Below are 56464 nucleotides of genomic sequence, written 5' to 3' on the forward strand. Positions count from 1 at the left end.
GCGCAAGGCCGCGGCGGCGTCGCCGCGCCCGCCGCCGCGCGCGATCTGCTGCCGCTCCTCGACGAGATGCGGCTCGTCAAGGACGACCACGAACTCGCGATCATGCGCCGCGCCGGCCAGATTTCCGCCGCCGCGCATCGCCGCGCGATGGCCGCGTGCCGTCCCGGTATTCGCGAATACGAACTCGAGGCCGAGCTGCTCTACACGTTCCGCAAGTTCGGCGCGCAGGCGCCGGCCTATACGTCGATCGTCGCGGCGGGCGCCAACGCGTGCGTGCTGCACTACCCGGCCGGCAACGCGATCGCGCGGGACGGCGAGCTGATCCTGATCGACGCGGCCTGCGAGCTCGACGGCTACGCGTCCGACATCACGCGCACGTTCCCGGCGAACGGCCGCTTCACGCCGGCGCAACGCGAGCTGTACGACATCGTGCTCGCCGCGCAACAGGCCGCGATCGACGCGACGCGCGCCGGCGCGAGCTTCGACGACCCGCACCAGGCCGCGCTGCGCGTGCTGTCGCAGGGGCTACTCGATACCGGCATCGTCGCGCGCGACAAATTTGCGTCGGTCGACGACGTGATCGCCGAGCGCGCGTACGCGCCGTTCTATATGCACCGCACCGGCCACTGGCTCGGCATGGACGTGCACGATTGCGGCGATTACCGCGAGCGCGGCGCGCCGCGCGACGAGGCCGGCGCGCTGCCGTGGCGCACGCTGCGCGCGTCGATGACGCTCACCATCGAGCCGGGCCTCTACATCCGGCCGGCCGAGGGCGTGCCGGAGCGCTACTGGAACATCGGCATCCGTATCGAGGACGACGCGATCGTCACGCCGGACGGCTGCGAGCTGATCACGCGCGACGTGCCGGTGGCCGCGGCCGAGATCGAGGCGCTGATGCAGCAAGCGCGCGCGGCTCGGGAAGCGGGAGCGTAAGCGGCGATGAACGAAGCCTCTCCAGCGGCGGTGATCCTGAAGCCCGCCTCGCACCAGCAAGCCTTCGATTTCGACGTGACGATCGTCGGCGCCGGGCCGGTCGGCCTCGCGCTCGCCGGCTGGCTCGCGCGCCGCAGCGTGACGCGCAAACTGAAGATCGCGCTCGTCGACGCGCGCGAGCCGGAAGACTCGATCGCCGACCCACGCGCAATCGCGGTATCGCACGGCAGCCGGATGATTCTCGAGCCGCTGCACTGGGCCGCCGACGCGACCGCGATCGAGCGCATCCACGTGTCGCAGCGCGGCCACTTCGGCCGCACGCTGATCGATCATCGCGAGCACGGGCTGCCCGCGCTCGGCTACGTGCTGCGCTACGGCTCGATCGTGCACGGCCTGGCCAACGCGGTGCGCGCGACGCCGGTCCACTGGTTCCGCTCGACGTCGGCCGGCGCGCCGACCCAGGAACTCGACGGCGTCACGCTGCCGATCGAAACCGCGGGCGTCGCGCGGCAATTGCGCACGCGGATTCTGGTGAATGCCGAGGGCGGGGTGTTCGGCGATCAGAAGCGTGGCGGCGGCATAGGGAAGGATGCGGGCAAGGACGCGGCCGAGGGAGCAGTCAAAGCATCTGCCGAAGGAGCCAGCGGCACCGGCTCGCGCGACTACGGCCAGACCGCGCTGGTCGGCACGGTCACCGTGTCCGCGCCGCAGCCGCATGTCGCATGGGAGCGCTTCACGTCGCAAGGCCCGATCGCGCTGCTGCCGATGGGCGGCGTGCGCGGCGCCGACTACGCGCTCGTCTGGTGCTGCGCGCCCGACGAAGCCGCGCGCCGCGCGCAGCTCCCCGACGACGCGTTCCTGCGCGAGCTCGACGCCGCGTTCGGCGACCGCATGGGGCGCTTTACGCGCATCGTCGGACGCGCGTCGTTCCCGCTCGGACTCAACGCGGTCGACACGCTCGTGAACGGCCACGTCGTCGCGATCGGCAATGCGGCGCAGACGCTGCACCCGGTGGCCGGCCAGGGCCTGAACCTCGGTCTGCGCGACGCGCACGCGCTCGCCGATGCGCTTTCGGCCGAAGGCCCGACGCCGCTCGCACTCGCGACGTTCGCGCAACGCCGCGCGCTGGACCGGCACCTGACGATCGGCTCGACCGACACGCTCGCGCGCCTGTTCACCGTCGACTTCCCGCCGCTCGCGGTGCTGCGCGGTCTTGCGCTCACCGCGCTCGAGTTCGTGCCGCCGGTGAAAACCGCGCTCGCGCGACAGATGATGTTCGGCCAGCGCAGGTAAGCCGCCGGCTTCCGCCGCCGTGACTTTCTCGCGGCGGCGAGCGCCGTCACGGCTTTTCATACCCGCGCACGGTGGATTCATCCACGCTGCCCGGGTCTATGAACCGCGCCACTTTCATAGAAGATTTAACGGGTTACGACACGCAGATCGGCAGTCCCGCTTACCCGTTAACGCTAAAATAGTCGCTTTCCCTCGCATTTCGCGTCGCGTCGATTGTTAAATCCACACAGTCGCCGGCGCGCTCACGTCATGCCCACTCTCGGCTCTCACAATCTGCGCAACAACCTGTTCGTCGCCCCGATGGCCGGCGTGACCGACCGGCCGTTCCGCCAGTTGTGCAAGCGGCTCGGCGCGGGCTACGCGGTGTCGGAAATGGTCGCGTCGAACGCGCAGTTGTGGAAAAGCGAAAAGACCATGCGCCGCGCGAACCACGAAGGCGAGGTCGAGCCGATCGCGGTGCAGATCGCCGGCGCCGATCCGGCGATGATGGCCGAGGCGGCGCGCTACAACGTCGCGAACGGCGCGCAGATCATCGACATCAACATGGGCTGCCCGGCCAAGAAGGTCTGCAACGTCGCGGCCGGCTCGGCGCTGCTGCAGAACGAACCGCTCGTGCAGCGCATCGTCGAGGCGGTCGTGAACGCGGTCGGCGTCGGCCCCGACGCGGTGCCCGTCACGCTGAAAATCCGCACCGGCTGGAATCGGGAGAACAAAAACGCGCTGAACGTCGCGCGTCTCGCGCAAGCGGCAGGCATTTCGATGCTGACCGTGCACGGCCGCACGCGCGCCGATCTCTATCACGGCGACGCCGAATACGAAACCATCGCCGCCGTGAAAGCGGCGGTGAGCATTCCGGTCGTCGCGAACGGCGACATCACGTCGCCGCAAAAAGCGCGCGAGGTGCTCGCCGCCACCGGCGCGGACGCGCTCATGATCGGCCGCGCCGCGCAGGGCCGGCCGTGGCTGTTCCGCGAGATCGGGCACTTCCTGCAGACGGGCGAGCTGCCGCCGCCGCCGCGCATCGACGAAATCCAGCAGGTGATGAACGAGCATCTCGAGGATCACTACGCTTTCTACGGGGAATTTACCGGTGTGCGCACTGCGCGCAAGCACATCGGCTGGTACACTCGCGGCCTTTCCGGCGCCAACCTGTTCCGGCATCGCATGAATACGCTGGACACCACGCGCGAACAACTCCTCGCCGTCAACGAGTTCTTCGACGCACAAAAGGCGATCTCAGACCGCCTCGTCTACGTCGACGAATCAGCCGACGGCCAGGGCGAGGATCACACCGACCGACTAGCAGCATGAGCAAGAACAATATCGAACAATCCGTCCGCGACAGTCTGGACGTCTATTTCCAGGACCTCGACGGCTCCAATCCGCACGACGTCTACGACATGGTCATTTCATGCGTGGAAAAACCCTTGCTCGAAGTGGTGCTCGAGCAGGCCGGCGGTAACCAGTCGCTGGCCGCCGAGTATCTCGGCATCAACCGCAATACGCTGCGCAAGAAGCTGCAACAGCACGGTTTGCTGTAGTTTCCGGCGCCCTGCCACGTCTCCCTTCGGCTTTTCGTCTTCATCATGATCAAGCAAGCGCTCATCTCCGTTTCCGACAAGTCCGGCATCGTCGACTTCGCCAGATCGCTGTCGGACCTCGGCATCAGGATCCTGTCGACCGGCGGCACCGCGAAACTGCTCGCGGACGCGGGCCTGTCCGTCACCGAAGTCGCCGACTACACGGGCTTCCCGGAAATGCTCGACGGGCGCGTGAAAACGTTGCATCCGAAGGTGCACGGCGGCATCCTCGCGCGCCGCGATCTGCCCGAGCACATGGCCGCGCTCGAAAAGCACGGCATCCCGACCATCGACCTGCTGGTCGTGAACCTGTACCCGTTCGTGCAGACGGTGGCGAAGGAAGAGTGCTCGCTCGAAGACGCGATCGAGAACATCGACATCGGCGGCCCGACGATGCTGCGCTCGGCCGCGAAAAATCACCGCGACGTGACGGTCGTGGTCGACCCGGCCGATTACGCGGTCGTGCTCGACGAAATGCGCGCGAACAATAATTCAGTGTCGTACAGGACGAATTTCCGTCTCGCGACCAAGGTGTACGCACACACCGCGCAGTACGACGGCGCTATCACGAACTACCTGACGAGCCTGACCGACGAACTGCAGCACGCGTCGCGCAACGCGTACCCGTCGACCTTCAACATGGCGTTCGAGAAGGTGCAGGACCTGCGCTACGGCGAGAACCCGCACCAGAGCGCGGCGTTCTACCGCGACCTGACGGTGCCGGCCGGCGCGCTCGCGAACTACAACCAGTTACAGGGCAAGGAGCTGTCCTACAACAACATCGCCGATTCGGACGCGGCGTGGGAATGCGTAAAAACCTTCGACGTGCCGGCCTGCGTAATCGTCAAGCACGCGAATCCGTGCGGCGTCGCGCTCGGCGCGAATGCCCACGAAGCGTATTCGAAAGCGTTCCAGACCGATCCGACCTCGGCGTTCGGCGGCATCATCGCGTTCAACCGCGAAGTCGACGAAGCGGCCGCCCAGGCCGTCGCGAAGCAGTTCGTCGAAGTGCTGATCGCGCCGTCGTTCAGCGCCGAAGCGCGTCAGGTGTTCGCGGCCAAGCAGAACGTGCGTCTGCTCGAAATCGCGCTGGGCGAAGGCCACAACACGTTCGATCTGAAGCGCGTCGGCGGCGGCCTGCTGGTGCAGTCGCTCGATTCGAGAAACGTGCAGCCGCGCGAGCTGCGCGTCGTCACCAAGCGTCATCCGACGCCGAAGGAAATGGACGATCTGCTGTTCGCATGGCGCGTCGCGAAGTACGTGAAGTCGAACGCGATCGTGTTCTGCGCGAACGGCATGACGCTCGGCGTCGGCGCGGGCCAGATGAGCCGCGTGGATTCGGCGCGCATTGCCGGCATCAAGGCGCAGAACGCCGGTCTGACGCTCGCCGGCTCGGCGGTCGCGTCGGATGCGTTCTTCCCGTTCCGCGACGGCCTCGACGTGGTCGTCGCGGCGGGCGCGACCTGCGTGATCCAGCCGGGCGGCTCGATGCGCGACGACGAAGTGGTCAGCGCGGCGGACGAGCACAACATCGCGATGGTACTGACGGGTGTGCGTCACTTCCGTCATTGATTCGTGGGATCCGGCAACGGCTGCCGATCCCGCTCAATCCTCCGGCTCCTTCCTCGCGTAACCATCGCGCACGTCCGCGTGCTGGCTGATATACGTGCTCAAACCCCGCCCGCGCCGCGCAAGACGCTTCAGCTCAGCGACATGCGCGGCGCCGACACTCCGCTCCGTGTACCAATACACGACACCCGGATGAAAGCGCACCTTGATGAAATCGTCGCCGATTTCATAGGCCTCGACACCCGAGTCGCCACTGAGATTCCGGTAACGCTGCATCCGTGATCGCCTCCCGCCACGAAACCCCAGCAGTTTTTATTCCGCCGGCGTTGCCGCCAGCGGACCGCCGCGCGGCGCGTTCGTTGTAGTATCGCAGGCACCTGGTTTTTTATCGCATGTGCGGCACCTCATGAGAATTCTCGGCATCGACCCCGGCCTGCGCGTGACCGGTTTCGGCGTGATCGAACAACACGGCCACACACTGCGCTACGTCGCGAGCGGCGTGATCCGCACCGCCGACGCCGATCTGCCCTCGCGGCTCGGCACCATCTTCGAAGGCATCTCGACGCTGATCCGCGAGCACTCGCCGGATCAGGCGGCGATCGAAAAAGTGTTCGTCAACGTCAATCCGCAGTCGACGCTGCTGCTCGGCCAGGCGCGCGGCGCGGCGATCTGCGGGCTCGTCGCGAGTGGCGTGCCGGTCGCCGAATACACGGCGCTGCAACTGAAGCAGGCCGTCGTCGGTTACGGCCGCGCGACCAAGGAGCAGATGCAGCAGATGGTCGCGCGGCTGCTCAGCCTTTCGGGCATACCCGGCACCGACGCCGCCGACGCGCTCGGCATGGCGATCTGCCACGCGCACGGCGGCACGACCCTGAGCACGCTGGGCGGCATCGCGCCCACGCTGGCGAAGAAGGGACTGCGGGTGCGACGCGGGCGGCTGGTGGGCTAGGCACCCATGCGGCACCCGCGCCGCCGATTCGCTGCGCTACACTCGCCCTTTCCCACCCGACTCTAAACATCGAATCCGCCATGATCGGTCGCATTGCCGGCGTTCTGCTGGAAAAAAACCCGCCGCATCTGCTCGTCGACTGCAACGGCGTCGGCTACGAAGTGGACGTGCCGATGAGCACGTTCTACAACCTGCCGTCGACCGGCGAACGCGTCGTGCTGCTCACCCAGATGATCGTGCGCGAGGACGCGCATCTGCTGTACGGCTTCGGCACCGCGCAGGAACGCGCGACCTTCCGCGAGCTGCTGAAAATTTCCGGCATCGGCGCGCGCATGGCGCTCGCGGTGCTGTCGGGCATGAGCGTGTCCGAACTCGCGCAGACCGTCACGATGCAGGATGCGGCGCGCCTCACGCGCGTGCCGGGCATCGGCAAGAAAACGGCGGAGCGGCTGCTGCTCGAACTGAAGGGCAAGCTCGGCGCCGACCTCGGCGCGATGGCGGGCGCGGCGTCGGCGTCCGATCACGCGTCCGACATCCTCAACGCGTTGCTCGCGCTCGGCTACTCCGAGAAAGAAGCGCTCGCGGCCATCAAGAACGTGCCGGCCGGCACCGGGGTGTCCGAGGGCATCAAGCTCGCGCTGAAGGCGCTCTCAAAGGGCTAACGCCCCACCCGCGCGCGGTACAATGGCCGCATGATCGAAACCGACAAACTCGCCGCCGAGCGCATCATCGCGGCCACGCCGGCATCGCCGAACGAAGAAGCGTTCGAGCGCGCATTGCGCCCGCGCCAGCTCGAAGAATATGTCGGGCAGGAAAAAGTGCGCGGTCAGCTCGAAATCTTCATCGAGGCCGCGAGGCGTCGGTCCGAATCGCTCGACCACGTGCTGCTGTTCGGCCCGCCGGGGCTCGGCAAGACCACGCTCGCGCACATCATCGCGCGCGAGATGGGCGTCAATATGCGGCAGACGTCGGGGCCGGTGCTCGAACGCGCCGGCGACCTCGCCGCGCTCCTGACCAATCTCGAAGCCAACGACGTGCTGTTCATCGACGAAATCCACCGGCTCTCGCCGGTCGTCGAGGAAATCCTGTACCCGGCGCTCGAGGATTACCAGATCGACATCATGATCGGCGAAGGGCCGGCCGCGCGCAGCGTGAAGCTCGACCTGCAGCCGTTCACGCTGGTCGGCGCGACCACCCGCGCGGGCATGCTGACCAATCCGCTGCGCGACCGCTTCGGCATCGTCGCGCGGCTCGAGTTCTACAACGCCGAGGAGCTCGCACGCATCGTCACGCGCTCGGCGTCGCTGCTGAATGCGCAGATCCATCCGGACGGCGCGTTCGAAATCGCCCGGCGCGCGCGCGGCACGCCGCGTATCGCCAACCGGCTGCTGCGCCGCGTGCGCGACTTCGCCGAGGTGAAGGCCGACGGCAACATCACCGCGCAGGTGGCCGATGCCGCGCTCAGCATGCTCGACGTCGACGCGGTCGGCTTCGACCTGATGGACCGCAAGCTGCTCGAGGCGATCCTGCACAAGTTCGACGGCGGCCCGGTCGGCGTCGACAATCTCGCCGCAGCGATCGGCGAGGAGCGCGACACGATCGAGGACGTGCTCGAGCCGTATCTGATCCAGCAGGGTTTCCTGCAGCGCACACCGCGCGGCCGCGTCGCCACGCTGCTCACCTACCGGCACTTCGGTCTTGCCGCGCCGGATTCGTCGAGCGCGCTGCCGGGCCTGTGGGATTCGGCGAAATAAACCGCAATCAGGCGGCGCGAGAGCGAGACCGATCAGGATGTCCGACCAGACCCGACAGACCGGCTCCTCCGCCAAACCATCCAGCAGCGCCCCGAGCCGCGCATCCGGCCACTTCGCGCAGGCGTTCACGCAGCGGCTGCGCGCGAAACTCGCGGCCGGCGTCACGCATCTGACGACCGGCAGCGGCCCCGTCCTCGACTACTCGTCTCCGCCTGGCGACCCCGGCCTCTTCGGGCCCGACTCCGTGTGCTGGAAAGTCCACGCCGACTTCACGTCGATGATGACGGGTGGCATCAGCGCGCTGCTGCTGCAGGCGCTGCATCCGCTGGCGCTCGCCGGCGTGTGGGACCACTCGACTTTTCGCAGCGACATTCTCGGGCGCCTGCGCCGCACCGCGACCTTCATCGCCGGCACGACGTACGGCAGCCGGCACGACGCGCTCGCGCTGATCGAGCGCGTGAAGTCCATTCATCTCGGCGTGACCGGCATCGCGCCCGACGGCCAGTCGTATCGCGCGAGCGAGCCCGCGCTGCTGACGTGGGTGCACGTCGCGGAGGTGTCGAGCTTCATGACCGCGCATCTGCGCTATGTGAACCCGCTGCTGTCCGTCGCCGCGCAGGATCAATATTTCGCGGAAACCGCGCGTATCGCCGAAATGCTCGGCGCCACCGATATTCCGCGCTCGCGCGCCGAGATCGACGCGTACCTGCTCGCGATGCAGCCAGCGCTGGTGGCGAGCGAGCGCACTCGTGAAGTCGTCAGGATTCTGATGAACGCGCCGGCGCCGAGTCTGGCGATGCGGCCCGCCGGTGCGCTGATGCTCAGCGCCGGCGTCGACCTATTGCCCGCGTGGGCGCAGACGATGCTCGGCTTGAACCGCTACGCGGCGCTGCGCAGGACGTTCGCGCGGCCGGGGGTGCGGCTGGTTGCGCCGGTGATTCGCTGGGCGCTGGTCAATGGCGTGTCGAAGCGGGCCCGGCGACGGGCGGCGGCGCGGGAGCCGGATTGACGGGGGCTTTGTAAACCACATAGCGCTCATGCACGCCGCAAGCGCACGGCACTGGGCCGGGGACCGAGACAGGCCGCCTCATTTCATTTCTTCCGGCTTACCGCCCCGGCTCGGGCACCTTCCTGAATCCATCATCGGCGGCACTCCCCGCGCCCAGGTGCGAGACATCCGCCCACGACACGATCGTCGCGCGGCCGTCCTCGAAATCGACAACGTTCACGCTCGTGTTCAGCAGTTGATAGTCACGCGGCGCATCGAGCGGCAGGCCGCACGCGAAGCGGCGCACGCAATCGAGCACGCCGCCGTGCGTGACGCAGGCGATCCGGCCGCCCGGATGCGCGGCGATCAGCGGCTCGATGGCGTGGACGATGCGATGGTAGAACACGCGCTGCGACTCGCCTTCGGGCGGCGCGAAACCCGGATCGCGGGTTTGCCACTGTGTATACTCGTCGGGAAAACGCAGCGCGATCTCGTCGCTGTCGTGCCCCTGGAACGCGCCATACGAGCGCTCCCGCAAATCCTCGCGCAACTGCAGCGGCAGGCCGAGCGCGTCGCCGACCGGTTGCGCGGTCTGCCGCGCGCGCTGCAGGTCGCTCGAATAGATCGCGTCGAGCCGAGCGCCCTGCTTCACCTCGTCCGCGATGCGCCGCGCGAGGCGTTGCGCCTGGTCGAGCCCCGTTGTCGCTAGCGGAATGTCGATGTGGCCTTGAATGCGCTTGATGCGGTTCCAGTCGGTCTCGCCGTGCCGGATAAACAGAATCTGCGTCGTCATGAGAAGGAGATGGGCGCCGTTCGCCGGTTGTGCCGAGCCGTTATTGTCGCAAAAAGCGGCGCTCGGGTAGACAGACGCGCGTGGCGCGCCTCGGAAGATGGGCGCCACGCGGATTTGACGCACTATTGCCCTGAAACGCGTGTCAGGTTCAGGCGTTGGTCTGTAACCAGAACGTGACCGGGCCATCGTTGACGAGCGACACCTGCATGTCGGCGCCGAATTCGCCCGTCTCGACGATCGGATGCTTCGCGCGGGCGGCCGCGACGAAGTAATCGAACAGACGCTTGCCGTCGTCGGGCGGCGCGGCCGGCGTGAAGCTCGGACGCAACCCGCTGTTGGTGTCGGCCGCGAGCGTGAACTGCGACACGAGCAGCAGCCCGCCCGCGCGCCCCGCGCCATCCAGATTCTGCACCGACAGGTTCATCTTGCCGGCCGCGTCGCTGAACACGCGGTAGCCGAGCACCTTCGCGAGCAGGCGGTCGGCGGCCGCCTCGGTGTCGCCACGCTCGGCGCACACCAGCGCGAGCAGGCCCACGTCGATCGCACCGGTCACGCGGTCGGCGACGCGCACTTCGGCGCGCCGCACACGCTGGATCAGCGCGATCATCGGCCGGACTCCCGAAACGGCGTGCGGTGCGCTGCCACGGCGTGCGTCATCGTCACGCGACGCTCAAGCCGTCAGCGTCACGCGCGCAAAGCGGCGCTTGCCGACCTGCACGACGTACTCGCCGGCCTCGACCTTCAGGCCCTTGTCGGATACCGCCGTGCCGTCGATCTTCACACCACCCTGCTGGATATTGCGCAGCGCTTCGCTCGTCGACGGCACGAGGTTGGCCTGCTTCAGCAACTGGCCGATCGCGAGCGGCGCACCCGCGAGCGTCACCGCCGGAATATCGTCGGGCACGCCGCCCTTCGCGCGATGATTGAAGTCCTCGAGCGCGCGTTCGGCGTCGGCCTGCGAGTGGAAGCGCGCGACGATTTCCTGGCCGAGCATCACCTTGAAATCGCGCGGATTGCGGCCCGCCTCGATTTCTTTCCGGAAGCCGGCGATCTCGTCCATCGGACGGAACGACAGCAGCTCGAAGTAACGCCACATCAGCGTGTCGGAAATGCTCATCAGCTTGCCGAACATGTCGGTCGGCTTTTCGCTGATGCCGATGTAGTTGTTCTTCGACTTCGACATCTTCTCGACACCGTCGAGCCCTTCGAGCAGCGGCATCGTCAGGATGCACTGCTGTTCCTGGCCGTACTGCTTCTGCAGCTCGCGGCCGACCAGCAGGTTGAACTTCTGGTCCGTGCCGCCCAGCTCGAGGTCGGCGTTCAGCGCGACCGAGTCGTAGCCTTGCATCAGCGGGTACAGGAATTCGTGGATCGAGATCGGCACGCCGCTCTGGAAGCGCTTCGTGAAGTCCTCGCGCTCGAGAATGCGCGCGACCGTATAGCGCGACGCGAGCTTGATCATGCCGTCGGCGCCGAGCGGCATCGACCATTCGCTGTTGTAGCGAATTTCGGTCTTCTCGCGATCGAGCACGAGCGCGGCCTGCTCGAAATAGGTCTTCGCGTTCGATTCGATCTGCTCGCGCGTGAGCGGCGGGCGGGTCGCATTACGGCCGGACGGATCGCCGATCAGCGACGTGAAATCGCCGATCAGAAAGATCACCGTATGGCCGAGGTCCTGCAACTGGCGCATCTTGTTGAGCACGACCGTGTGGCCGATGTGGATGTCGGGCGCGGTCGGATCGAGCCCGAGCTTGATGCGCAACGGTTTGCCGGTCGCCGCGCTCCTCGCGAGCTTTTGCGCGAATTCGTCTTCGATCAGCAATTCGTCGACACCGCGTTTGGTGACGGCAAGCGCGTGACGGACTTCATCGGTGATCGGAAAGGCGGGGGTGGGCCTGGTGGACTCGGTGCTCATGCTGGAAACGTGAAGTCGCGAAAAAACAGGATTGTCCCATAGATGCGCGCCGCCGCGCCCACCGACATGCCCCGGCCGGCCCGGCAACGCGCGATTTCGATGCGGCCCGCAGCGCGCGTCGCTTATATTCGGCCGCGCTTGCGCCGATAATCTGCTACAACGAATCGCAATGAACATCGACAGGAGCAGCGACGTGGCGCAAGATCCCGCAGACGGCATCTATTTCGGGTTGATGTCGGGAACCAGCATGGACGGCGTGGACGGCGTGGCCGTCCGCTTTGCCAAAGGGAAGCCACCCGAGGTGCTGGCCGAGGCGTTCGTCGGCTTTTCGGCGGGCATCCGCGAGGCGCTCTTTGCGCTCCAGCAGCCTGGCGACAACGAGATCGAGCGCGAGGCGCTGGCCGCCAACGCGCTCGCGACGCGCTATACCGTGTGCTGCCACGATCTGCTGCGAGACAGCCGGGTGCCGGCCGACGAAGTCCGCGCGATCGGCGTGCACGGGCAGACCGTGCGGCATCGCCCTGAAAAGGGCTATACGCGGCAGATCAACAATCCGGCGCTGCTCGCGGAAATGGTGCATATCGACGTGGTCGCCGATTTCCGCAGCCGCGACGTCGCGGCCGGCGGCCAGGGCGCGCCGCTCGTGCCCGCTTTTCATGCGACGATATTCGGCGCGAAGAACGAAACGCGCGTCGTCTGCAATCTTGGCGGCATCAGCAACATCACGATCCTGAACGCGACGGGCGGCGTGCGCGGCTTCGACTGCGGGCCGGCGAACGCGCTGCTCGATGCGTGGGCCGAGCGCCACCTCGGCAAGCCGTTCGACGAAAACGGCCATTTCGCGGCGAGCGGCGAGGTGGATCGCAAGCTGCTGAACGCGTTGCTCGATGAGCCGTTCTTCTCGGAGCAGCCGCCTAAAAGCACCGGGCGCGATCTGTTCAACACCGCGTGGCTCGACGCGAAGCTCGAACCGTTCGCCGGCCTCGCTCCCGCCGACGTGCAGGCAACGCTCGTCGCGCTGACTGCGGTGACGGTCGCGCGCGAAATCGAGCGGCATGCGTCCGACGCGCGCGCGGTGTACGTGTGCGGCGGCGGCGCGCGCAATCCGGAAATCATGAAGGCGTTGCAGCAGGCGCTCGAAGACAGCGGCGTAAGCGGTGTGCCCGTGATGACGACCGACGCGCTCGGCGTGCCGCCAAGTCAGGTCGAGCCGCTCGCATTCGCGTGGCTCGCGATGCGATGTGTCGCTCGGCTGCCGGGTAACCTGCCGAGCGTCACTGGCGCGTCGGCGGAGCGAGTGTTGGGGGCGATTTATCCGCGCTGAAGGGATGGGAGTGGAGCCCGCGGCGCTGCGCGCAATTCCGCGGTAAGCAGCCAATAAAAAACGGGGCCGAAGCCCCGTTTTTTATTGGCTTGACCAGCCGTCGCGCTCAGACCGAGAACGACGAGCCGCAACCGCAGGTCGTGGTCGCGTTCGGGTTCTTGATGACGAACTGCGCGCCGTTGATGTCGTCCTTGTAATCGATCTCGGCGCCGACCAGGTACTGGTAGCTCATCGAGTCGATCAGCAACTGGACGCCGCTCTTGTTCATCACGCTGTCGTCTTCGTTGATCGTTTCGTCAAACGTGAAGCCGTATTGAAAGCCCGAGCAGCCGCCGCCCTGCACGAACACGCGCAGTTTGAGCTCCGGATTGCCTTCTTCTTCGATCAGTTGCTTGACCTTGTCAGCCGCTGCGTCGGTGAAAACGAAGGGGGCCGGCATCTCGGTCACGGGGGTATCGGTGACTGCGTTCATTCGAACTCTCCAAAAAGCTTTAACCGCTATTGTAGGGCTGATCGGAATATCGTGCTGAAGCCCACAAAATCAATGGGTTCTTCCTTGAAAGCCGGCGTAAGGCGATCCGCTGCGGCGCGATCGCACGGACCCCACCGCGAATCCTGACCAATCATAAAAAAAGCCGCCTTCGCGCATGGCGTTGGCGGCTTTTGCTGCAAACCGGCTGCAAAGCCGGTTCGCGCCCGAAACGATTAACGCTTCGAGAATTGCTTCCTGCGACGTGCCTTGTGGAAGCCGACCTTCTTACGTTCGACTTCACGAGCGTCACGCGTAACGAAGCCAGCGTTCGACAGTTGCGGCTTCAGCGTTGCGTCGTAGTCCATCAGCGCGCGGGTGATGCCGTGGCGAACCGCACCGGCTTGACCCGTTTCACCGCCACCCGTCACGTTGACCTTGATGTCGAACGTGGTGCCGTGGTTCGTGAGTTCGAGCGGCTGACGCACGATCATCAGCGACGTTTCGCGCGAGAAGTAGTCGGCGATGGGCTTGCCGTTCACGACGATATCGCCCTTGCCAGCCTTGATGAAGACGCGTGCGACGGCGCTCTTGCGGCGGCCCGTGCCGTAATTCCAGTTACCGATCATGTGGGCTCCCCTTAGATCTCGAGCGCCTTCGGCTGTTGTGCCGAATGCGGATGCGTTGCGTCAGCGTAGACCTTCAGCTTCTTGATCATCGCGTAGCCGAGCGGGCCCTTCGGCAGCATGCCCTTGACCGCCTTCTCGAGCGCGCGGCCCGGGAAGCGTTCCTGCATCTTGCCGAACGTCGTTTCATAGATACCGCCCGGGTAGCCCGAGTGACGGTAATACTTCTTGTCGGTAACCTTGTTGCCCGTGACCTTCAGCTTGCCAGCGTTGATGACGATGATGAAATCACCGGTGTCGACGTGGGGAGTGAATTCAGGCTTGTGCTTGCCGCGAAGACGGTGTGCCACTTCGCTGGCGACACGCCCGAGAACCTTATCCGTCGCGTCAATCACGTACCATTCGCGCGTCACCTCATGGGCTTTTGCGGAAAACGTCTTCATGATCGATCCAAAAAAATTGCTGCGCCCAATGTGTTTTTTCCTGCTTGTAGTGTGCGCATCGAGGCGCGTGCAGGCTCTCCCTGGTTCTTCTTCCGCGGGCGCGGATGCGGAAAAGCCCTGAATTATAAAGGAATTTGCGTCGACAAGTCAAAGCGTGCGAGGAGTCCAGCGCAACGAAGCGAAACGCGGTGAAACAGCACGGACGAAAAAAAACCCGAACGAGCGGTTCGGGTTTAATCCACCAAAGGAGGAGGTGGAGGAGACAGCGGAAGTTGCAAACCTGCTGCAACGATGAAGTGATTATATGAGGCACCCTTGTGCGACGCAAGAATATTTGCATTACGAAATTCACTCTCATAATGCGAGAAAATAATGATCTACTCCGAATCGAGAAATTTCCTTTTAAATCAATCATCAAGCTTCTAAAAATCCGATCTGCATCAGACATCGAATAGAGTTAAACCCCTAAAGTGATAGGGACATTCCCGCATCCCCTGTCTATTCCGCGTCGCAACACCAAATCAATCATCAGACAGAATCTGGCGACGCAGCCGGTCTCGTACGGATCGTCAAACACCGGGCTACAATGCCGTCTCGAATAGCGATGCGCGGTGGAGCAACAGCATGGAATGCAAAGTAAGCTGGATGGGGCAGGACGGGATGGCGTTCGCGGCCGAGACGGGCAGCGGCCATCTGGTGGCAATGGACGGCGCGCCTGAAGGCGGCGGCCGCAATCTGGCGCCGCGTCCGATGGAAATGGTGCTGCTCGGCACGGGCGGCTGCACGGCCTACGACGTGGTAATGATCCTGAAGAAGAGTCGCCAGGAAATCGCCGGCTGCTCGGTGACGTTGAAAGCAGAACGCGCGAGCGAAGACCCGAAGGTGTTCACGAAGATCCACTTCCACTTCACCGTGACCGGCAAGAATCTGAACCCGTCCACCGTCGAGCGCGCGATCAATCTGTCGCATGACAAATACTGTTCGGCGTCGATCATGATCGCGAAGACCGCCGAACTCACGCATTCGTTCGACATCGTCGCGACCTGAGCGCCACGACAGCAGCCTCGGCCGCTACGAACGGCTCAAATGAAAAAATGCCGGCGTCCACATGGACGCCGGCATTTTTTATTCAGCGGCAAAGCAGGCCGATAAGCCGGATTCTGTGCACACGCCGCGTCCGAAGACGCGGCGCGCGTGGCAGTCATTCCTCTAGGCGCGCCATTACTGACGCGCTCAAGCTTCCTACCCGCAGACGAGACGGGGGCCCCGTCCTGCATCGCGAAGATGCGCGCCTGCCTACTTGGAATTGCTCCGGGTGGAGGTTACCATGCCGGTCTGCCTTGCGGCAGCCGCGGTGCGCTCTTACCGCACCGTTTCACCCTTACCTGATCCCGGCTTGCGCCGGGCCATCGGCGGTTTGCTTTCTGTTGCCCTGTTCCGCGTGTCGCCACGGATGGCCGTTAGCCATCACCCTGCCCTGTGGAGTCCGGACTTTCCTCGCCCTCGTTGGCCGAAGCCGCGACTGCCTGGCCTGCTTTGCTGGCGCGGATTTTAACACCGAACGGCGGTATTGCCGATGGCCGGCTGAAAGGGTTGAAGGAGCACGCAGCGCCTAGCGCTGGCGCCGCCCCGCGCGAAACACGGCAGCGTCGTCGTAAAACGCGGGCGATTCGTTGTCGGGCCACCAGCCGGGAATGCCGAGCACCGGCAGTGGTGCGAACATGCGACTGGTCAGTGCCGGAGTTTCCAGCAGCGCCGCGCTCACCGCTTCGTCGAGCCATGCGTCCCGCGCGGCGGTGTCCCATTCGAAGTACGCGGCGGGCACGTCGACGATCCATGCATGCGCGGTGCAGCCCTTGAACGGCACAATCAGCTTTTCCAGCAGCGCATGGCCGAAGCAGCGCACTTCGCAGTGGCGTCCCCATGCGTCGCGCCGCGTGACGAACAGCGTCCGCCAGTCGAAACCGCGCAGCGCGGCGCTCAATGCCGGATCGGCGCAGGCGAACAGCAGCGCGTTTTCGTCGAAGAGGGTCAGCATGTCGCGCACACCGCCGCGCGTCGGACCGACGCCGAGCACGTCGAGCTCCGCCGACTGCCGCGTGTTCAGCGCCGCCTTGATGCGCGGAAACGCAAACCACATCGAGCCGTTGAAGAAGTCGTGCAGATTGTGGCGCGTCGGCACGCAGCCAGTCGACGCGATATGCGCCTCGTATGCGGCGCCCGGCGGCAGATCGTCCTGCGCGATGAACGCGAGACGTTGGCCGCGCCCGGTGGTTTGCCGCATCCGGGCGGCATCGGCGTTCATCGCGGCAAGCAGCTCCGCGTAGCCCGTGAGCGCGGCGCGCTGCCAGCGCTGACCGTGGCCGGAGAATTGCGCGAACCAGGGTCTCGACCAGTCGATTGCGGCGAAGACGGATTGTTGCGGTTCATGCACGGTTTCATCCGCGGCACCCTGCCCGGTCCCACGCTCCGGCATCTACCGCGACCTCACACCAGACGCCAACCGATCGACTCACCGCCACGTAGCGGCACGACCGGCGTATCGCCCGCGGGCAGCTCCGCCGGCAGCGTCCATTCCTCACGGCGCAGCGTGACCTGCTCCGTATTGCGCGGCAAACCGTAGAAATCCGCGCCGTGGAAGCTCGCGAAGCCTTCGAGTTTGTCGAGCGCGCCGGCCTTGTCGAACGCTTCGGTATAGAGCTCGAGCGCGTGCAGCGCCGTGTAGCAGCCCGCGCAGCCGCATGCGTGCTCCTTCAGCCCCTTCGGATGCGGCGCGCTGTCGGTGCCGAGGAAGAAGCGCGGATTGCCCGAAGTCGCCGCCTCGACGAGCGCGACGCGATGCGTCTCGCGCTTCAACACAGGCAGACAGTAGTAATGCGGACGAATGCCGCCCTGGAAAATCGCGTTGCGGTTGTACAGTAGATGGTGCGCGGTGATCGTCGCGCCAAGCAGGTCCGGCGCGGCGCCGGCTTCGCGGATGTAGTCGACCGCGTCTTTCGTCGTGATGTGCTCGAACACGACCTTCAGCGCCGGAAACTCGCGGCGCAGCGGCGTCATCACGCGGTCGATGAAAACCTTCTCGCGATCGAACAGATCGATATCCGAATCCGTGACCTCGCCGTGCACGAGCAACGGCATGCCGGTTTCCTGCATCGCTTCGAGCGTCTTCGCGCACTTCATCAGATCGGTGACGCCCGCGTCCGAGTTCGTCGTCGCGCCCGCCGGGTACAGCTTCACGCCATGCACGAAGCCGCTTTCACGCGCGCGGCGGATTTCGTCGGGCGGCGTGTTGTCGGTCAGGTACAGCGTCATCAGCGGCTCGAACTTCGCCCCCTCGGGAATCGCGGCGACGATGCGCTCGCGATACGCGTGCGCCATCGCGGTGGTCGTGACCGGCGGCTTCAGGTTCGGCATGATGATCGCGCGGCCGAACTGGCGCGCGGTATCGGGCAGCACCGCCGCCAGCATCGCGCCGTCGCGGACGTGCAGGTGCCAGTCGTCCGGGCGGACGAGCGTGATGGAATCGGAGGAAAGGTTGGAAGCGGTCATGGCAACGGGGAAACGAGACTTCGCGCGCACAGCCGATCGACCTGGTCAAACCGCGCTGTTGCGGCCCGAACACACGTCAATTTTGCTATTTGGCGTCTCCGGCTCGGTGATATGCTTGGAAAGTCATTATTGTAACGGCTCGCTCCGTTCACAGGCTCACCTGCAACATGTGCCAACTTCTCGGAATGAACTGCGCCGCGCCCACGGACGTCACGTTCTCCTTCACCGGCTTTGCGGCGCGCGGCGGCGTCACCGATCACCACGCCGACGGCTGGGGTATCGCTTTCTTCGAAGACAAGGCCTGCCGCCTCTTTATCGATCATCAATCGTCGGCCACCTCGCCGATCGCCGAGATGGTCAAGCGCTACCCGATCAAATCGAAAAACACCATCGCGCATATCCGCAAGGCGACGCAGGGACATATCCTGCTCGAAAACTGCCACCCGTTCATGCGCGAACTGTGGGGGCGTCACTGGATCTTCGCGCACAACGGCGATCTGCAAGACTATGCCCCTGAATTGACGGGCGTATACCAGCCGGTCGGCACGACCGACAGTGAACTCGCGTTCTGCGCGCTGCTGCAAGGTTTGCGCAAGGCTTTTCCGGGCGCGCAGCAGCCGCCGCTCGAAGAGCTGTTCGCCGCGCTCGAATCGCTCGCGCGCGAAATCACGCAGTACGGCGTGTTCAATTTCCTGATGTCGAACGGCCAGGCGCTGTTCGCGCATTGCTCGACGCATCTGCACTATCTCGTGCGGTGCTGGCCGTTTTCGACCGCGCATCTGGTCGACGCGGACGTATCGATCGATTTCGCCAAGTACACGACGCCGGAAGACCGCGTCGCGGTAATCGCAACCCAGCCGCTGACCGACAACGAAGTGTGGACCGCGTTCGCACCGGGCGATCTGCTGATGTTCCAGCATGGCGAGGTGATCGGCCGCGCCAACCTGCCGGTGCCGGCGTCGGTGCTCGACAAGCTGCGCAATCCGGCGCTCGACGCGTCGGCTTCGGCAACGACGATCGCGGCATCGACGGGCACCAGCGCGACCACGATCCCGTCCGACAGCGAAACCGATCTCGAAGCCGCCGACGACGCGGCAGCCTTCGAGTCATAAGCGGGCAAGCGCCGGTGGTACGACACCGCGCGAGCCGCGCGAACCAGATCTCGCCGCGAGAAACATCAGGCGCTCCCAACGAAAAAGCCGCTCCGGAGAGCGGCTTTTTCGCATCCGGCGCGAGACCGGACGAAGACCCGCGCGTGAACGTGAACCCTCAGTGCAGAATTTTCGCGAGAAAATCTTTCGCCCGATCCGACTTCGGATTCGCGAAGAAGTCTTCCTTGCGGTCGTCTTCGACGATCAAGCCCTTGTCCATGAAGATCACGCGGTGCGCGACCTTCTTCGCAAAGCCCATTTCGTGCGTCACGCACATCATCGTCATGCCTTCCCGCGCGAGTTCGACCATCACGTCGAGCACTTCGTTGATCATCTCCGGGTCGAGCGCCGAAGTCGGCTCGTCGAACAGCATCGCGATCGGGTCCATCGACAGCGCGCGCGCAATCGCCACGCGCTGCTGCTGACCGCCCGACAACTGCCCCGGATACTTGTCCGCGTGCGCGCGCAGACCCACGCGTTCGAGCAGCGTCAGGCCCTTCGCGGTCGCCTCGTCGTTCGAGCGGCCGAGCACCTTGATCTGCGCGAGTGTCAGGTTCTGCACGATCGACAGATGCGGAAACAGCTCGAAGTGCTGGAACACCATGCCGACCTTCGAGCGCAGCTTCGACAGATTGGTTTTCTTGTCCGTCAGCGACTGGCCGTTGATGACGATCTCGCCCTTCTGGAACGGCTCGAGGCCGTTGACGGTCTTGATCAGCGTGGATTTGCCCGAGCCCGACGGCCCGCACACCACGACTACTTCGCCTTTTTTGACTTCCGTCGTGCAGTCGGTCAGCACCTGGAACTGGCCGTACCACTTCGAAACATTCTTGATAGAGATCATCTTGCGACCTTTTTCTGAAGACCTTTGACGAGGCTCGACGCGATCACGCAGATCACGAAATAACACGCGCCCGCGAACAGTACCATCTCGACATTCGTGCCGTCACGGTCGCCAATATTCGTGGCGGTGCGGAAAAAGTCGGCGAGGCTGATCACGTAGACGAGCGACGTGTCCTGGAACAGCACGATACCTTGGGTGAGCAGCAGCGGCACCATCGCGCGGAACGCCTGCGGCAGCACGATCAGGCGCATCGCCTGCGGGTAGGTCATGCCGAGCGCGAACGACGCGTTGACCTGGCCGCGCGGCACCGCCTGAATGCCGGCGCGGATGATCTCCGAATAGTACGCCGCCTCGAACAGCGAAAACGCGACCATCGCCGACGCGAGCCGGATGTCGATGTCCGCCGACAGACCGAGCACGCTTTGCAATACCTGCGGCACGATCAGGAAGAACCACAGCAGCACCATCACGAGCGGGATCGAACGGAAGATCGTCACGTAGCCCTTCGCGAACCACTCGAAGGGTTTGATCGACGACAGCCGCATGATCGCGAGAATGGTGCCCCAGATGATGCCGAACACGATCGCGATCAGCGTGATCTTGAGCGTGACGATGGCGCCGGTCCACAGCGTAGGCAGCGCGCCCGGAATACCGCTCCAGTCGAAATGATGCATCACTTGCCTCCTATATAGCCGGGCAGCCGGGTTCTTGCTTCGACCCAGCGCATCAGTTGCATCACGATCAGGTTGATCAGCATGTACGCGACCGTAACCGCGATGAACGACTCATAGGTCTGCGACGTGTAGTCGACCAGTTGGCGCGCCTGCGCGGACAAATCGAGCAGACCGATCGTCGAGGCGACCGCGGAGTTCTTGAAGATATTCAGAAACTCGGAGGTGAGCGGCGGCACGATGATCCGGTACGCGACCGGCAGCAGCACGTAGCGGTACGTCTGCCATTGCGTGAAGCCCACCGCGAGACCGGCGGCGCGCTGGCCGCGCGGCAGCGCGTTGATGCCCGAGCGCACCTGCTCGCACACGCGCGCGGCGGTGAAGAGCCCGAGACAGATGATCGACGACGAAAAAAACTGCACGCCGGGCGGCAACTGCTTGAACCAGGTGCCGATCGAAACGGGCAGCAATTCCGGTATTACCAGATACCAGATGAAGAACTGCACGATCAGCGGAATATTGCGGAAGATCGCGACGTAGACGGTGCCGATGCCCGACGCCCATTTGTTCGGCACCGTGCGCAGCACGCCGAAGAACGAACCGACGATCAGCGCGATCACCCATGCCGACAGCGACACGGTGACCGTCACCCATAGCCCCGAGAGCAGCCAGCCCAGATAGGTAGTGGGCTCGCCGGTGGAGACGGGACTCAGCAGAATGCCCCAGTTCCAGTGATATGACATAACCAAGACTCCAGCAAAAAGAAACGGAAGAAGCGCGTGGCCCCTTCCGTTCCGTTCAGCGTTTCGAAAGTGTCGAAAAGCGGCTAAGGTTTAGTCGATTGCCTTGTCATTCGGGTTCTTGAACAGCGCCTTCATGTCGTCGCTCATCGGGAAGTTCAGGTTCAGGCCCTTCGGCGGGATCGGCGATTCGAACCAGCGCTTGTAGATCGTGTCGCCTTCGCCGGAAAGCTGGGTCTTCGCGATCGCGTCGTCGGCGACCTTCTTGAACTCCGGATCGTTCTTGCGCAGCATGCAGCCGTAAGCCTCACGCGATTGCGGCGTGCCGACGATCACGAAATCGTTCGGGTTGTTCGACTTCGCGCGCTCGCCGGCGAGCAGCGCGTCGTCCATCATGAACGCCGCGGCGCGGCCCGTCGACAGCGTCAGGAACGACTCGCCGTGATCCTTCGCGCTAATGATGTTCATGCCCATGTTCTTGTCCTGGTTCATCTTGCGAAGCAGGCGCTCGGACGTGGTGCCGGCGGTCGTCACGACCGTCTTGCCCTTCAGATCCGGGAAGTCCTTGATGCCGGAATCCTTCCTGGTCATCAGACGCGTGCCGATCACGAAGATCGTGTTCGTGAACGCGGCCTGCTGCTGGCGCTCGAGGTTATTGGTGGTGGAGCCGCATTCGATGTCGACCGTGCCGTTCTGCACGAGCGGAATGCGGTTTTGCGACGTGACCGGAACCAGCTTCACCTTCAGGTTCGGCATGTTCAGCTTCTGCTTGACGGCTTCGACCACCTTCATCGCGAATTCCTGCGAGTAGCCGATCACGTTCTGCTTGTCGTCGTAATACGAAAACGGAATCGACGATTCGCGGTGGCCCAGCGAAATCACGCCCGTGTCCTTGATCTTTTTCAGCGTGCCCGAATCTTGCGCATGCGCGCCGACCGTCAACAATCCGAGAGTAGCGAGCAGCAGCGCAGCTTTTTTAACCTTCATCTTGATCTCCTTGGCAAGAACCGGCGCCAGTTTAGCAAAGTAATTTTTCTGAAAGTATTGCTATTAACCATGCTGTTGCGCGCACGCCGCGAAGGATCACGGCGCCGGCGCGCGAGCCCTTCGCGGATATGCAAAGGCGGGCGGCATCGCTCACGATGCCGCCCGCCGGTCCGGGGCCTGTACGCCGTCTCGTGGACGGCGCTCACGCATGAAAAAGGGGGGCCGCGCCGCCCAGGCCAAGGCCGGGCCGCGCAACCGCCGTTTCAGACAACCTCAAACGGTATCAAAACAGGCTCGGGCAGAGCCGATCAGGGGTACAGGCCGCGCATTTCGCGCGCTTGCAGAATCCGCTTGCACGCGACGATGAACGCCGCGGTCCGCACCGACACGTTCTGCTCGCTCGACACCTGCCACACCGCGGCAAATGCTTCACGCATCACGCGCTCGAGACGCTCGTTGATCTCGTCCTCGGTCCAGAAGAAGCTCGAGAAATCCTGCACCCACTCGAAATAGGACACCGTCACACCGCCCGCATTCGCGACCACGTCCGGAATCACGAGGATGCCGCGATCGTGCAGGATGTCGTCGGCGCCCGTCGTGGTCGGGCCGTTCGCGCCTTCCACGATGATCTTCGTCCTGATCTTGCCGGCGTTCTTTTCGGTGATCTGGTTTTCGAGCGCCGCCGGAATCAGGATGTCCGATTCGACCGTCCAGAACTCTTCGTTCGTCGCCGCGTCCGCTTCCGGGAAACCGCCGACGCCGCCCGTCTTCGCGACGTACTCGAGCAGCGCGACCGCGTCGATGCCGGTCGACTTGTACAGCGAGCCGGTGTGGTCCTGCACCGCGACGACCTTCGCGCCCGCTTCCTGGAACAGACGCGCGGCGATCCCGCCGACGTTGCCGAAGCCCTGCACCGCGATGCGCGCTCCCTCGATGTCGAAGCCGATGCGGCGCGCCGCTTCGCAGCCGACCACGAACACGCCGCGGCCGGTCGCCTCGCGGCGGCCGAGCGAGCCGCCGAGCGTGATCGGCTTGCCGGTCACGACGCCGGTGGCCGTCTGGCCCTGGTTCATCGAGTAGGTGTCCATCATCCACGCCATGATCTGCTCGTTCGTGTTCACGTCCGGCGCGGGAATGTCGGTATTCGGTCCGATGATGATGCCGATTTCGCTCGTGTAGCGGCGCGTCACGCGCTCCAGCTCGCCACGCGACAGCGTGCGCGGATCGACGCGGATACCGCCCTTCGCGCCGCCGTACGGCACGTTCACCGCCGCGTTCTTCACCGACATCCACGCCGACAGCGCCATCACTTCCGAGAGCGTCACGTCCTGGTGATAACGCACGCCGCCCTTGCCCGGACCGCGCGACACGTTGTGCTGCACGCGATAGCCTTCGAAGTGCGCGACCGTGCCGTTATCGAGTTCGATAGGCACGTCGACGATCAGGATGCGCTTCGGGCGCTTCAGGGTTTCGAGCCAGCGGGACAGCGAGCCGAGATACGGCGCGACGCGGTCGACCTGGCGCAGGTAGTTGCCCCAGGGGCCGAGGTTTTCGCTATTGAGGTAGGAGGGAACGGACTGCAACGTTGTGGCGATTTGTGCGGCTTCTTGCTGGGATGACATGAACGCTCCGGCGTTGAACGAATACGTGCATTGTGGGAAAACGCCATTTTGAAATCCAATGCCGTTTCCTTATCCCGTTATGTTTTTCTTGCATAACGTTCGGAAAGCCGCAAATTCGCGTCGTCGGGACGCAGGTTCGATTCCGGTTTTCATGCCGCGCCGCGCCGCAATTCCTCCGACACCACATCCCACAACTGCCGCACGAGAAGCTGGCGCGCGTCGTCGCTGTGCGCCGCCAGCTTGTCGCGGTACAGGCGGATTTCCATGCTCAGCGTGAGCTGTCCTTCCGGCGTGCCGCGCGTCGCGCGGTCGAGACGGATCAGCCGGCCTTCGGCCACCGCATCCTCCACCGCGCTATGCGGCAGGAACGCGATGCCGTGGCCGGCGAGCGTCATCGCCTTGAGCCCCTCGGCCATGTCGGTTTCATACAGCCGGTCGAGATACAGGCGCTCCGGCGCGTTGGCGAGAATCACCTCGGTCATGCGCCCGAGGTACGCGTTCGGCGTATACGACAGATACGGCGCGGGCGCGTCGGCGGTACCCGGCAGCGTGTGGCGCGGGCGGCCCGCGCGGGACGGCGCCGAAAACGGGCTGATCGGCTCGTGGCCGAGCGTCAGCATGTCGTAGCGGCCCGGGTCGAGCGCGACCGGATGGCTCGGATGGTGGTAGCCCATCATCAGATCGCAGCCGCCCTCCACCAGCGACAATGCCGCGTCGTGCACGTTCAGCGCGCGCAGCCGGGTGTGAATCGTGCCCGTGCGCGCTTCGATGCGCTGCAGCCAGCGCGGGAAATAGGTCAGCGATAGCGTGTGCGGCACCGCGAATTCGATCGTCGCCTGCGGCGTCGCCGTATGCCCGCGCAGCAGCACGCGGGCCTCGTGGAATTGCGACAGCATCGCGAGCGCCTGCTCGTTGAACACCTGGCCGGCCGCGGTGAGCCGCGTCGGGTAAACCGAACGGTCGATCAGTTCGGTGCCGAGCCACGCTTCGAGCGCCTGGATCCGGCGCGAGAAAGCCGGCTGCGTGACATGCCGCAATTCCGCCGAGCGGCTGAAACTACGCGTTTCCGCGAGCGAAATGAAGTCTTCGAGCCATTTCAGTTCCATGCGATTGCGCTTGCCGGCGGGAGGGAAGAAGTCTGCATTCTAGCGGCGCGGCGTGCGCGGATGCGGCCCCGCAAGGCTCCACGGGGCCCCACGACGGCCCCAGCGGACAGCGGAGCGCCCGATACACGGTGGTAAAATGCGCGGTTCCCTCCGTTTCCGATCCGCTCCCCGAGCGCTCAACGCTTCCACCCGCCTCCATCATGTCCGACACCCACCCCGATACCCTGTTCGCGCTGAACGCGCTCTCCCCGCTCGACGGCCGCTACGCGTCGAAAACCGAAGCCCTGCGCGACTGGCTCTCGGAAGCCGCTTTCATGCGCAATCGCGTAACGGTTGAAATCCACTGGCTGATCGCGCTGTCGCGCGCCGGTTTCGCCGAAGTGCCGCGCTTCTCCGAGGCGTCCGAGCAGTTCCTGCTGCAACTGGCCGAGCGTTTCACCGCGCACGACGCCGCGCGCATCAAGGAAATCGAGCGCGTGACCAATCACGACGTGAAGGCGGTCGAATACTGGCTGAAGGAATCGGTCAAGGGTCGGGAAGAGCTGGAGCGCGCAAGCGAGTTCATCCACTTCGCGTGCACGTCGGAAGACATCAACAACACGTCGCACGGCCTGATGCTCGCCGGCGCGCGCGAACACGTGATCCTGCCGGCGCTGCGCTCGGTGCATCAGCGTCTCGTCGCGCTCGCGCACGCGCAGGCCGCCCAGCCGATGCTGTCGCGCACGCATGGCCAGCCGGCCAGCCCGACCACGCTCGGCAAGGAAATCGCCAACGTCGCCGCGCGTCTCGCGCGCGCAATCGACCGTATCGCGAAGGTCGAGCTGCTCGGCAAGATGAACGGCGCGGTCGGCAACTTCAACGCGCACCTGTCCGCGTATCCGGAGTTCGACTGGGAAGCGTTCTCGAAGGACGTCGTCGAAAATCGCCTGAAGCTCACGTTCAACCCGTACACGATCCAGATCGAACCGCACGACTACATGGCCGAGCTGTTCGACGCGGTCTCGCGCGCGAACACGATCCTGCTGGATCTGGATCGCGATGTGTGGGGCTACATCTCCCTCGGCTACTTCAAGCAGCGCACCAAGGCCGGCGAAATCGGCTCGTCGACGATGCCGCACAAGGTCAACCCGATCGACTTCGAAAACTCCGAAGGCAACCTCGGCCTCGCCAACGCGACGCTGCGCCACCTCGCCGACAAGCTGCCGGTGTCGCGCTGGCAGCGCGACCTGACCGACTCGACGGTGCTGCGCAACATCGGCGTCGCGTTCGGCTACTCGCTGCTCGCGTACGACTCGCTGATCCGCGGCCTCGACAAGCTCGAAGTGAACGCGCAGCGTCTGAACGAAGACCTCGACAATTGCTGGGAAGTGCTGGCCGAGCCGGTGCAGACCGTGATGCGCCGTTACGGCATCGAGAACCCGTACGAGCAACTGAAGGAACTCACGCGCGGCAAGGGCATCACGCGTGAAGCGCTGCAGAGCTTCGTCGGCGGTCTTGCGATTCCGCAAGATGCGAAGGACCGTCTGCTCGCGATGACGCCGGCGTCGTACATCGGCAACGCCGTCGAGCTGGCGAAGCGGATCGGCTGATCTGCGACGGCGCATAAAAAAAGCCGCTTCAAGCAAGCGGCTTTTTTTCGTCTGTACGCGGACGGCGAATCAATCAACGCTGCCCAATCTGCCTGAGCACGTCGTCGACGATCTCGTCCGGCGTCAGTTCGATGCTGACCGTGATCGCTTCGTCGTCACCCGGCTCCTCGAGCGTATCGAGCTGGCTTTGCAGCAGCGACGGATCGAAGAAATGCCCGGTGCGATGCCCCAGACGCTCGGCAAGCACCTCGCGCGACCCCTTCAGATAAACGAAGCAGACGTCCCGGTCGCCGGCGCGCAGGACATCGCGATACGAGCGCTTCAGCGACGAGCACGTGAACACCGCCGTCTCGGCCGCCCTCTGCTTTTCCTCGATCGCCGCGCGGATCGTTTTCAGCCACGGCCAGCGGTCTTCGTCGGTGAGCGGGATGCCGTGGTGCATCTTCTCCTTGTTGGCGGCGCTGTGGAACGCGTCGCCGTCGGTGAACGTGCAATGCAGGCGCACGGCCAGCATTTCGCCAATCTTCGTCTTGCCGGCGCCCGATACGCCCATTGCGATCAGAATCATCTGAAACTCCTTACAGGACCGCCGCGAGCGCGAAGGTCAGGCCCAGCCCCATCAGCGAGATGATGGTTTCGAGCAGCGACCACGTCTTGAAGGTCTGCCCCACCGTCATGCCGAAATATTCCTTGATGAGCCAGAAACCGCCGTCGTTCACGTGCGAGAAAATCAGCGAGCCCGAGCCGGTCGCGAGCACCAGCAGCTCCGGGCGGACCTGCACCGCGCCCGCCGCCGCGATCGGCGCGACGATGCCGCAGGCGGTGGTCATCGCGACCGTCGCCGAACCGGTCGCGAGGCGGATCATCGCCGCGACGAGCCAGCCGAACAGCAGCGGCGACAGGTGCGCGACGTTCGCCGCATTGACGATTTCCTTCGAAATGCCGCTGTCCATCAGCACGCGGCCGAAACCGCCGCCCGCGCCGACGATCAGCGTAATGCCCGCGATCGGCGCCAGACACTCGCCGCAGAACTTCTGGATCTGCTCGCGATTGAAGCCCCGGCTCGCGCCGAAGGTCCAGAAGCTGACGAGCACGGCCGTCAACAGCGCGACGTCGGTGTTGCCGAAGAAGCGCAGCAGGTCGTTCGGCAGCGTCTTCGGCGTCGAGACCAGATCGGCCCAACTGCCGATCAGCATCAGGATCACCGGCAGCAGCACCGTGAACAGCGTGACGCCGAAGCCCGGCAGGTCGCGCTGCTTCTTGCCGGCGCCGGCTATCGCGCCGTTGCCGTTTTGCTCTTCGTCGGCGAGGAATTGCGCGGCGAGCGCGTTTTCCTCCGGCAGCTTCACGTAGCGGCTCACCAGCAACGCGAACAGCGGACCGGCGACGATCGCGCACGGAATGCCGACGATCAGACCGTACGCGATCGTCCGGCCGATATCGGCGTGATATGCCTGCACCGCGAGCATCGCGGCCGGGTGCGGCGGCAGCAGACCGTGCACGACGGACAGACCCGCGACCATCGGCAGGCCGACCAGCAGCAGCGATTTATTGGTGCGGCGCGCCACGTTGAACGCGATCGGAATCAGCAGCACGAAACCGACCTCGAAGAACACCGGCAAACCGACGATGATCGCGACGAGCATCATCGCCCAGTGGATGTGTTTCTCGCCGAACAGGTTGATCAGCGTGGTGGCGATGCGCTCGGCGCCGCCCGACTCGGCCATCATCTTGCCGAGCATCGTGCCGAGACCGACCACGATCGCAATATGGCCGAGCGTGTTGCCGTTACCGGTTTCGAACGATTTGACGATCGTCTGCATCGGCATGCCGACCGCGAGGCCGAGCAGCAGCGAGACGATGATCAGGACGAGGAACGGATAAACCTTGTAGCGCGTGATCAGCAGGATCAGCAAGGCGATGGCGATCACTGCGTAGACCAGCAGCATGCTGCCGTGGACAGCTTCCATGAAGCTCCTCCTTTACGTTATTGATTTCTGAGTGCGGAACACGGCCAGCACTTCGTCTCACGGCAACCTGCGCGATGCCTGAAAACCCGGCTGGCGGCGCGGTCGCTGAATTTTACTGTCTGTTTACCCAACATGCGCCAGATCCAGCGCCCCTGGCGAGCAAAAAAAGAGTCTCGGCGCGACAGCCGTGAGCGGCTGTATCGACGAGACTCGGGATATCGGACCCGGTACGGTAACGGACGCCGATATCGTTCTTAATGAGCAGGCGCGGCCAGTTGGCTCGCGGCGCGCGCAAGGCGCGTGACTTCGTCCCAGTTCTGCGCGGCGAGCGCGGCCTTCGGCGTGAGCCACGAGCCGCCGACGCAGACCACGTTCGGCAGCGACAGGAAATGCGGCGCCGTTTCAGGCGTGATGCCGCCGGTCGGGCAGAACTTCAGCGTCGGGAACGGGCCGTGGAACGCCTGCAGCATCGGCACGCCGCCCGCCTGCTGCGCCGGGAAGAACTTCACGATCTCGTAGCCGAGTTCGAGCGCCATGATGATGTCCGACGGCGTCATCACGCCCGGCAGCAGCGGCAGGCCCGCGTCCTGCGCCGCCTGGTGCATCTCTTTGGTCAGGCCCGGCGACACGCCGAACTGCGCGCCCGCTTTTTTCGCCTGCAGGCAATGCTCGGGCTTCGTGATCGTGCCGACGCCGACCACGATGTCATCGGCGAGTTCGCACGCGCGCTCGATCGCGCCGATGCCCGCCGGCGTGCGCAGCGTGATTTCCAGCACCTTCACGCCACCCGCGTGCAATGCGCGCGACACGTGTTCGCCCTGCTCGACCGAGTCGAACGCGAGGACCGGAATCACCGGGCCGAGGCGCACGATATCGCTTACTGTTTTCGCCGTCATGGTCAGACTCCTTGTTTCTGCGGCACCGCGCCGGCTTGCGCGGTGCTCGTGTGTTTGTCGCTGTGCTTGTGGCCGTGTTGATGGTGGCTGTCATGGCCATGCGCGCCGCCCTCGCCGACCAGCCGGCCGAACACCGACGCGCCCTGCTCCGCCGGCGCCGCCGCCGCGCGGAGCACGCCGAACAGCTCGCGGCCGAAGCCGACTTCGTTGTCCGCCTGATGCTTCGGCTCGTCGCACTGGCGCGCCGCCCATTCGGCCGCGTCGATCTCGATGTCGAGCACGCCGGCCTCGGCGTCGATCACCAGCATGTCGCCGGTGCGGACCTTGCCGATCGGGCCTTGCAGCAATGCTTCCGGCGACAGGTGAATCACCGCCGGCACCTTGCCCGACGCGCCCGACATGCGGCCGTCGGTCACCAGCGCGACATGGAAACCCTGATCCTGCAACACACCGAGCAGCGGCGTCAAACGATGCAGTTCGGGCATGCCGTTTGCACGCGCGCCCTGGAAGCGCACCACCGCGATGAAGTCACGCTTCAGCTCGCCGTTATCGAACGCTTCCTGCACCGCTTCCTGCGAATCGAACACGATGGCGGGCGCCTTCACCTTGCGATGCTGCGCCGCGACCGCCGAAATCTTGATGACGCCGCGGCCGAGCTTGCCCTGCATCAGACGCAGGCCGCCGTCCGGCTGGAACGGCTCGTTGATACCGCGCAGCACCGCGGTGTCCGCGCTCGCGTCGGCGCCCGCCACCCACTGCAGCTTGCCGTCGATCAGCTTCGGCTCCTCGGTGTAGCGCTTCAGGCCCTTGCCCGCGACGGTGTTCACGTCTTCGTGCAGCAGGCCGCCTTCCAGCAGATTGCGCACGAGGAACGCGACGCCGCCCGCCGCGTGGAAGTGATTGACGTCGGCCTTGCCGTTCGGATAGATCTTCGCGAGCAGCGGCACCGCCTGAGACAGCGTGTCGAAATCGTCCCAGTCGATCACGATGCCCGCCGCGCGCGCAATCGCGACCAGGTGCAGCGTGTGATTGGTCGAGCCGCCGGTCGCCAGCAGCGCGATGATGCCGTTGACGATCGCCTTTTCGTCGACCACATGGCCAATCGGCATGTAGTTGCCGCGCTCGACCGTCATATCGAGCACGCGGCGCGCGGCCTGCGCGGTCAGTGCGTCGCGCAGCGGCGTATGCGGATGCACGAAGGCCGAGCCCGGCAGATGCAGGCCCATTACTTCCATCAGCATCTGGTTGCTGTTCGCGGTGCCGTAGAACGTGCAGGTGCCGTGACCGTGATACGCGGCGGCTTCCGCTTCGAGCAGCGCCTCGCGGCCGCACTGGCCGGTGGCGAACAACTGGCGCGTCTTGGCTTTGTCGTCGTTGGACAGGCCGCTCGCCATCGGGCCGGCCGGCACGAAGATGATCGGCAGATGGCCGAACTGCAGCGCGCCGATCAGCAGGCCCGGCACGATCTTGTCGCAGATGCCGAGGCACAGCGCCGCGTCGAACATGTTGTGCGTCAGCGCGACCGCCGTGCTCATCGCGATCACTTCACGCGAGAACAGTGACAGCTCCATGCCCGCGTTGCCCTGCGTGATGCCGTCGCACATCGCCGGCACGCCGCCCGCGAATTGCGCGACGCCGCCGTTTTCGCGCGCCGCCTGCTTGATGATGTCCGGGTAGTTTTTGTACGGCGCGTGGGCCGACAGCATTTCGTTGTACGAGGACACGATGCCGATGTTCGGCTCGCGGATCTGCTTGATGACGAGCTTGTCGTTGCCCTCGAGGCCCGCGAAACCGTGGGCCAGATTGGCACAGGAGAGCGCGCCGCGCGCCGGGAACTTGCCTTGCGCGTGATGGATGCGCGCCAGATACGCTTCACGGGTGGGCTTGCTGCGCTCGATCACGCGCTGCGTGACCTTCAACAATTGCGAATGCGGGGAAACCATCGGAGCTCCTTCGTCGCTGGCGGTGGGCATACGCATGGCGCCAGGCGGTATCGCGGGGTTGTGTTATCGGACGACGCCAATCTTAGTAGAAAAACTACACGATCGCAATCAAGAATTCTGCTGCAACGCCGCATCGCGCATATCGGCGAATCGCCCTATCTACGGTACTTTCAAGCGTTGCGATGGAAACCCAGGGAATACACTTACTCGCCGAAATGTAGTTTTTGTACCTAGCTTTTGTGCGCCATCGGCCGATCGGATATAGTCCACACGTTCTTCAGCATAGTGCGAGTTTTCCGATGATGCTGTCCCAGGTGGAAGAGATGCGCGACCAGTTGCGCCCGTCCGAGCGCAAGCTGGCCGACTACGTGATCGAGGCACCGCGCGAGGTGCTCGATCTGTCGATGACCGAGGTCGCCGCGCGCGCGGGCGTCAGTCAGCCGACGATCGCGCGGTTCTGTCACGCGCTCGGCTTTTCGGGGTTTCGCGAGTTCAAGATCCGTCTCGCGCAGGGTATCGCCGCGGAAGTGCCCGCCGTCTATCGCGACGTGCGGCCCGACGAGCCGACGCCGGGCGTCGCCGCGAAGGTGCTCGACCGGACCATCGGCGCGCTGATCCAGGTGCGCAACAACCTGTCGTCGGATAGCGTCGCGGCGGCGATCGACATCCTCGCGCGGGCGCGGCGCATCGAGTTCTACGGCGCGGGTGGCTCGGGCATCGCCGCGCTCGACGTGCAGCACAAGTTCTTTCGCCTCGGCATGCCGAGCGTCGCGTATTCGGACCCGCATACGTTCCTGATGTCGGCGGCGCTGCTGGGCGCGGGCGACGTGGTCGTCGCGATCTCGAACACCGGCCGCACGCGCGACATCATCGACGCCGCGAAGGCCGCGCTGCACGCGGGCGCGAAGGTGATCGCGATCACGCATGGCAACTCGCCGCTCGCGCGGCTCGCGACGGTGGGTCTTTTTGCGAACGTCGACGAAGACACCGACATCTTTTCGCCGATGACCTCGCGCGTGTCGCATCTGGCGATCGGTGACATTCTCGCGGTGGGCGTCGCGCTGAGCCGCGGGCCGGATCTGGTGGAAAAGCTTGCGCAGACGAAGGAGGTGATCCACCGGCGGCGGGTGGATTCGCAGGGGTGATGCGGCGATACGTTCAGACGTAAATAAGCGCGCAGGCGCGTCGAAGGCAGCCGCTCAAAACGGCTTGATCACCACCAGCGCGACGGCCGCCAGCATGCCGAGCACCGGCAACTCGTTGAACATCCGGTACCACTTGTCCGAGCGGCGATTCTCGCCGCGCTCGAAGCGCCGCAGCAGCACGCCGCAATAAATGTGATAGATGACCAGCAGCACGACCACGCCGACCTTCGCGTGAATCCACCCCTGTCCGCTGCCGATGCCGATTACGAGCCATAGCCACAACCCGCAGGCGATGGCCGGCACCGCGATGAAGCTCATGAAGCGGAACAGCTTGCGCGCCATGATCAGCAGACGCGCCGTCGCCGCGGGCTCCGTTTCCATCGCCAGATTGACGAAGATGCGCGGCAAATAGAACAGGCCGGCAAACCAGGAGGCAATCAATACGATGTGAAACGTCTTTACCCAAAGCATCGGCGGTCCCTTGTCGTGTGGTGCGGCGAAGCGCTCACTGCCGGCCCTCGCCGTGCCCCAGCACGACGTATTTCAGCGACGTCAGTCCGTCGAGGCCGACCGGGCCGCGCGCGTGCAGCTTGTCGTTCGAGATGCCGATCTCCGCGCCGAGGCCGAACTCGAAGCCGTCCGCGAAACGCGTCGATGCGTTGACCATCACGCTCGCCGAATCGACTTCGCGCAGGAAGCGCATTGCGCGGTCGTGATCTTCGGTGACGATCGCGTCGGTGTGCTGCGAGCTGTATGTGTTGATGTGTTCGATCGCCGCGTCCAGATTGTCGACGACCTTGATCGCGAGCACCGGCGCGAGGTATTCGGTGCGCCAGTCTTCCTCGGTCGCGTCGACGAGCGGACCGACGCCCGCATCGGCGAGTACCGCGCGCGCCGCCGCGTCGACGCGCAGTTCGACGTCCTTGCCGCGATACAGCTTGCCAAGCGGCGGCAGCACTTCCGCCGCGATGCCGCGCGCGACCAGCAGCGTTTCCATCGTGTTGCAGGTGCCGTAGCGGTGCGTTTTCGCGTTGTCGCAAACATTGAGCGCCTTCGCGAGATCCGCGCGATCGTCGACATACACGTGGCAGATGCCGTCGAGATGCTTGATCATCGGCACGCGCGCTTCGTTCATCAGCCGCTCGATCAGGCTCTTGCCGCCGCGCGGCACGATCACGTCGACGTATCCGGTCATCGTGATCAGCTTGCCGACCGCCGCGCGGTCCGGGGTCGCGACCACCTGCACCGCGTCCTGCGGCAGACCGGCCGCCGCGAGCCCTTCGCCGATCAGCTTCGCGAGCGCGGTATTGCATTCGAGCGCCTCGGAGCCGCCGCGCAGGATCGTCGCGTTGCCGGACTTCAGACATAGCGCCGCGGCGTCGATCGTCACGTTCGGGCGCGATTCGTAGATGATGCCGATCACGCCGAGCGGCACGCGCATCTGCCCGACCTGGATGCCGCTCGGCCGGTACTTGAGGTTGCTGATCTCGCCAATCGGATCGGCGAGCGCCGCGACCTGGCGCAAGCCTTCGACCATCGTCTTGAGCGCCTTGTCCGACAGCGTCAGACGATCGATGAACGCGGCGTCGTGACCCTTGTCGCGGGCGCGCTCGAGATCGCGCGCGTTGGCGGCCTTCAGCAAGTCGGCATCGCGCTCGATAGCCTCGGCGACGGCCGCCAGCGCGGCGTTCTTCGCGGCGGTCGACGCACGCGCCATCGCGCGCGAAGCTTGACGGGCGCGCCGGCCGAGGTCGGTCATGTACTGGTCGATATCCATGGTCATTCTCGTGATGCCTCGCACTGTAGTGCGCGATGGTCGGGCGGGATTAGCGAAAGATCGAACGATTGTAAGTCGGGTGCAGGGGCTTTGCTTGCTTACGGGCGCCTGGTGCGCCGCGGTGTCGCGGACTCGCTCATGGATTGCGCGGAGTGCGGCGCACGGACCGGGGGGTCGGAAGCACGCAGCGAGCGGCGGTTGTTGCTTTGCTTGTGCTTTGACTTGCCGCTTCATTTGCCGCCGCGCCCGTCACTTCAACGCCGGCGCGAAACATGAAACGTCATGCCCGGCAAAGCTCACCGCCCTGCCCGCGTCGCGCGTCAGACTGGCCTGCGCGCGGGCACGGCGGCGGAAGCCCGAGGTTGTGGCGGCGGCACTGGCGGCGCTGCCGATGGTCCAGGCGCGGCCACGGTCATCGCGAGTTCGAACAGGCCATCCCACGGATCGGGCGGCGGAGCGTTGCGGTGATTGCCCGGCGTGCCGCCGGACAATCCCTTCACCTGCCGGTCGAGCCGCGCCGCCAGTGCCAGCGCCTTCTCCAGCGCCGCTTCGCTCACGCGCGACAGCGCCGGCCCGATCAGCCGTTCGCGCGGCCCCCACACGCGGTTCTCGCGCGTAAGCATCGCGAGCGGCTTGCCGGCCACAACACCGCGCTTGATCCGCAGCAGCGTGCGCACTTCCTCGACCACGGCCCACAGCACCAGCACAGCGGCCTCGCCTTCGCCGCGCAACCCGTCGAGCATGCGCGCCAACCGGCCGACGTCGCCCGCCAGCATCGCCTCGTTGAGCTTGAACACGTCGTAGCGCGCGACGTTGAGCACCGCATCCTGAATCTGGTCGAAGCTCAGCGAGCCCGACGGATACAGCAGCCCGAGTTTCTGGATTTCCTGATGCGCGGCGAGCAGATTGCCTTCGACGCGCTCGGCGATGAACGCGAGCGCGCGCCGCCCTTCCTCGCCGGCCGCCACGCGCTGGCCCTGGGCCGCGAGCCGCTGCCCGACCCAGTTCGGCAATTGCGCACGCTCGACCGGATCGATCTTCAGCGCGACGCCCGCGTCGGCGAGCGCGGTAAACCACGCCGACTTCTGCGTGGCCGCGTCGAGGCGCGGCAGCGTGATCATCGTCAGCACGTCGTCGTTGACGCCGGCCGCGAGCGCCTTCAATGCGTCCGCGCCTTCCTTGCCCGGTTTGCCCGACGGAATGCGCAGCTCGACGAGCTGGCGGTCGCCGAACAGCGACATCGACTGGCTCGCGCCCAACAGCGAACTCCAGTCGAAACCGCGCTCGACCGTGAACACCGAACGGTCGGTGAAGCCCGCCGCGCGCGCCGCCGCCCGGATGCGGTCGCAGGCTTCCTGCGTGAGCAGGTGCTCGTCGCCGTACACGACGTACAGTCCGGCGAGTCCCTTGGCGAGATGCGCTTCGAGCGCGTCAGGTCGCAGTTGCATGGCTAGCGGTCGGCGGAAAGGATGAAATGCGGGAAATCACGCATGGCGGTCGTGAATAACGCTCATGAATAACCTCGCGCTCACAGCGGCGGCGGCGGCAGCGGCGCGCGCGGCGCAACGCCCGGCACGGCTTCGCCCGGCGCCGGATGAAGCGAGCGCACCACGCCAAGACGGCGGGTCAACTGGTCGATCGCGTCGCTTTCCATGTCGGCGAACAGGATGTCGGACTCGGCGGCCTTCGCCTGCGAGAACTGGTCGCTATAGGTCATCGCGCGGTTCAATGCGATCACGCTCGTGGGGATCAGCACGGTACCGTCCTTGCCGGTCAGCGTGTAGATCATCTGCAGATTCAACTGGTACTCAGCGACGACGCCGAGCGAGTTCAGCGTCAGCGTGTTCTGGTTGCGATTCTGCGTGATCCGCAGGATCGCGTCGGCGTTGGCGGGCGAGTTGACCACCACCGTGTCGCTGCCGCCCTGGATCATGCGCGTGAGCCGCGCGGCGGCGGCCGGGGTTGCGCCGGTCACATACAGGCGCTTGAACGCGTAGTCCTGCTGGCCGCGCAACTGGAAGCCGCAGGCCGATAACATCATTACGCTGCAAGCGAGCGTCAAAAACGATCTGCGAGTCACATTCACTCCCGGTTCGCTGTGGATTCGCGGTGCCGGGGAGCGCAGCGGCGCTCCGTCCGACGGATGATGCGGTGGCAACGTCAAACGACCACGTTCACGAGACGGCCCGGCACCACGATGATCTTCTTCGGCGCCTTGCCCTCGCTGAACTTCGCGACCATTTCGTGCGCGGCCGCGAGCTGCTCGATCGCTTCGCGCGACGCGTCCTTCGCGACCGTCAGCGCGCCGCGCACCTTGCCGTTCACCTGCAGCACGAGTTCGATCTCGGCCTGCTCGAGCGCCTTCTCGTCGACCTTCGGCCACGGCGCGTCGAGCAGCGTGCCGAATTCGTCCGCGTAGCCGAGTTCCTGCCACAACTGGAACGTCTGATGCGGCACGACCGGGTACAGCACGCGCAGCATCACGCCGTAGGTTTCGCGCAGCACGGCCGGCTGGGCGCCCTTCGCGCCGTCGAGCGCGTTGAGCATTTTCATCGCGGCCGACACCACCGTGTTGTACTGCAGACGCTGATAGTCGAAATCGGCCTGCTTCAGCACGGTATAGATCTCGCGGCGCAGCGCCTTGTCGGCGTCGTTCAGTTGCGCGGCGTCGAGCTGGCCGCCCGCGCGCAGCGCGGCTTCATTCGTGTAACCGAAGTTCCACACGCGGCGCAGGAAGCGGCTCGCGCCCTCGACGCCCGAACCCGACCACTCGAGCTGCTGCTCCGGGGGCGCAGCGAACATCACGAACAGACGCGCGGTATCCGCGCCGTGCTGATCGATCAGCATCTGCGGATCGACGCCGTTGTTCTTCGACTTCGACATCTTCTCGACACCGCCGAGCACGACCGGCTGGCCGTCCTCGTTGAGCACCGCGCCGACCGGGCGGCCCTTGTCGTCGAACGACACGGTCACATCCGCCGGGTTGTACCAGGTCTTCTTGCCCGCTTCGTTTTCGCGGTAGTACGTCTCGTTGAGCACCATGCCCTGCGTGAGCAGGTTCTTCGCCGGCTCGCCGAACTTCACGAGGCCGAGGTCGCGCATCACCTTCGCCCAGAAGCGCGAGTACAGCAGATGCAGGATCGCGTGCTCGATGCCGCCGATGTATTGATCCATCGGCGCCCAGTAGTCGGTACGCTCGTCGACCATCGTCTTCGCGTCCGGCGACGCGTAGCGGTAGAAGTACCACGACGAATCGACGAAGGTGTCCATCGTGTCGGTTTCGCGCCTGGCCGCGCCGCCGCATGTCGGGCAGGTGCAGTTCACGAACGCCTCGGACTTCGCGAGCGGATTGCCCGTGCCGTCCGGCACGAGGTCTTCCGGCAGCACGACCGGCAGGTCCTTTTCCGGCACCGGCACGTCGCCGCACGTCGGGCAGTGGATGATCGGGATCGGCGTGCCCCAGTAGCGCTGGCGCGACACGCCCCAGTCACGCAGACGCCACGTGATCTGTTTGTCGCCGAGGCCGAGTTCTTTCAGGTCGGCGGCGATGCGGTCGATCGCCTCGTCATACGAAAGGCCGTCGTACTTGCCGCTGTTGACCAGCGTGCCGGTCTTCTCGCCGTACCACTCCTGCCACGAGTCGGTCGAGAACGGCTTGCCTTCGACCGTCACCACCTGTTTGACCGGCAGACCGTATTTCTTCACGAACGCGAAGTCACGCTCATCGTGCGCCGGCACGCCCATCACCGCGCCTTCGCCATAGCTCATCAGCACGTAGTTGCCGATCCACACCTCGACCTTCTCCTGCGTCAGCGGATGCGTGACGTAGAAGCCGGTGGCCATGCCCTTCTTTTCCATCGTCGCGACGTCGGCTTCGGCGACGCCGCCGCGCTTGCATTCGTCGATGAAGACCTGCAATTCCGGCTTGTCCCGCGCAAGACGCGTGGCGAGCGGATGCTCGGCGGCGATCGCGCAGAACGTGACGCCCATGATCGTGTCGGCGCGCGTCGTGAACACGCGCAGCAGCTTCTGTTCACCGTCGATTTCATACGGGAAGCCGAAGTTCACGCCGAAGCTCTTGCCGATCCAGTTCTGCTGCATGATCTTCACGCGCTCGGGCCAGCCGAGGCCTTCGAGGTCGTTCAGCAGTTCGTCGGCGTACTGCGTGATGCGCATGTAGTACATCGGGATTTCGCGCTTCTCGACGAGCGCGCCCGAGCGCCAGCCGCGCCCGTCGATCACCTGCTCGTTGGCGAGCACGGTCTGGTCGACCGGGTCCCAGTTCACGGTGCCGGTTTTCTTGTACGCGATGCCCTTTTCGAGCATCTTCAGGAACAGCCACTGGTTCCACTTGTAGTAATCGGGGCTGCAGGTCGCGACTTCGCGCGACCAGTCGATCGCGAGGCCCATCGACTGCATCTGCTTCTTCATGTAAGCGATGTTGTCGTAGGTCCACCGCGCGGGCGGGACGTTGTTGGCCATCGCCGCGTTTTCCGCCGGCATGCCGAACGCGTCCCAGCCCATCGGCATCAGCACGTTGTAGCCGTTCATCCGCAGATAGCGGTACATCACGTCGTTGATCGTGTAGTTGCGCACGTGCCCCATGTGCAGCTTGCCCGACGGATACGGCAGCATCGAAACGCAATAGAACTTGGGCTTGTCGGTGGTTTCCGTCGTCTTGTAGGCGTCGATGGCGCGCCATTGTCCTTGCGCGGTGGCTTCGACGTCGGAGGGAACGTATTTTTCGTGCATGGTGTGATGGGATCGCTGGGTTCGGTGCTTTCGCACCGGCCTGGTGCTCTGCGGGATGTTGTTGCGTCGCTTCCCCGTCGGCGGGGAAAGGGCTGATTATACCGTTCGCGCACGGGTGCGCCGCGCGGCGTGGCGGGTGCGCCTGGGGGCCGGGCGCCCTCTCAGTGCTGCGCCGCGGGCGGCGGCGAGTCCGTCACGAAGCCGATGCGCTCCAGTCCCGCCTGCTGCGCGGCGCCCATCACCTGCGCGATGACCTCGTAACGCGTCGAGCGCTCCGCGCGCAGCTGGATGTCCGGCTGGTCCGCCTGCTTGCCGGCCTCGGTGAACCGCGCGCGCATCTGCGCGAGCGTGATCGGCTGGCTGTTCCAGTACAGCCGGCCGGCCGCGTCGATGGAAAGCGCGATGGTCTGCGGGGTCTGACGCGCGGGCGCCGCCGCGACCTTCGGCAGATCGAGCCGGATCGCGTGCGAGAACAGCGGCGCCGTAATGATGAAAATGACGAGCAGCACGAGCATCACGTCGATCAGCGGCGTCATGTTGATCTCGGCCATCGGCGCGGCCGTCTGCTTCTTCTCGAGTCCGCCGAATGCCATCTCGCCTCCTTGCGTCTGAGCTATGCCGGGCCTCGCTGCCCTTCCTGAACCGCTTTCAGGTGTGCGCGGCGCGTCAGCGGTGCGTCTCGTGAGCCGAAGCCTGCTGTACGCGCGCCGGCGCCTGGGTTTGTTCGGCAGGTCCGCACACGTACGCGTGCAGATCGTGCGCGAAACCGTCGAGCTCTTCCGATAATTGCCGCACGAGACGCCCCAGCACGTTGTACGCAAGCACCGCCGGAATCGCGACCACGAGGCCGAATGCGGTCATGATGAGCGCCTCGCCGACGGGGCCCGCGACGTTCTCGATCTGCGCCTGGCCGCTCGCCGCGATGCTGCCGAGCGCATGATAGATGCCCCATACGGTGCCGAGCAGGCCGACGAACGGCGCCGTGCTGCCGACCGACGCGAGCAGCACCTGGCCGAACTCGAGCCGCCGCTGCGACGCGTTGAGCGCCTGGCGCAACGCCCGCAGCACGCGTTCGCTTCGCTCGACGCGCGCGAGCAGCGCGCCCGGAATATCCACCTCGGCCGCGTGCAGCGCCGCCTCGGCAAGCGGCGCGAACACGCGCTCGCGGTCCGCGCGGCGCAGCACCGCGACGCCTTCGGCGAGCGTCGGCGCCTGCCAGAACCGCGCGATCGCCCGTGTGGCCTGGCGCTTCGCGCGCGTGAGAATCCAGCTCTTGACGATCAGAAAGCACCAGCTCGCAATCGACATGGCCAGCAGCACATACGCGACGCCATGCGTGATCGCGTCGCTCGTTTGCAGGTAATGGATGATGCCGCTGCTGCCTGCCATCTGACCTCGCCGTGGGAAAGTGACTTCAGGAGGGCGCGCCGGAATGCGCCGCCCGCCTCTCGCGCAACAACCGGCCCCGCTCAACGCAGGCCGAGTACGTCCTGCATGTCGAAGAAGCCGGTTGCGTGGCCTTCGAGGAAGCGTACAGCACGAAGCGCGCCTTGAGCATACGACAGACGGCTCGCCGATTTGTGCGTGATTTCGATGCGCTCGCCGATGCCCGCGAACAGCACCGTATGATCGCCGACGATATCGCCGCCGCGGATCGCCGAAAAACCGATCGTGGACGGATCGCGCTCGCCGGTCACGCCTTCGCGGCCGTAGACCGCGCAGTCGTCGAGATTGCGGCCGAGCGCGTGGGCGATTACTTCGCCCATCGTCAGCGCGGTGCCGGACGGCGCGTCGACCTTGTGACGGTGATGCGCCTCGATGATCTCGATGTCGTAGCCGGTCGAGAAATGCCGCGCCGCGTATTCGAGCAGCTTCAGCGTGACGTTCACGCCGACGCTCATGTTCGACGCGAACACGATGCCGATTTTTTCCGACGCCGTGCGCAACTGCGCTTTCTGCCCGTTATCGAAGCCGGTCGTGCCGATCACCATTTTCACGTCGTGGCGCTGCGCCGCTTCGAGGTGCGCGAGCGTCGCGTCGGGGCGCGTGAAGTCGATCAGGTAGTCGGATTCGGCGAATACACGCTCGATGTCGTCGCTCAGCAGCACGCCCGTCTGCTTGCCGAGGAACGCACCGGCGTCCTGGCCGATCTGCGCCGAGCCCGTGCGGCAGAGCGCGCCGGACAGCGTGGCGCCGGCATCGTCGAGGACGGTTTCGATGAGCATCCGGCCCATACGGCCCGATGCGCCAGCAATGGCAATTTTCATGACGATAAGGGTTCGAAAGATACAACCGGGGATGGTCCGGTAAACGCGCCGGAAATGCGTCGACGCGGGCGCGCCGGCGCGCCCGGCACAAGCGAAACACGCTCAGGCGGCAAAATCGGACAGCAGGCTCATGGAACCTGCCCGGGCCGCTCACGCGGGTGGCGCATGCGGGCAAAGCACGCCGGCCACCCGCTTCACAACATCGACAAGCGACTCAGTCGGCCGTTCCCGACGTCGACGAAGAACCGGTCGACGGGGCGGTCGAGGTCGAACTGCCGCTATTCGAGCTGCCGCTATTCTGCGAGCCCGTCGGGCCGACCGGGTTGCTCTGCGTGGTCGGGGCCGGCGGCGGCGGACGATGGAACTGGAACTGCGGCTGGCCACCGCCCGTCGGGCCCTGAGTCGGGATACCACCGGCGTTCACGGTCGGCACACCCGAGCGCACGGCCGGCGCGGTGCCCGACGGCGACGCCGCGCTCGTCGCGCGATTAGCGGCCTGCGCGGCTTCCGCGTTGGCGTCCATGGACGGCGTGGCCGCTTCGACGGCGCCTTCGACCGACGGCGAGCGCGTCGTGTCCACCGTGGCCGGCGCGGTGGCCACTGCCGCGCTCGCGGCGGCGGCGTCGCTGGCGGCCACTGCATTCGCGGCCTCGGCGGCACTCGTCGCGCGCACCGGCGCCGCGTTTGGCCGCCGGCCGCGCCGGTCGCCATCGATTTCGGCCAGCAATTCGAGATTGGTCGGAAGATCTTCGCCGCCGGTCCAGTGGGTCACGAGGTCACCCGAGAAGAACACGACGAAGTCGCGCTGTTGCACGATCGAGGTCGAGCCGCGCTTGAAATAGAACACGTAATCCCAGCGGTTGGCATGGAACATGTCGGTCAGAAGCGGCGTGCCGAGCAACTGGCGCACCTGCGCGCGCGACATGCCGACCTTCATCTGGTCAGCCATTTCCTGTGACACGAAATTACCTTGCACGACCGTAATCCGATACGGCGTAATACTCTGGGCGATGCGCTGGGTCAGGCTGTCGTACGTGGAACATCCGGCAAGAACCGCGACAGTCGCAACAGCGATCAAGGTACCCCGCATGCGGCTCCCCCGGTAAATCAATTGAGATTTGGAAATCATTTCACTCACCGTGCGGGCCCGTTGACGAGCCGCGCTTCATTCCATCGAAGATGACCAGAACGGCAAAAACACATTACTATGAGAGCCCAGCATTGTACTCTAGGGATCCCTTGTCATGACCAATCCAACCGATCTCAAGAATATCGGGCTCAAGGCGACCCTTCCGCGCCTCAAAATCCTTGAGATCTTCCAGCACAGCCCGGTGCGTCACCTGACCGCCGAAGACGTGTACCGCAACCTCCTGCACGAGGAACTCGATATCGGTCTCGCCACCGTGTATCGCGTGCTGACGCAGTTCGAGCAGGCCGGCCTGCTTTCGCGCAGCAATTTCGAATCGGGCAAGGCGGTGTTCGAACTGAACGAGGGGTCGCACCACGACCACCTCGTGTGCCTCGATTGCGGGCTGGTCGAAGAGTTCTTCGACTCCGAAATCGAAAGCCGTCAGCAGTCCATCGCCAAGGAACGCGGCTTCAAGCTGCAGGAACACGCGCTGGCGCTCTATGGGGCGTGCACGAAGGAAAACTGCCCGCATCGCAAGCACTGATGCACTGATGCGCCGCCGGCCGCGTGGGAGCATGCGGCCCGGCAAATCAGAAAAAAGACCCGGCCGATTTCCATCGGCCGGGTCTTTTTTCGTTGGGACGTTGTAAGGGTTGGGAAGCTTGAAATGCCTGCGGCATCCGCCGCTATGCGATCACTGCGGCGCTCGCCTCGAACGCGAGCCGCCACCGCTCGGCGAGTTGCAATTCGTCACAATTAGGCTGTTCTCCACCGCGATCGACCACGACGAAATCGCTGACCTGATCGAGCGCGAGCAGCGGGTGATGCCAGACCCCTTTCGCGTAATTGATGCCCTGCCACGCGTCGGTCCAGAACGCGCGCATGCGCGCCGGATCGAATTCGCCCGCCGGCGCGACCACCACCAGGTAGCGGCACGCCTGCAACGGAATGAACGCCTGGCTGCCGAGCGGATGCCGCTCCATCATCGTGATGTCGACGGGCAGCACGCGCGGCTGCGCGCGAAACAGGTTGATCAGCGGCCGGCCGCCGTGCTCCGTCACGTCGACGCGGGCAAGGTCGTGATAACGCTCGGTCGTGCCGCCGTTGATCGGAAAATGGCGCGCGCCGTCGAGTTCGATCACGTCGCCGAACGGCGCGAATGCGGCGCGCGTCAAGCGCTCCATCTGCAAGGTCTTCATGCGCATTGCTCCCGTTTCGCTCCGTTACGCGATCTCGCCCCACAGGCGCAGACGCGACACGCCGCCATCCGGGAAGATGTTGAAGCGCACGTGCGTGACCGGCCCGAGCGCGGCGAGCCCGTCGGTGAACGTGTGCACGTGATCCATCTGCAGTTTCTGCTCGTCGAGCAGCACCGGCCAGAACATCGCCTGCGTGACGAGGGAGTCGTCGGTGCCGCCCGTCACCGACGCCGCCTGTAGCGAGCAGCGGTCCGGGAAATTGCCCTTGAAGTGCGCGGTGTCCACTTCGATCTTGCGGATCACGCCCGGGCACGCGAGCGCGACGATCGCCCAGTCGTTACCCGGCTCGCGACGGCGGCGGGTTTCCCAGCCGTCGCCCATGTTGACGCCGCGGCCCGGCATCAGGATCTGCGACGCGGGTCCGAAATGCTGATTGTTCGCGGCGACCAGGTACGCGCCATTCTCAATCGCGGCGAGGTCGAGCAAGGTGCCGCGCTCGACGCGGCTCCAGTCGCGCTGCGGCTGGCCGTACACACGCAGACGCGCGAGACCACCGTCCGGATACAGGTTCACGCGCAAATGCGTGAACGGGCGCGCATCGTTCACTTCGACGTAGTGATGCTGATTGCCCTGCAGCGTCGTGGCCGGCACGAGCGTCTGCCAGTCGGCGTGATCGGGCGGCATCTCGCCATCGACGTAGCAGCCGTCGATCGACGCGGCCGGGGGAAAGTTGCCGGTGAAGTGGCTCGTATCGAGGTCGACGCCGTGCACGACGCCCGGCCGGGCGAGGCGGATCACGCAGTGGTCGTGGCCGGTCGTGCGTTTGCGGCGGGTTTCCCAGCCATCCATCCACTTGCCGTGGTCGTCGTATTTACCGGGGATGAACACCGCCGGCTGCGGTTCGAGCATGCGTTCTTTCGGCGCGAAAAATTCGTCGCTGGCGAAAAGCGCTTTCGCGCCGAGGCGCGGATCGGCGAGGTTCATGTAGCGGCGCGTGAAGGCGGGAGCATTCGGGTCGAGGATCGGATTGGCCATGATTGTGTCAGTCAGGTAGCGAAAGTTCAGGAACAGCCGGCGGAGTGACGGCATCCGCCGACGGGGTGTGCGCGCCGCGGCGGCACGCGAAATCGGGTTGTTGCAAGCGCGAAGCTTCGTTCTCGGCCCGACTGGTCAGACCGCCGGCGCGTGGTCGCCGCCGGCCGGCTCGACGGGCGCGTCGTCGACGGCGGGCACGTAGCGCAGCGCCGCGTCGCGATTCAGCACACGATGGGCGCGGGCCCGGTCGATATCGTTTTCCCACACGGCGACGACCACCGTCGCGACACAGTTGCCGATCAGGTTGGTCAACGCGCGGGCAATGCCGACGAACCAGTCCACCGGCAGGATCAGCACGAGGCCGAGCACGGGAATCGCCGGAATCGCGGACAGGGTCGCCGCGAGAATCACGATCGCCGAGCCCGGGATGCCGTGCGCGCCCTTCGACGTCACCAGCGACACCAGCACCACGACGATCAGGTCGTGAATCGACAGCGGGGTGTTGGTCGCCTGCGCGATGAAGATGACCGCGAGCGTCAGATAGATCGAGAAACCGTCGAGATTGAACGAGTAGCCGGTCGGAATCACGAGGCCGACCGTCGAATCCTTGACCCCCATCCATTCGAGCTTGCGCATGATCTGCGGCAGCACGGCGTCGGACGACGCGGTGCCGAGCACGATCGACAGTTCCTCGCGCAGGTAGCGAATCAGCTTGAAGATGCTGAAGCCCGCGAGCCGCATCACCACGCCGAGCACGACTGCCACGAACACGATGCAGCTCAGGTAGAACACGAGCACGAGCATGCCGAGCTGCTTCAGCGACTCGACGCCGTAAGTGCCGGTCGTGAACGCAATCGCGCCCAGCACGCCGAGCGGCGCGAGCTTGATGATGAAGCTCATCACGCGGAAAAACACCTGCGACAGTTCATCGATCAGGCCGCTCACGCGTTGCGCGCGCTTGCCGAGCAGCGACAGCGCCGAGCCGAACAGCACCGAGAACACGAGGATCTGCAGGATGTCGCCGGTCGCGAACGCGTTGAAGGCGGTCTCGGGGATGATCTTCAACAGAAAGCCCGCGGTGTCCTTCAGGCTCTTCGCATGCTCGGTATAGCTCGCGAGCGAGGCCGGATCGAGCGAATTCAGGTTGATGTTCATGCCGACGCCGGGCCGCGTCACGTACGCGAGCACCGCGCCGATCACGAGCGCGATCGTCGTCATCGCCTCGAAGTAGACCACCGCCTTCACACCGACGCGCCCGACCTTGCGCAGGTCGCCCGCGTGCGCCATACCGCTCACGACGACGCAGAACACGATCGGTCCGATCACCATCTTGATGAGCTTGAGAAAGCCGTCGCCGAGCGGACGCAACGACTGCGCGAAATGCGGAAAAACGGCACCGAGCACGATGCCCACCACTAGCGCTATGACGACCCGTCCAAATAGCGAATTGAAAAATTTCAACACGGCTTCCTCCTGGTGAAGATGTTTCTGGGCTGCATCTGTTCTGACTGGTATGACCAGTGCTGTTATGGCAAATAGTAGGAAGCCGATATATTCGCGTCAAGGATTCGTCGAACAGTGTTTACCCGCTGTTTCTTCGGCGATTTCGGGGGTCGGATTGCGGATCCAGTCACCGCGCGGCGCGCCAGTCCGCATCGCGTATTACAATGCTGGTCAGACCACGCTACCGGGTGAGCCGCCATGAAAAACGTGCCGCATACCGTCACCGACGCCGCGATCGCGACCATTCGCGAGCGGATCGAAGCGGGCGTCTATCCGGTGGGCAGTCTGCTGCCGGCGCAACGCCAGCTTTCCGATGAACTGTCGATCAGCCGCGCGTCGCTGCGCGAAGCCCTCTCGACACTCGAAGCGCTCGGCTTGCTCGTGATTCGCCCCGGCAAGGGCGTGTATATCGAAAGCGCGCAGGCGAAAAACGCGCAGACGTGGCGTTTCGCCGAGCAGTCGTCGTTGCCAGACACCTATCAGATGCGCTATGCGCTCGAAGGCTTCGTCGCGCGCATGGCGGTGCTCGCGGTCAGCAATACGGACCTCGAATGGCTCGAGGAAAACGTCACGGCGATGCAGAGCGCGCTCGCCTGCGAAGAACTCGACGAAGCCGCCCGGCTCGATTACGAATTCCACATGCGCATCGTCAACATCGCCGGCAACGCGGCCATCGAATCGATCCTGCGCAGCAGCGCGGAAATCATGCAGGAGAGCCAGCGGATGCCGTTCTACCGGCGCGAGCGGGTGCTGTCCACGTACACCGAGCATCGCGCGATTCTGGATGCGTTGAAAGCGCGCGATTCGATTGCCGCGGGCAAGGCGATCGAGACGCATATCTCAAACGCCGCGCAGCGCGCCGGCGTTTATTTTCCGACGCCGTAGACGTAAAAAAGCCGCTCCGGGGAGCGGCTTTTTCGTCTTGCCTGACTGATTTGCCTGACTGCGGCAGGCCCGCACTTACTTACTTCGCGTTCGCGAGCGCCACAGCCGTGTCCAGCATGCGGTTCGAGAAGCCCCACTCGTTGTCGTACCAGCTCGACACCTTCACGAGACGGCCCGACACCTTGGTCAGCGTCGCGTCGAACGTCGACGAAGCCGGGTTGTGGTTGAAGTCGATCGACACGAGCGGTGCATCGTTGTAGCCGAGGATGCCCTTCAGCGCGCCTTGCGACGCTTCCTTCATGATCGCGTTGACTTCTTCGACCGTCGTGTCGCGCGCGGCGATGAACGACAGGTCGACGATCGACACGTTGATCGTCGGGACGCGGATCGCATAGCCGTCGAGCTTGCCGTTCAGTTCCGGCAGCACGAGACCGACCGCCGACGCCGCGCCGGTCTTGGTCGGGATCTGGCTGTGCGTGGCCGAGCGCGCGCGGCGCAGGTCCTCGTGATACACGTCGGTCAGGACCTGGTCGTTCGTATACGCGTGGATCGTCGTCATCAGGCCGTTCACGAGGCCGATCTTGTCGTTCAGCGGCTTGACGAGCGGCGCGAGGCAGTTGGTCGTGCACGATGCGTTCGAGATCACCGTGTCCGATGCCTTCAGCACGTCGTGGTTCACGCCGTAGACGATCGTCGCGTCGACGTCTTTGCCGCCCGGCGCCGAGATGATGACCTTCTTCGCGCCGCCCTTGATGTGCGCGCTGGCCTTTTCCTTGGTCGTGAAAAAGCCCGTGCATTCCATCACGACGTCGACGTTCAGCTCGCCCCACGGCAGCTCGGCCGGGTTGCGGTTCGCGAGCACGCGGATCTTGTCGCCGTTCACGACCAGGTAGTCGCCGTCCACCGACACTTCGCCCGGAAACTTGCCGTGCGCGGTGTCGTACTGCGTCAGGTGGGCATTGGTCTTCGCATCGCCCAGATCGTTGATGGCGACGATTTCGATATCGTGCTTCTTGCCGTTTTCATAGAAGGCGCGCAGGGTGTTGCGGCCGATCCGGCCGTAGCCGTTGATTGCGACGCGAATCGTCATGATTTATCTCCTGATGGCTAAAAAAATACGTCTCTGTTCGCCTGACCGGCGGCGTTGCCGCGATGCCCCATCGCGTGGCGGGCCCGGGCGGCAACGCCTGCCGCGGATCAGCCGAGCGCGGCCTTGACCGTCTCCACCACGTGCTCGACGGTGAAGCCGAAATGCTTGAACAGCACGCCTGCCGGGGCCGATTCGCCGAACGTGTCGATGCCGACCACGCCGCCTTCCAGACCCACGTACTTGCGCCAGAAATCCGACACGCCCGCTTCGATCGCGACGCGGCGCACGCCATGCGGCAGCACGCGCTCGCGGTATTCGGCGTCCTGCCTGTCGAACACGTTCGTCGACGGCATCGACACGACACGCGCCGCAATGCCTTCGCGCGCGAGCGGCTCGACGGCCTTCATCGCGAGTTCGACTTCCGAGCCGGTGGCGATCAGGATGATCTTGCGCGCGACGATTTCCTCATCCCAGTCGCGCAGCACGTAGCCGCCCTTCTCGATGTTGGCGATCTGCGCGTCGGTGCGCTCGTTGAACTGCAGGTTCTGACGGCTGAAGATCAGGCACGACGGACCGTGATGCTCGATCGCGTGGGTCCAGGCCACCGCGGTTTCGACGGTGTCGGCCGGACGCCACGTTTGCAGATTCGGGATCAGACGCAGGCTCGCGACGTGTTCGATCGACTGGTGGGTCGGGCCGTCTTCGCCGAGACCGATCGAGTCGTGCGTGAACACGAAGATCAACGGCGACTTCATCAGCGCGGCGACACGCAGCGCGTTGCGGCTGTAGTCCGAGAACGTCAGGAACGTGCCGCCGAACGCCTTGAAGCCGCCGTGCAGCGCGATGCCGTTGATCGCGGCGCTCATGCCGAATTCGCGCACGCCGTAGTTCACGTAGTTGCCGGCGGCCTGGCCTTCGGCATTCACGCGCACCGGCTTCGCGGCCTTCCAGTTGGTCAGGTTCGAGCCGGTCAGATCGGCGGAACCGCCGAGCAGTTCGGGCAGCACGGCCGACAGGCCTTCGATTGCCTGCTGCGACGCCTTGCGAGTCGCAACGGTTTCCGCGCGCTCGTTCGCGCCGGCGATGATTGCCTTCGCCTTCTCTTTCCAGTCGGCCGGCAGTTGCTTGTCGCTGCGGCGCCTGAATTCGGCCGCTTCCCGCGGATACTTCGCCGCGTACGCCGCGAACGCCTTGTCCCAGTCGGCTTCGAAACGCGCGCCCGCTTCCTTCGCATCCCATGCCGCGTAGACTTCCTGCGGAATCACGAACGGCTCCCACTTCCAGCCGATCGCTTCGCGGGTTGCCGCGATTTCCTTGTCGCCGAGCGGCGCGCCGTGCGAATCGTGGCTGCCCGCCTTGGTCGGCGCGCCTTCGCCGATCACGGTCTTGCAGCAGATCAGCGTGGGCTTGTCCGACTGCTTGGCCTGCTGGATCGCCGCGTCGACCGCGTCGACGTCGTGGCCGACCACGTTCGGGATCACGTTCCAGCCGTATGCTTCGAAGCGCTTCGGCGTGTCGTCGTGGAACCAGTGCACCACTTCGCCGTCGATCGAGATACCGTTGTCGTCGTAGAACGCGATCAGCTTGTTCAGCTTGAGCACGCCCGCGAGCGAGCAGGCTTCGTGCGAGATGCCTTCCATCAGGCAGCCGTCGCCGACGAACACGTACGTGTGATGGTCGACGATCTTCGCGTCGGGCTTGTTGAATTCGGTGGCGAGCAGCGATTCGGCGAGCGCCATGCCGACCGCGTTCGCGAGACCCTGGCCGAGCGGGCCGGTGGTCGTCTCGACGCCCGGCGTGATGCCGTATTCCGGGTGACCCGGCGTCTTCGAATGGAGCTGGCGGAAGTTCTTCAGCTCTTCCATCGGCAGATCGTAGCCGGTCAGATGCAACAGCGAGTACAGCAGCATCGAGCCGTGGCCGTTCGACAGGACGAAGCGGTCGCGATCGGCCCAGTGCGGGTTCTTCGGGTTATGGCGCAGATGACGCGACCACAGGGCGACGCCGATTTCGGCCATGCCCATCGGCATGCCGGGGTGGCCGGAGTTCGCCTTTTGAACGGCGTCCATGGCTAACGCGCGAATCGCGTTAGCCATCAGGGAAGTGGGTGCGGGAGACGGGGTCGTCATGTCGAGTCCGGAGACAAAGTCAGAAAGCGGAACGCTTGAGGCCCGGAAGCTCGGCGACGGGTTCGCTACGGCGCACGATGCGGCGCCGGGAGACGCGAAACGGGCAGAGCAAACGGACAACGCTGAAAGCGTCACATTCTAGCAGAAGGTTAACCCGCATCCGCCCGGAAAGCCGTCTGGCCATGTGGTTCAACGCACGCCCGCGCACGTGTCCCGGCGCGGGCACGCGACGGCCTTTACAATTCGCTCACCGCCCCTGCCACGCTCCATACCGAGCCCGTCCGCCGTGAACGCTCCCCTGTTGTTCCAGCCGAGTCCCGATGCCGTCTACGGCTTTGCTGATGCGCGCCTGGTCGAGCGTGTCGAGTCGCGCTATCAGACGATCGAGATCTGGGATACCCCTCAGCTCGGCCGGCTGTTCACGCTCGACGGCCGGCCGATGACTTCCGCCGGCGACGAGTTCATCTACCACGAATGCATGGTGCATCCGGCCGCGCTCGCGCATCCGGCGCCGCGCGCGGCGCTCGTGCTCGGCGGCGGCGATGGCGGCGCGGCGCGGCAGTTGCTGAAGCATCCGGGCATCGAGCGGATCGTCGTGGCGGAACTCGATGCCGAGGTAGTACGCCTCACGCGCGAGCATTTGCCGGACGTGCATGGCGGTGCGTTCGACGATCCGCGCGTCGAGCTCGTGATCGGCGATGCCGCGCATTACGTCGCGGCGGCTGCCGCGGCGGCCGCGCAGTTCGACCTCGTCGTCTTCGATCTGACACCGCCAGATTCGCCGGCCGCCGGCCTGTACACGCCGGCCTTCTACGCGCAACTCAAACGCGTGCTGCGCGCCGACGCCGCGGTGTCGCTGCATCTCGGCTCGCCGTATTTTCACGCGCCACGCGTGGCCGCCCTGCTCGACGAACTGCGCGCCGCGTTCTCGCACGTGCGCACGATGAGCACCTTCGTCCCGCTGTACGGCTCGCTCTGGATGATGGCAATTGCCAGCGACACGCTCGACCCCGCCGCGCTTACCGCCGACACGCTCGCCGAACGTCTCGCCGCGCGCGGCATCGATTCGCTGAGGCACTACGATCCGGCTCTGCACGCGGGGCTATTCTCGGCATCGCGGTCGGTGCGCGATAAACTGAGCCCGTTGCTGAAGCCACCCGGTTGACGCGTGGACACTTTGTGCGAATCGACATGGCTTGCCGATGCCGGCATGCCGCCGCCGATCGCGACTCGCAGCATGCATCCCGTCAACCCTCGAGATCCGGAGAACCCATGACCACCCCCCGCCCCGCCGGTGTGCCCTGGCTGACACCCTATCTGACGGTCCGCGACGCGCGTGCGTCGATTGCGTTCTTTTCAGCGGCGTTCGGTTTCGAAGTGCGCGACAGCGTGCAGGACGACGGCGTCGTGATGCACGTCGAGATGACTTATCAAGACCAGTTGATCGTGATGTTCGCGCCCGAGGGCGCGTTCGGCTCGACCGCGAAAACGCCGAAAAGCGCGGGCACGATCGCGCCGCAGTCGTTCTACGTCTATGTCGAGGACGTCGACGCCGTCTATGCGCGGGCGCTCGCGGCCGGCGCGAAATCATTGAGCGAGCCGCAGGATCAGTTCTGGGGCGACCGCTTCGCGCAGGTCGAAGATATCGACGGCTACCGCTGGGCGCTCGCGCGCCACCTTTCCTGAGTTAACGAGTATTTCGTCGATGCCCCGTTTTTTCGTCGCCATGCCGCTTTACCCCGATGACGTCATGGCTCTGCCCGATGACGTCGTGCGCCACGTTCTGGTGCTGCGCTTGCAGCCCGGCGATTCGATCGTGCTGTTCAACGGCGAGGGCGGCGAATACGGCGCCGAACTCGTCGAGGTCGAACGCCGCGGCGCCCGCGTGAGGATTCGCGAATTCCGCGCAGTCGAAGTCGAGCTGCCGTATCGGCTCACGCTTGCGCAAGGCATCGCCGGCGGCGACAAGATGGACTGGCTGATCGAAAAGGCAGTCGAACTCGGCGCCTCGGGCTTCGTGCCGCTCGCCACGGCGCGCAGCGTCGTGCGGCTGGCGGGCGAGCGCGCGCAGCGGCGGCAGCAACACTGGCAAGGCGTCGTGCGGGCGTCGTGCGAACAATGCGGGCGCAATCGCCTGCCGGCGGTGATGCCGGTGCAGGAACTCGACGCATGGCTCGACGCGCTGCCGCGCGCGCCGGAACCGGACGAGTTGCGCCTGCTGCTGTCGCCGCGCGCGAGCATCAGCTTTTCAGCATTGCCCGACGTGCCGCCGCAAGGTGGAGTGACGGTGCTGATCGGCCCCGAAGGCGGTCTTTCCACCGACGAGGAAGCCGCGGCCATCGAGCAGGGATTTACCGCCGTAGGCCTTGGGCCGCGGATATTGCGCACGGAAACAGCGGGGATCGCGGTGCTCGCGGCGCTCGCCGCACGCTGGGGCGGTTGGTAAGCCGGTTTTGCTGCTTCCCGGCGATAGAGTTCGATCCGCCGCACCCGGAAGCGTCCAGCCGCGCACCACCAAAGCAAAGGCCCGCCAATTGGCGGGCCTTTGCCGTCTTTACCGCGAAGTTAGCTGCCAGATACGAACGGCAGCACCTGAACAGGCAAAAAATCAGGCGAACGAGTAAAACACCCGGAACGCGACCTTGCGCTCGGCCCAGAATTCGGCCGCCTCGCGGAATACGTCGAGCAGTGTCTCGCGCCCTTCCTTGTCGAATTTCTGCGCGACCGGCAACTGTTCGAGCACGATCACGAAGCCCGGCTGCGCGCCCGCCTTGTGCACGAGGTCGGTCAGGCAGTCGTAGAGTGCGTCGTAATTCTTGCCGAAATGCTTGGGAAACAGGAAAGATGTCGCGATCGTCTCGAGCACTTCCTGCTTGGACGCCGCGTTCGCGCAATACGCATATAAAAAGTGCTGGCCAAGCTGATTGGCCTCGTCGGCGAGATCCTGCACGCGAAATGCGCGGATCGATTGCACGATGTTCGGTCGCACGGTCCTGAAAAGGCTCATGGGCTCCTCGTTCGATGAAACCACCGTGCCAGCCTCGCTCTGGTTGTCGCGGCCCGGCTCGCCGGCGCGCATCTTCATGACGCGTTGGAACAAATTGCCGTCGCCGGCCGCGAAAAGATCCGTCGCGACTCCGGAATCGTGCGCGTAGATGTTGTCGCTCATGCCGTTCATCCCGATGTCATTCAACAATACGATTAAAACTGGTGTAGTGGTCGTCCGAGTAGTAACAATTGTCGGTTCGCTGTAGCGGACCTCCGCAGACGATGCGGCGCGCCCCGCGATTGCGCGCGTGAGGCGTGGGGACGGTGTATTCGTGGTAATAGCCGCGCCGATGGGCGGGCAGCACCCGTTCGTAGTTGCCGAATACGACGCCATCCTTCTGATACGGGTAAGGCCCGCCGGCGGCTATGAGGTTCAACGTATTGACCGCCTCGCGCGGCAGTTGCGCGAGCGCGACGGTGCCCACCTGCGCGTTCGCCCCGGCAGGCGCCGCGTAGTTTCGCGCCCATGCATGAGGCACGGAACCGGACAACGCGCAAAGCGCGGCAGCACCGATCAGCACGCCTTTTATACGCAGCCAGTTGCGTGCCATGTATCAGGTTTCCCGCTGTCAGATCACGAGTTCGACGACCATGAAAGTCGTAAGGGTATCGCTATTAGCCTTTGGAATCAACGTTCGACGGGCGGACGAAACCCGTCGGCGGCCGCAAAAGCCGGTGGCTCGGAGCCTTTACGACATTTGACAAAATATTGAGCCTGGGCAGGCTAAACTTAGCTCGACCGTGCAAATGAGGACGGAACGCAGGCAGTCCAGCACTCGCCGGCCTACGTTCTCACCGCCCGGTCGAGAGCCTTGGAACTGCTGCAGCCGCAAGGCTGTGTCATTGCCGTTTTCGGGGTCGGCTATCCCCAGCTTGCCCTGAGGCGTGCCCATTGCGGGCACGCCATTTTTTTCATTTCTTATTCGGGGCGCGATCCAGCAGCATCATGCATCACTGGATCGGAAGCGGTTCGACGCCTAGCGGGTTGCGCTGACGTCGGCCACCAGCAACGCGGTCATGTTGACGATACGGCGAACCGTCGCCGACGGCGTCAGCACGTGCACCGGCCTGGCCGCGCCGAGCAGAATCGGGCCGATCGCGATGTTGTTGCCGGCCGCCGTCTTCAGCAGGTTGTACGAGATATTGGCCGCGTCGATATTCGGCAGCACCAGCAGGTTCGCATCGCCTTCGAGCGTCGAATCGGGCAGCACTTCGCGGCGCAGGTTCGCGTCGAGCGCGACGTCGCCGTGCATTTCGCCGTCGACCTGCAGATCCGGTGCGCGCTCACGCAGGATCTCGAGCGTATCGCGCATCTTCTGCGCGGTCGCCGCATTGCTCGAACCGAAGTTCGAATGCGACACCAGCGCCACCTTCGGCTCGATGCCGAAACGGCGCACTTCCTCGGCGGCCATGATCGTGATCTCGGCCAACTGCTCCGGCGTCGGATCGACGTTCACGTGCGTATCGACGAGGAAAATCTGCCGGTTCGGCAGCACCAGCGCGTTCATCGCCGCGTACACCTTCGCGCCTTCCTTCTTGCCGATCACCTGGTCGATGAAGTGCAGATGACGATGCGTCGTGCTGACCGTGCCGCAGATCATGCCGTCCGCCTCGCCCTTCTTCACCATCATCGCGCCGATCAGCGTGGTGCGGCGGCGCATTTCGAGCTTCGCCATCTGCTCGGTGATGCCCTTGCGGGACATCATCTTCGCGTATTCCTTCCAGAAGTCGCGGTAACGCTCGTCATGATCGGTGTTGACGACCGTATAGTCCTGACCCGCGACGAGCCGCAGACCATAACGCGCAATACGCTGCTCGATCACCGCGGGGCGGCCGATCAGGATCGGTTTGGCGAGCTTTTCGTCGACGATGATCTGCATCGCGCGCAGCACGCGCTCTTCTTCGCCTTCTGCGAACACGATGCGCTTCTTTTCCGGCTCGACGCCGCGCGCGAGCTGGAAGATCGGCTTCATCGTCGTGCCGCTGTGGTAGACGAACTGCTGCAGATGCTGCCGGTACGCGTCCATGTCTTCGATCGGCCGCTCGGCGACGCCCGAATCCATTGCGGCCTTCGCCACCGCCGGCGCGACCTTGACGATCAGACGCGGATCGAAGGGCTTCGGAATCAGGTATTCCGGCCCGAACGACAGATCCTGGATACCGTAGGCGGTCGCAACGATGTCGCTCTGCTCCTGGCGCGCCAGCTCGGCGATCGCGTTAACCGCGGCGATCTCCATTTCACGCGTCACCGTCGTCGCGCCGGCGTCGAGCGCGCCGCGGAACAGGAACGGGAACACCAGCACGTTGTTCACCTGGTTCGGGTAATCGGTGCGGCCCGTGCACAGCACGGCGTCCGGGCGCACTTCGAGCGCGAGTTCCGGCAGGATTTCCGGCGTCGGGTTCGCGAGCGCGAGAATCAGCGGCTTGTCGGCCATCTGCTTGACCATGTCCTGCTTGAGCACGCCGCCAGCCGACAGGCCGAGGAAAATGTCCGCGCCGCCGATCGCCTCAGCGAGCGTGCGAGCGTCGGTTTCGCGTGCGAAGCGTTCCTTGTCCGGGTCCATCAGTTCGACGCGGCCTTTGTAGACCACGCCAGCCAGGTCGGTGACGATGATGTTTTCGAGCGGCAGGCCGATATCGACCAGTAGATCCAGACAGGCCAGCGCCGCCGCGCCCGCGCCGGACGCCACCAGCTTGACGTTCCTGATGTCCTTGCCGACCACTTTCAGACCGTTGGTGACCGCGGCCGCGACGACGATCGCGGTGCCGTGCTGGTCGTCGTGGAAGACCGGAATCTTCAT

55 protein-coding genes and 1 other RNA gene (1 of these 56 cut by a window edge) are annotated in these 56464 nt (G+C 64.9%); 19 read left to right on the forward strand and 37 right to left on the reverse strand.

Translation table 11 applies throughout. The features are described 5' to 3' along the window. The 5 genes from QM685_RS32315 to purH all read left to right on the forward strand — a co-directional run. On the forward strand, positions 1 to 933 hold a 933-nt coding region (locus tag QM685_RS32315), incomplete at its 5' end, for a M24B family metallopeptidase (protein ID WP_415123174.1). A gap of 6 nt (positions 934 to 939) precedes the next feature. Beyond that, positions 940 to 2226 (forward strand): UbiH/UbiF/VisC/COQ6 family ubiquinone biosynthesis hydroxylase, encoded by a 1287-nt coding sequence (locus QM685_RS32320; protein ID WP_415123176.1) that lies wholly within the window; start codon positions 940 to 942, stop codon positions 2224 to 2226. 249 nt (positions 2227 to 2475) lie between these two features. Beyond that, positions 2476 to 3537: a tRNA dihydrouridine synthase DusB gene (gene dusB, locus QM685_RS32325; RefSeq protein WP_415123178.1), complete on the forward strand. Its 1062-nt coding sequence runs from the start codon at positions 2476 to 2478 to the stop codon at positions 3535 to 3537. Next, positions 3534 to 3767: a Fis family transcriptional regulator gene (locus QM685_RS32330; RefSeq protein WP_008919619.1), complete on the forward strand. Its 234-nt coding sequence runs from the start codon at positions 3534 to 3536 to the stop codon at positions 3765 to 3767. The genes dusB and QM685_RS32330 overlap by 4 nt, the downstream gene beginning before the upstream one ends. 45 nt (positions 3768 to 3812) lie before the next feature. Continuing rightward, complete coding sequence (gene purH, locus QM685_RS32335) at positions 3813 to 5378, forward strand: bifunctional phosphoribosylaminoimidazolecarboxamide formyltransferase/IMP cyclohydrolase (RefSeq protein ID WP_415123180.1); 1566 nt, start codon at positions 3813 to 3815, stop codon at positions 5376 to 5378. Between the two features lie 33 nt (positions 5379 to 5411). Here the strand turns inward: purH and QM685_RS32340 are convergent, their stop codons facing one another. Further along, positions 5412 to 5651 carry a hypothetical protein gene (locus QM685_RS32340; RefSeq protein WP_415123182.1) on the reverse strand — a complete coding sequence of 80 codons (240 nt, stop codon included), beginning with the start codon at positions 5649 to 5651 and terminating at the stop codon, positions 5412 to 5414. Positions 5652 to 5781: 130 nt separating this feature from the next. On the opposite strand from QM685_RS32340, the gene ruvC reads away from it, so the two are divergent. The 4 genes from ruvC to QM685_RS32360 all read left to right on the forward strand — a co-directional run bounded on the left by ruvC (position 5782) and on the right by QM685_RS32360 (position 9087). Further along, positions 5782 to 6324 carry a crossover junction endodeoxyribonuclease RuvC gene (gene ruvC / locus QM685_RS32345; protein WP_415123184.1) on the forward strand — a complete coding sequence of 181 codons (543 nt, stop codon included), beginning with the start codon at positions 5782 to 5784 and terminating at the stop codon, positions 6322 to 6324. 80 nt (positions 6325 to 6404) lie between these two features. Then, the gene (ruvA, locus tag QM685_RS32350; RefSeq protein WP_415123186.1) at positions 6405 to 6986 is read left to right on the forward strand and encodes a Holliday junction branch migration protein RuvA; all 582 of its coding nucleotides are present in this window, start codon (positions 6405 to 6407) and stop codon (positions 6984 to 6986) included. Positions 6987 to 7016: 30 nt separating this feature from the next. Beyond that, on the forward strand, positions 7017 to 8078 hold the full coding sequence (gene ruvB, locus QM685_RS32355) for a Holliday junction branch migration DNA helicase RuvB (protein WP_415123188.1): 1062 nt from the start codon (positions 7017 to 7019) through the stop codon (positions 8076 to 8078). Positions 8079 to 8115: 37 nt separating this feature from the next. Next, positions 8116 to 9087 (forward strand): oxygenase MpaB family protein, encoded by a 972-nt coding sequence (locus tag QM685_RS32360; protein WP_415123190.1) that lies wholly within the window; start codon positions 8116 to 8118, stop codon positions 9085 to 9087. 97 nt (positions 9088 to 9184) lie between these two features. On the opposite strand, the gene QM685_RS32365 is transcribed toward QM685_RS32360, so the two are convergent. From QM685_RS32365 to tyrS, 3 genes are all read right to left on the reverse strand, one after another. Next, positions 9185 to 9859, reverse strand: a complete 675-nt coding sequence (locus QM685_RS32365) for a histidine phosphatase family protein (RefSeq protein WP_415123192.1) — start codon at positions 9857 to 9859, stop codon at positions 9185 to 9187. A 148-nt stretch (positions 9860 to 10007) separates the two neighbouring features. Then, positions 10008 to 10466, reverse strand: a complete 459-nt coding sequence (gene dtd / locus QM685_RS32370; protein WP_415123194.1) for a D-aminoacyl-tRNA deacylase — start codon at positions 10464 to 10466, stop codon at positions 10008 to 10010. 63 nt (positions 10467 to 10529) lie between these two features. Beyond that, a complete protein-coding gene (gene tyrS, locus QM685_RS32375) occupies positions 10530 to 11774 on the reverse strand; it encodes a tyrosine--tRNA ligase (protein WP_415123196.1) in 1245 nt (414 codons plus the stop codon). Positions 11775 to 11967: 193 nt separating this feature from the next. On the opposite strand from tyrS, the gene QM685_RS32380 reads away from it, so the two are divergent. Beyond that, the gene (locus QM685_RS32380) at positions 11968 to 13098 is read left to right on the forward strand and encodes an anhydro-N-acetylmuramic acid kinase (RefSeq protein ID WP_415123316.1); all 1131 of its coding nucleotides are present in this window, start codon (positions 11968 to 11970) and stop codon (positions 13096 to 13098) included. Between the two features lie 106 nt (positions 13099 to 13204). Here QM685_RS32380 and erpA read toward each other — a convergent pair whose 3' ends face one another. From erpA to rplM, 3 genes are all read right to left on the reverse strand, one after another. Continuing rightward, complete coding sequence (erpA, locus tag QM685_RS32385) at positions 13205 to 13570, reverse strand: iron-sulfur cluster insertion protein ErpA (RefSeq protein WP_415123198.1); 366 nt, start codon at positions 13568 to 13570, stop codon at positions 13205 to 13207. 233 nt (positions 13571 to 13803) lie between these two features. Next, positions 13804 to 14196 carry a 30S ribosomal protein S9 gene (gene rpsI, locus QM685_RS32390; protein ID WP_013090507.1) on the reverse strand — a complete coding sequence of 131 codons (393 nt, stop codon included), beginning with the start codon at positions 14194 to 14196 and terminating at the stop codon, positions 13804 to 13806. A gap of 11 nt (positions 14197 to 14207) precedes the next feature. Then, positions 14208 to 14636, reverse strand: a complete 429-nt coding sequence (gene rplM, locus QM685_RS32395) for a 50S ribosomal protein L13 (protein ID WP_013090508.1) — start codon at positions 14634 to 14636, stop codon at positions 14208 to 14210. Between the two features lie 624 nt (positions 14637 to 15260). Here rplM and QM685_RS32400 point away from each other — a divergent pair. Beyond that, positions 15261 to 15683: an OsmC family protein gene (locus QM685_RS32400; protein WP_415123201.1), complete on the forward strand. Its 423-nt coding sequence runs from the start codon at positions 15261 to 15263 to the stop codon at positions 15681 to 15683. 86 nt (positions 15684 to 15769) lie between these two features. Here the strand turns inward: QM685_RS32400 and rnpB are convergent. The 3 genes from rnpB to pyrC all read right to left on the reverse strand — a co-directional run bounded on the left by rnpB (position 15770) and on the right by pyrC (position 18185). Further along, positions 15770 to 16174, reverse strand: an RNA gene (gene rnpB / locus QM685_RS32405) — RNase P RNA component class A. A gap of 74 nt (positions 16175 to 16248) precedes the next feature. After that, on the reverse strand, positions 16249 to 17112 hold the full coding sequence (locus QM685_RS32410; protein ID WP_415123203.1) for a DUF3025 domain-containing protein: 864 nt from the start codon (positions 17110 to 17112) through the stop codon (positions 16249 to 16251). A gap of 11 nt (positions 17113 to 17123) precedes the next feature. After that, a complete protein-coding gene (gene pyrC / locus QM685_RS32415; protein ID WP_415123205.1) occupies positions 17124 to 18185 on the reverse strand; it encodes a dihydroorotase in 1062 nt (353 codons plus the stop codon). Positions 18186 to 18352: 167 nt separating this feature from the next. Here pyrC and QM685_RS32420 point away from each other — a divergent pair, with 167 nt between their 5' ends. Further along, positions 18353 to 19297, forward strand: a complete 945-nt coding sequence (locus QM685_RS32420; protein WP_415123207.1) for a class II glutamine amidotransferase — start codon at positions 18353 to 18355, stop codon at positions 19295 to 19297. Between the two features lie 157 nt (positions 19298 to 19454). On the opposite strand, the gene QM685_RS32425 is transcribed toward QM685_RS32420, so the two are convergent. The 6 genes from QM685_RS32425 to QM685_RS32450 form a co-directional block, all read right to left on the reverse strand. Further along, positions 19455 to 20180: an amino acid ABC transporter ATP-binding protein gene (locus QM685_RS32425; protein ID WP_415123209.1), complete on the reverse strand. Its 726-nt coding sequence runs from the start codon at positions 20178 to 20180 to the stop codon at positions 19455 to 19457. Next, positions 20177 to 20854 carry a glutamate/aspartate ABC transporter permease GltK gene (gene gltK / locus QM685_RS32430; protein ID WP_415123211.1) on the reverse strand — a complete coding sequence of 226 codons (678 nt, stop codon included), beginning with the start codon at positions 20852 to 20854 and terminating at the stop codon, positions 20177 to 20179. The genes QM685_RS32425 and gltK overlap by 4 nt, the downstream gene beginning before the upstream one ends. Then, complete coding sequence (locus QM685_RS32435; RefSeq protein WP_415123213.1) at positions 20854 to 21594, reverse strand: amino acid ABC transporter permease; 741 nt, start codon at positions 21592 to 21594, stop codon at positions 20854 to 20856. Before QM685_RS32435 ends, gltK begins: the two co-directional genes overlap by 1 nt. A gap of 90 nt (positions 21595 to 21684) precedes the next feature. Continuing rightward, positions 21685 to 22578 carry a glutamate/aspartate ABC transporter substrate-binding protein gene (locus tag QM685_RS32440; protein ID WP_415123215.1) on the reverse strand — a complete coding sequence of 298 codons (894 nt, stop codon included), beginning with the start codon at positions 22576 to 22578 and terminating at the stop codon, positions 21685 to 21687. A gap of 308 nt (positions 22579 to 22886) precedes the next feature. Then, the gene (locus QM685_RS32445) at positions 22887 to 24200 is read right to left on the reverse strand and encodes a Glu/Leu/Phe/Val family dehydrogenase (RefSeq protein WP_415123217.1); all 1314 of its coding nucleotides are present in this window, start codon (positions 24198 to 24200) and stop codon (positions 22887 to 22889) included. 149 nt (positions 24201 to 24349) lie between these two features. Beyond that, a complete protein-coding gene (locus tag QM685_RS32450; protein ID WP_415123219.1) occupies positions 24350 to 25306 on the reverse strand; it encodes a LysR family transcriptional regulator in 957 nt (318 codons plus the stop codon). Positions 25307 to 25506: 200 nt separating this feature from the next. Here QM685_RS32450 and purB point away from each other — a divergent pair, with 200 nt between their 5' ends. Next, positions 25507 to 26895, forward strand: a complete 1389-nt coding sequence (gene purB, locus QM685_RS32455; RefSeq protein WP_415123221.1) for an adenylosuccinate lyase — start codon at positions 25507 to 25509, stop codon at positions 26893 to 26895. 73 nt (positions 26896 to 26968) lie between these two features. On the opposite strand, the gene QM685_RS32460 is transcribed toward purB, so the two are convergent. From QM685_RS32460 to edd, 4 genes are all read right to left on the reverse strand, one after another. Then, positions 26969 to 27463 carry a gluconokinase gene (locus QM685_RS32460; protein ID WP_415123223.1) on the reverse strand — a complete coding sequence of 165 codons (495 nt, stop codon included), beginning with the start codon at positions 27461 to 27463 and terminating at the stop codon, positions 26969 to 26971. Between the two features lie 10 nt (positions 27464 to 27473). Continuing rightward, positions 27474 to 28865 carry a GntP family permease gene (locus QM685_RS32465; protein WP_415123225.1) on the reverse strand — a complete coding sequence of 464 codons (1392 nt, stop codon included), beginning with the start codon at positions 28863 to 28865 and terminating at the stop codon, positions 27474 to 27476. Positions 28866 to 29119: 254 nt separating this feature from the next. Continuing rightward, positions 29120 to 29761 (reverse strand): bifunctional 4-hydroxy-2-oxoglutarate aldolase/2-dehydro-3-deoxy-phosphogluconate aldolase, encoded by a 642-nt coding sequence (gene eda / locus QM685_RS32470; protein ID WP_415123227.1) that lies wholly within the window; start codon positions 29759 to 29761, stop codon positions 29120 to 29122. Between the two features lie 2 nt (positions 29762 to 29763). Then, complete coding sequence (gene edd / locus QM685_RS32475; protein WP_415123229.1) at positions 29764 to 31704, reverse strand: phosphogluconate dehydratase; 1941 nt, start codon at positions 31702 to 31704, stop codon at positions 29764 to 29766. A gap of 299 nt (positions 31705 to 32003) precedes the next feature. On the opposite strand from edd, the gene QM685_RS32480 reads away from it, so the two are divergent. Next, entirely contained in the window at positions 32004 to 32849 is an 846-nt protein-coding gene (locus QM685_RS32480) for a MurR/RpiR family transcriptional regulator (RefSeq protein WP_415123231.1), read from the forward strand. Between the two features lie 54 nt (positions 32850 to 32903). Here the strand turns inward: QM685_RS32480 and QM685_RS32485 are convergent, their stop codons facing one another. From QM685_RS32485 to QM685_RS32525, 9 genes are all read right to left on the reverse strand, one after another. Next, on the reverse strand, positions 32904 to 33320 hold the full coding sequence (locus tag QM685_RS32485; protein ID WP_415123233.1) for a CopD family protein: 417 nt from the start codon (positions 33318 to 33320) through the stop codon (positions 32904 to 32906). A 34-nt stretch (positions 33321 to 33354) separates the two neighbouring features. Continuing rightward, on the reverse strand, positions 33355 to 34626 hold the full coding sequence (locus QM685_RS32490) for a glutamate-5-semialdehyde dehydrogenase (RefSeq protein WP_415123235.1): 1272 nt from the start codon (positions 34624 to 34626) through the stop codon (positions 33355 to 33357). A 320-nt stretch (positions 34627 to 34946) separates the two neighbouring features. Next, on the reverse strand, positions 34947 to 36074 hold the full coding sequence (gene holA / locus QM685_RS32495; protein WP_415123237.1) for a DNA polymerase III subunit delta: 1128 nt from the start codon (positions 36072 to 36074) through the stop codon (positions 34947 to 34949). 80 nt (positions 36075 to 36154) lie between these two features. After that, the gene (gene lptE, locus QM685_RS32500) at positions 36155 to 36706 is read right to left on the reverse strand and encodes an LPS assembly lipoprotein LptE (protein WP_415123239.1); all 552 of its coding nucleotides are present in this window, start codon (positions 36704 to 36706) and stop codon (positions 36155 to 36157) included. Between the two features lie 80 nt (positions 36707 to 36786). Continuing rightward, on the reverse strand, positions 36787 to 39378 hold the full coding sequence (gene leuS / locus QM685_RS32505; protein ID WP_415123241.1) for a leucine--tRNA ligase: 2592 nt from the start codon (positions 39376 to 39378) through the stop codon (positions 36787 to 36789). Positions 39379 to 39539: 161 nt separating this feature from the next. After that, complete coding sequence (locus QM685_RS32510) at positions 39540 to 39971, reverse strand: ExbD/TolR family protein (protein ID WP_415123243.1); 432 nt, start codon at positions 39969 to 39971, stop codon at positions 39540 to 39542. A gap of 73 nt (positions 39972 to 40044) precedes the next feature. Next, entirely contained in the window at positions 40045 to 40767 is a 723-nt protein-coding gene (locus QM685_RS32515) for a MotA/TolQ/ExbB proton channel family protein (RefSeq protein ID WP_415123245.1), read from the reverse strand. Positions 40768 to 40847: 80 nt separating this feature from the next. Continuing rightward, positions 40848 to 41645 (reverse strand): 4-hydroxy-tetrahydrodipicolinate reductase, encoded by a 798-nt coding sequence (dapB, locus tag QM685_RS32520; protein WP_415123247.1) that lies wholly within the window; start codon positions 41643 to 41645, stop codon positions 40848 to 40850. Between the two features lie 214 nt (positions 41646 to 41859). Then, positions 41860 to 42735, reverse strand: coding sequence for an outer membrane protein assembly factor BamE (locus QM685_RS32525; protein ID WP_415123249.1), 876 nt, complete (start codon positions 42733 to 42735; stop codon positions 41860 to 41862). 154 nt (positions 42736 to 42889) lie between these two features. Between QM685_RS32525 and fur the strand changes: the two genes are divergently transcribed. After that, positions 42890 to 43318 carry a ferric iron uptake transcriptional regulator gene (gene fur, locus QM685_RS32530; RefSeq protein WP_012434340.1) on the forward strand — a complete coding sequence of 143 codons (429 nt, stop codon included), beginning with the start codon at positions 42890 to 42892 and terminating at the stop codon, positions 43316 to 43318. Between the two features lie 142 nt (positions 43319 to 43460). Here the strand turns inward: fur and QM685_RS32535 are convergent, their stop codons facing one another. The 3 genes from QM685_RS32535 to QM685_RS32545 all read right to left on the reverse strand — a co-directional run bounded on the left by QM685_RS32535 (position 43461) and on the right by QM685_RS32545 (position 46472). Further along, positions 43461 to 43973 (reverse strand): ureidoglycolate lyase, encoded by a 513-nt coding sequence (locus QM685_RS32535; protein WP_415123252.1) that lies wholly within the window; start codon positions 43971 to 43973, stop codon positions 43461 to 43463. A gap of 24 nt (positions 43974 to 43997) precedes the next feature. Next, positions 43998 to 45008 carry an allantoicase gene (gene alc, locus QM685_RS32540; protein WP_415123254.1) on the reverse strand — a complete coding sequence of 337 codons (1011 nt, stop codon included), beginning with the start codon at positions 45006 to 45008 and terminating at the stop codon, positions 43998 to 44000. Positions 45009 to 45143: 135 nt separating this feature from the next. After that, entirely contained in the window at positions 45144 to 46472 is a 1329-nt protein-coding gene (locus tag QM685_RS32545) for a C4-dicarboxylate transporter DctA (protein ID WP_415123256.1), read from the reverse strand. A gap of 237 nt (positions 46473 to 46709) precedes the next feature. Here QM685_RS32545 and QM685_RS32550 point away from each other — a divergent pair, with 237 nt between their 5' ends. Beyond that, the gene (locus QM685_RS32550; protein ID WP_415123258.1) at positions 46710 to 47396 is read left to right on the forward strand and encodes a FadR/GntR family transcriptional regulator; all 687 of its coding nucleotides are present in this window, start codon (positions 46710 to 46712) and stop codon (positions 47394 to 47396) included. A 79-nt stretch (positions 47397 to 47475) separates the two neighbouring features. Here the strand turns inward: QM685_RS32550 and gap are convergent, their stop codons facing one another. Continuing rightward, positions 47476 to 48486 carry a type I glyceraldehyde-3-phosphate dehydrogenase gene (gap, locus tag QM685_RS32555; protein WP_415123260.1) on the reverse strand — a complete coding sequence of 337 codons (1011 nt, stop codon included), beginning with the start codon at positions 48484 to 48486 and terminating at the stop codon, positions 47476 to 47478. A 107-nt stretch (positions 48487 to 48593) separates the two neighbouring features. Next, complete coding sequence (tkt, locus tag QM685_RS32560; RefSeq protein ID WP_415123262.1) at positions 48594 to 50615, reverse strand: transketolase; 2022 nt, start codon at positions 50613 to 50615, stop codon at positions 48594 to 48596. Between the two features lie 286 nt (positions 50616 to 50901). Between tkt and speE the strand changes: the two genes are divergently transcribed. The 3 genes from speE to QM685_RS32575 all read left to right on the forward strand — a co-directional run bounded on the left by speE (position 50902) and on the right by QM685_RS32575 (position 53061). After that, on the forward strand, positions 50902 to 51780 hold the full coding sequence (gene speE, locus QM685_RS32565; protein ID WP_415123264.1) for a polyamine aminopropyltransferase: 879 nt from the start codon (positions 50902 to 50904) through the stop codon (positions 51778 to 51780). Between the two features lie 107 nt (positions 51781 to 51887). Further along, on the forward strand, positions 51888 to 52301 hold the full coding sequence (locus tag QM685_RS32570) for a VOC family protein (RefSeq protein WP_415123265.1): 414 nt from the start codon (positions 51888 to 51890) through the stop codon (positions 52299 to 52301). Between the two features lie 19 nt (positions 52302 to 52320). After that, on the forward strand, positions 52321 to 53061 hold the full coding sequence (locus tag QM685_RS32575) for a 16S rRNA (uracil(1498)-N(3))-methyltransferase (protein WP_415123267.1): 741 nt from the start codon (positions 52321 to 52323) through the stop codon (positions 53059 to 53061). Positions 53062 to 53223: 162 nt separating this feature from the next. Here the strand turns inward: QM685_RS32575 and QM685_RS32580 are convergent, their stop codons facing one another. The 3 genes from QM685_RS32580 to QM685_RS32590 all read right to left on the reverse strand — a co-directional run. Further along, positions 53224 to 53784 (reverse strand): barstar family protein, encoded by a 561-nt coding sequence (locus tag QM685_RS32580; protein WP_415123268.1) that lies wholly within the window; start codon positions 53782 to 53784, stop codon positions 53224 to 53226. A gap of 16 nt (positions 53785 to 53800) precedes the next feature. Beyond that, positions 53801 to 54214 (reverse strand): ribonuclease, encoded by a 414-nt coding sequence (locus QM685_RS32585; protein WP_415123270.1) that lies wholly within the window; start codon positions 54212 to 54214, stop codon positions 53801 to 53803. A gap of 426 nt (positions 54215 to 54640) precedes the next feature. Beyond that, positions 54641 to 56464 carry the 3' portion of an NADP-dependent malic enzyme gene (locus QM685_RS32590; RefSeq protein WP_415123272.1) on the reverse strand. The gene runs 516 nt beyond the window's last position, so the window shows 1824 of its 2340 coding nt (coding positions 517–2340); its start codon lies beyond the right edge, outside the window; its stop codon occupies positions 54641 to 54643.

It is taken from the genome of Paraburkholderia sp. (assembly GCF_047605525.1).
In the GTDB taxonomy this organism is placed as follows: Bacteria; Pseudomonadota; Gammaproteobacteria; order Burkholderiales; family Burkholderiaceae; genus Paraburkholderia.

Coding starts and splice junctions, on each gene's coding strand:
- QM685_RS32320 (WP_415123176.1), top strand. CDS start 940: ATGAACGAAGCCTCTCCAGCGGCGGTGATCCTGAAGCCCGCCTCGCAC.
- dusB (WP_415123178.1), top strand. CDS start 2,476: ATGCCCACTCTCGGCTCTCACAATCTGCGCAACAACCTGTTCGTCGCC.
- QM685_RS32330 (WP_008919619.1), top strand. CDS start 3,534: ATGAGCAAGAACAATATCGAACAATCCGTCCGCGACAGTCTGGACGTC.
- purH (WP_415123180.1), top strand. CDS start 3,813: ATGATCAAGCAAGCGCTCATCTCCGTTTCCGACAAGTCCGGCATCGTC.
- QM685_RS32340 (WP_415123182.1), bottom strand. CDS start 5,651: ATGCAGCGTTACCGGAATCTCAGTGGCGACTCGGGTGTCGAGGCCTAT.
- ruvC (WP_415123184.1), top strand. CDS start 5,782: ATGAGAATTCTCGGCATCGACCCCGGCCTGCGCGTGACCGGTTTCGGC.
- ruvA (WP_415123186.1), top strand. CDS start 6,405: ATGATCGGTCGCATTGCCGGCGTTCTGCTGGAAAAAAACCCGCCGCAT.
- ruvB (WP_415123188.1), top strand. CDS start 7,017: ATGATCGAAACCGACAAACTCGCCGCCGAGCGCATCATCGCGGCCACG.
- QM685_RS32360 (WP_415123190.1), top strand. CDS start 8,116: ATGTCCGACCAGACCCGACAGACCGGCTCCTCCGCCAAACCATCCAGC.
- QM685_RS32365 (WP_415123192.1), bottom strand. CDS start 9,859: ATGACGACGCAGATTCTGTTTATCCGGCACGGCGAGACCGACTGGAAC.
- dtd (WP_415123194.1), bottom strand. CDS start 10,466: ATGATCGCGCTGATCCAGCGTGTGCGGCGCGCCGAAGTGCGCGTCGCC.
- tyrS (WP_415123196.1), bottom strand. CDS start 11,774: ATGAGCACCGAGTCCACCAGGCCCACCCCCGCCTTTCCGATCACCGAT.
- erpA (WP_415123198.1), bottom strand. CDS start 13,570: ATGAACGCAGTCACCGATACCCCCGTGACCGAGATGCCGGCCCCCTTC.
- rpsI (WP_013090507.1), bottom strand. CDS start 14,196: ATGATCGGTAACTGGAATTACGGCACGGGCCGCCGCAAGAGCGCCGTC.
- rplM (WP_013090508.1), bottom strand. CDS start 14,636: ATGAAGACGTTTTCCGCAAAAGCCCATGAGGTGACGCGCGAATGGTAC.
- QM685_RS32400 (WP_415123201.1), top strand. CDS start 15,261: ATGGAATGCAAAGTAAGCTGGATGGGGCAGGACGGGATGGCGTTCGCG.
- QM685_RS32410 (WP_415123203.1), bottom strand. CDS start 17,112: ATGCCGGAGCGTGGGACCGGGCAGGGTGCCGCGGATGAAACCGTGCAT.
- pyrC (WP_415123205.1), bottom strand. CDS start 18,185: ATGACCGCTTCCAACCTTTCCTCCGATTCCATCACGCTCGTCCGCCCG.
- QM685_RS32420 (WP_415123207.1), top strand. CDS start 18,353: ATGTGCCAACTTCTCGGAATGAACTGCGCCGCGCCCACGGACGTCACG.
- QM685_RS32425 (WP_415123209.1), bottom strand. CDS start 20,180: ATGATCTCTATCAAGAATGTTTCGAAGTGGTACGGCCAGTTCCAGGTG.
- gltK (WP_415123211.1), bottom strand. CDS start 20,854: ATGCATCATTTCGACTGGAGCGGTATTCCGGGCGCGCTGCCTACGCTG.
- QM685_RS32435 (WP_415123213.1), bottom strand. CDS start 21,594: ATGTCATATCACTGGAACTGGGGCATTCTGCTGAGTCCCGTCTCCACC.
- QM685_RS32440 (WP_415123215.1), bottom strand. CDS start 22,578: ATGAAGGTTAAAAAAGCTGCGCTGCTGCTCGCTACTCTCGGATTGTTG.
- QM685_RS32445 (WP_415123217.1), bottom strand. CDS start 24,200: ATGTCATCCCAGCAAGAAGCCGCACAAATCGCCACAACGTTGCAGTCC.
- QM685_RS32450 (WP_415123219.1), bottom strand. CDS start 25,306: ATGGAACTGAAATGGCTCGAAGACTTCATTTCGCTCGCGGAAACGCGT.
- purB (WP_415123221.1), top strand. CDS start 25,507: ATGTCCGACACCCACCCCGATACCCTGTTCGCGCTGAACGCGCTCTCC.
- QM685_RS32460 (WP_415123223.1), bottom strand. CDS start 27,463: ATGATTCTGATCGCAATGGGCGTATCGGGCGCCGGCAAGACGAAGATT.
- QM685_RS32465 (WP_415123225.1), bottom strand. CDS start 28,865: ATGGAAGCTGTCCACGGCAGCATGCTGCTGGTCTACGCAGTGATCGCC.
- eda (WP_415123227.1), bottom strand. CDS start 29,761: ATGACGGCGAAAACAGTAAGCGATATCGTGCGCCTCGGCCCGGTGATT.
- edd (WP_415123229.1), bottom strand. CDS start 31,704: ATGGTTTCCCCGCATTCGCAATTGTTGAAGGTCACGCAGCGCGTGATC.
- QM685_RS32480 (WP_415123231.1), top strand. CDS start 32,004: ATGATGCTGTCCCAGGTGGAAGAGATGCGCGACCAGTTGCGCCCGTCC.
- QM685_RS32485 (WP_415123233.1), bottom strand. CDS start 33,320: ATGCTTTGGGTAAAGACGTTTCACATCGTATTGATTGCCTCCTGGTTT.
- QM685_RS32490 (WP_415123235.1), bottom strand. CDS start 34,626: ATGGATATCGACCAGTACATGACCGACCTCGGCCGGCGCGCCCGTCAA.
- holA (WP_415123237.1), bottom strand. CDS start 36,074: ATGCAACTGCGACCTGACGCGCTCGAAGCGCATCTCGCCAAGGGACTC.
- leuS (WP_415123241.1), bottom strand. CDS start 39,378: ATGCACGAAAAATACGTTCCCTCCGACGTCGAAGCCACCGCGCAAGGA.
- QM685_RS32510 (WP_415123243.1), bottom strand. CDS start 39,971: ATGGCATTCGGCGGACTCGAGAAGAAGCAGACGGCCGCGCCGATGGCC.
- QM685_RS32515 (WP_415123245.1), bottom strand. CDS start 40,767: ATGGCAGGCAGCAGCGGCATCATCCATTACCTGCAAACGAGCGACGCG.
- dapB (WP_415123247.1), bottom strand. CDS start 41,645: ATGAAAATTGCCATTGCTGGCGCATCGGGCCGTATGGGCCGGATGCTC.
- QM685_RS32525 (WP_415123249.1), bottom strand. CDS start 42,735: ATGCGGGGTACCTTGATCGCTGTTGCGACTGTCGCGGTTCTTGCCGGA.
- fur (WP_012434340.1), top strand. CDS start 42,890: ATGACCAATCCAACCGATCTCAAGAATATCGGGCTCAAGGCGACCCTT.
- QM685_RS32535 (WP_415123252.1), bottom strand. CDS start 43,973: ATGAAGACCTTGCAGATGGAGCGCTTGACGCGCGCCGCATTCGCGCCG.
- alc (WP_415123254.1), bottom strand. CDS start 45,008: ATGGCCAATCCGATCCTCGACCCGAATGCTCCCGCCTTCACGCGCCGC.
- QM685_RS32550 (WP_415123258.1), top strand. CDS start 46,710: ATGAAAAACGTGCCGCATACCGTCACCGACGCCGCGATCGCGACCATT.
- gap (WP_415123260.1), bottom strand. CDS start 48,486: ATGACGATTCGCGTCGCAATCAACGGCTACGGCCGGATCGGCCGCAAC.
- tkt (WP_415123262.1), bottom strand. CDS start 50,615: ATGACGACCCCGTCTCCCGCACCCACTTCCCTGATGGCTAACGCGATT.
- QM685_RS32570 (WP_415123265.1), top strand. CDS start 51,888: ATGACCACCCCCCGCCCCGCCGGTGTGCCCTGGCTGACACCCTATCTG.
- QM685_RS32575 (WP_415123267.1), top strand. CDS start 52,321: ATGCCCCGTTTTTTCGTCGCCATGCCGCTTTACCCCGATGACGTCATG.
- QM685_RS32580 (WP_415123268.1), bottom strand. CDS start 53,784: ATGAGCGACAACATCTACGCGCACGATTCCGGAGTCGCGACGGATCTT.
- QM685_RS32585 (WP_415123270.1), bottom strand. CDS start 54,214: ATGGCACGCAACTGGCTGCGTATAAAAGGCGTGCTGATCGGTGCTGCC.